Below are 56,883 nucleotides of genomic sequence, written 5' to 3'. Positions count from 1 at the left end.
CTGCCGAGATATGCACAATTCGGGCATCTACCCGTGGTGCTCTTTCTTGCCCCCTGCCTTTATTCAACGCCTTCCGGAGAATCCATGAAACGCATCCTTTTGTTTATCCTGACCAACGTTGCCGTCGTGGCCGTGTTGGGCATCGTGGCGAGCCTGCTTGGCGTGAACCGCTTCCTGACGCCCAATGGCCTGAACCTGCCGATGCTGCTCGGCTTTGCGCTGGTCATCGGTTTTGGCGGCGCCATCATTTCGCTGCTCATCAGCAAGCCCGTCGCCAAATGGAGCGCCGGTGTGCGCGTGATCAACGGCGCCGAAGGCCCCCAGAATGCCGATGAAGCCTGGATTGTCGAGACGGTGCGCAAGCTGGCTGAAAAAGCCCAGATCGGCATGCCCGAAGTTGGCATCTTTGAAGGCGCTCCCAACGCTTTTGCCACCGGCGCGTTCAAGAACTCGTCACTGGTGGCCGTGACCACCGGGCTGCTGCAGGGCATGACCAAGGAAGAAATCGAGGCGGTGATCGCCCACGAAATTGCCCACATCGCCAATGGCGACATGGTCACCATGACCTTGATCCAGGGCGTGATGAACACCTTCGTGGTGTTTTTGTCGCGCGTGATCGGCTACGCGGTGGACAGCTTTTTGCGCAAGGGCGATAGCAACAACTCCGGCCCCGGCATCGGTTACTACGTCAGCACCATCGTGCTCGACATCGTGCTGGGCTTTGCCGCCGCCATCGTGGTTGCCTGGTTTTCGCGCCACCGCGAGTTCCGCGCCGACGCCGGCGCTGCGCAACTGATGGGCCGCAGGCAGCCGATGATGAATGCGCTGGCCCGCCTGGGCGGCATGCAGCCGGGCGAGCTGCCCAAGGCCGTGGAAGCCATGGGCATCACCGGCGGCATGGGCAAGCTGTTTGCCACGCATCCGCCGATTGAAGAGCGCATCGCGGCGCTGCAAAACGCGCAAGGCTGAGCGTCGAGAAGCGCTTGATTTAAGTAAAAAAGGCTGTTTGCGCAGTATCCACGGGCGAAAGCAGCTATTGAATCAGTAGCAAATAAGTGGCAAGGCCAGGACTTTTCAAAAGTCCTGGCCTTTTTTGTTGCTTCATCCCATAGCCGGCTTGACGTGCCGGCTTTTTCTCAAGGGGCTTCAGGCTTGTTGGCTGGAATGGGTTCGTCGGTGGATTCGGCTGGCGGTGCGGCTTCCTGCGCGCTGGCCTCTGCTTCTGCTGGCGCTGCAACGGCTTGCGCCGCTTGCGCAACACGCGACAGTTCCAGCGTCCGGGCCACTTCATCGGGGTTCATGCCGTACATGTCGGAGAACTCGGCGACGGTCTTGCCGCTGGCTTCGAACATCTTGCGCAGCGCGTCGCGCTTGGCGGCTTGCGCGGCCAGTTCGGCAAAGGCATCGTCGAGCAGGGCCACCGAAATATCGTCCTGCTGGCGAATGCACAGCAAATAGTCTTCCCGGCTCAGACCGGACGCTTCAATCGCCTCGATCAGCTGCGCGCGCGCATAAGGCCGCAAGTCCTGGTTCGAGCGCGCCTGGCGGCGGCGGAACACTTCCAGGATGGCGTGGTGGACATGCTCGGGCGCCACGGGCTCGACCGGCTCGCCCTGCAGGTTGTGGCGCGCATGGCCGGCGGCGACGCTCTCCAAGTAGCGGGTGGAGCGGGCGTGCAGGCCCAGCGCGACCTTCAGGTCTTCGCGCTTGAACAGTTCTGGGTGCAGCGCCAGCAAGTCCTGGTACACGCCCAGCTTGAGCGGCAGAAACTGCGCACCGAACATCTTCGGGTACAGATCAAACAGCTGTTTCAGGACCGGATGCACTTCGCGCGGCGCGCGGGCCTGGTTTTGAGGCTTTGCCGGTGCCCGGCCGCGACCGCCTTGCCGGCCCTGGCGTTGGGGCGGCGTTGTCGCTTCAGCAGGCGCAGGAGATGCTTCGGTTTCAGCCGGTGTGTTCAGGGTTTCGGTCATGGATCGCTTCTGTCAGGTTGAGGTTTGAACGGCGCCTTGGCGTCGCTCTGGAAAAAAGGTGCGCCGGGTGTTGCCCGGCGTTGCGGTGTGAAACCGTGAGGGCGAAGTATCCCCTATCCGCTCCGGCAGGGTGTTCAGACGCGGGCCAGCCGCGCACTTTCGGCGCCTTGCAGCATGCTGCGCGCCACCGCCTCGGCCACCTTGATGCCATCGACGCCGGCCGACAGGATGCCGCCGGCGTAACTGGCGCCTTCGCCGGCCGGGTACAGGCCGCGCACGTTCAGGCTTTGCATGTCGTCGCCCCGGCTCATCTTGATGGGTGACGAGGTGCGCGTTTCCACGCCCGTCAGCACCGCGTCGTGGCGGTCAAAACCCTTGATCTTCTGGCCAAAGGCGGGAAAGGCTTCGCGCATGGCTTCAATCGCGTAGCCGGGCAGGGCGGACGACAGGTCGCCCATCGCAACGCCAGGTTGGTACGACGGCATGACCTCGCCCAGTCCCGTGGAGGCTCGCCCGGCGACGAAATCGCCGACCAGCTGGCCGGGCGCCTCGTAGTTGCCGCCGCCCAGCACGTAGGCGTGCGATTCAAGCTGGCGCTGCAACTCGATGCCGGCCAAGGGGCTGCCCGGAAAGTCGCGCGGGTCAATGCCCACCACGATGCCGGCATTGGCGTTGCGCTCGTTGCGCGAATACTGGCTCATGCCGTTGGTCACGACGCGGCCGGCTTCCGATGTGGCAGCGACTACCGTACCGCCCGGACACATGCAAAAGCTGTACACCGACCGGCCGTTGCTGGCGTGGTGCACCAGCTTGTATTCGGCCGCGCCCAGCGATGGGTCGCCCGCGTGGCGGCCCCAGCGGGCGCGGTCGATCAGGCCCTGCGGATGCTCGACCCGGAAACCGATGGAAAAAGGCTTGGCCTCGACGTGCACGCCGCGTTCATGCAGCATGGCAAAGGTGTCGCGCGAACTGTGGCCCAGCGCCAGCACCACGTCGTCGGCGCGCAGCTCGTGGGTCTGGCCGGTCGCCTGGTCGAGCACCGTCAGGCCGCGAATGTGTTGGTTGTCAGCGCTGCCCTCGATCAGCACGTCGGTCACGCGCTGCTGGAAGCGGATCTCGCCGCCCAGCGCGATGATCTGCTCGCGCAGGTTCTCGACCACCTTGACCAGCTTGAAGGTGCCGATGTGCGGGTGCGCCTCAAACAAAATGTCGGCAGGCGCGCCGGCCTTGACGAACTCATTCATCACCTTGCGGCCCAGGTGGCGCGGGTCCTTGATCTGGCTGTAGAGCTTGCCGTCCGAAAACGTGCCGGCGCCGCCTTCGCCGAACTGCACGTTCGATTCGGGATTGAGCACATTCTTGCGCCACAGTCCCCAAGTGTCCTTGGTGCGCTCGCGCACGGTCTTGCCGCGCTCCAGCACGATGGGTTTGAAGCCCATTTGCGCCAGCACCAGCGCGGCAAAAATGCCGCAGGGACCAAAGCCGACCACGACCGGGCGCAGCGGCAGGCTGGCGGGCGCGCTGCCTACCGGGTGGTAGGCCATGTCGGGCGTGGGAAAGATGTGCGGATGGCCGGCGTGGCGGGCCAGCAGCTCGGCTTCGAGCGCGGCGCTGCTGAGCGCCACATCAACGATGTAGACCTGCATGATCACGGCCTTGCGCGCATCGAAGCTGCGCTTGAAGACCGTGAAACTCGCCAGGTCGCCGGCCGTGATGTCGAGTGTGTGAAGAAGAGCCTCTTGCAGCGCGTTTTCAGCGTGCGCGAGCGGGAGTTTGATTTCGGTCAGTCTGAGCATGGTCGTCCGGTTCGTGGCTTGTGGTTATCAAGCAAGAGGGCGATTTTAAAGGCTGGCGGAGCGCCTGCCGCTGAACCGTCAATCAGCGGCAGGAACAGGCGCATCAGACCGGGAAAAAGCCTTCGACCGACAAATAGCGCTCGCCGGTGTCGTAGTTGAAGCCCAGCACGCGGCTGCCCGCCGGCAGTTCCGGCAGCTTCTGCGCAATCGCCGCCAGCGTCGCGCCCGAGGAGATGCCAACCAGCATGCCTTCTTCGCTGGCCGAACGACGCGCCATTTCGCGGGCCGGTTCGGCATCGACCTGGATCACGCCGTCGAGCACGTCCATGTCGAGGTTTTTGGGAATGAAGCCAGCGCCAATGCCCTGGATCGGATGCGGGGCCGGCGCGCCGCCCGAGATGACCGGCGAGGCGGCCGGCTCGACGGCAAACACTTTGAGTTGCGGCCAAGCGGCTTTCAGCACCCGCGCGCAGCCGGTCAGGTGGCCGCCGGTGCCGACGCCGGTGATCAGCGCGTCGAGTCCGTCGGGAAAGTCGGCCAGGATTTCCTGCGCGGTGGTGCGGACATGGATGTCGATGTTGGCCGGATTGTCGAATTGCTGTGGCATCCAGCTGCCCGGCGTGGCGTCAACCAGTTCCATGGCGCGGGCGATCGCGCCCTTCATGCCGTTAGCGCGTGGCGTCAAATCAAAACTGGCACCATAAGCCAGCATCAGCCTGCGGCGCTCGACGCTCATGCTGTCGGGCATCACCAGCACCAGCTTGTAGCCCTTGACCGCCGCAACCATTGCCAGGCCGATGCCGGTGTTGCCTGAAGTCGGCTCGATGATGGTGCCGCCGGGCTGCAGGGCGCCCGATTTTTCAGCGGCTTCGACCATGGACAGTGCAATGCGGTCCTTGATCGAGCCGCCGGGGTTGGAACGCTCTGACTTGATCCACACCTGCGCATCGGGGCCGAACAGGCGGTTGATGCGGACATGGGGCGTGTTGCCAATGGTGGCGAGGATGCTGTCGGCTTTCATGGGGGCTCCCTTTCGTTTTCGATGAACAAAAGCACATTGTGGCGCACTGCCATAATGCAGGAGTGAAGCCTGCCAGACCGCCGCTGGTGCAATTTCCGAAAGGAAGCACTGGAGGAACGTCCGGACTGCACAGGACAGCGTAGGAGGTAATACCTCTCCACCGCGAGGTGAGGATCAGAGCAACAGAGACGAGCCGGTTTAGTCCGGGTGAAACGGGCAATCTCTACGCGCAGCAACACCAAATAGGCCAGCGTTGACGTGGTTCCGCGGAGCTGGCGGGTAGGTGGCACCGAGCCGGGCAGGCGACTCCCGGCCCAGATTAATGGCGGTCACACCGGGCCATCGCAAGATGACCCGGCGCACAGAATCCGGCTTATCGGCGGGCTTCACACTTTATTTTTAGCGCCAGGCGCAGCTTGCGTTCAGCGGCTGCCCATCAGCGAGCGGCCCAGGGCAAACACCGAGTTCGGCGCCGTGGTGTAGACCGGCTTGGGCTTGGGCGCGCTGAAGACGCCGCGCTTGGCCGGACGTGCCTCGATCTTCACGCCCTTGGCGCGCTGCTCGCTGGCCAGGTGGCGCAGGTTGATCGTCTGCATGTGCTCGACCATCTTGGCGTTCAGCGTGGCCCACAGTTCCTGCGTCATCCACTGGCCCGAGCCTTGCTGCATGGCCACGGCTTTGTCTGCCTTGCCCGGCTTGTCGCCATGGGCCTCGACGGCGCCAATGATGTCGGCCACCGAAATGCTCTCGCTGGCGCGGCTCAGCGAGTAGCCGCCGCCCGGGCCACGGGTGCTTTCGACCAGTCCGGAGTGGCGCAGCTTGCTGAACAGCTGCTCCAGGTAGGACACTGAAATTCTGTGCCGCATGCCGATGTCGGCCAGCGAAATCGGGCCGGCGTTGCCTTGAAGGGCAATGTCGATCATGGCGGTCACCGCGAAACGGCTTTTGGTGCTCAGGCGCATGGGAAATCTCCTTTAAACATCAAAAAAATGACGTGATGCTGTGTACTATAAAAAGCTTTTTACTTCGTGTAAATTCGTATTTAAAACCATTTCACTTCGAAAAATACGAACTATCAAGTTGATTCGACAGCAATCACCCACTTTTTCAGGGGAAAACAGCGCATGAACTTCAAGCACCTGCATTACTTTTGGGTCACCGCCAAGGCCGGCGGCATCAATCGCGCCGGCGAGCAGCTGCACACCACGCCGCAGACGCTGTCCGGCCAGATCAAGCTGTTAGAGGCCTGGCTGGGGCGCCAGCTGTTTCGCAAGAGCGGGCGCCAGCTGGAACTGACCGACGAGGGCCGGCTGGCGCTGGGCTATGCCGACCAGATATTCGCACTGGGCGCTGAAATGGAATCGGCCTTGCGCCAGGCCAGCGGCGGCCAGAAAACGCTGGACTTCCGGGTCGGCGTGGCCGATTCGGTGGCCAAGTCAATGGTCTACCATTTGCTCGAACCCGCGCTGGCGATGAAGCAGCCGGTGCGGCTGATCTGCAGTGAAGGCAAGTTTCCGGATTTGCTCGCCCAGCTGGCGCTGCACCGCCTGGACCTGGTGATGGCCGACGAGCCGATGTCGGGCCGCGTCAGCATCAAGGCCTTCAACCATCCGCTGGGCAGCACACCGATGAGTTTTTTCTGCACGCCGGCGCTTAAAAGCATGCTCAAGGGCGATTTTCCGCAGTGCCTGAACGATGCGCCGCTGCTGATCCTGAGTGCGGCCTCATCGGTGCGCAAACAGCTCGACAGCTGGTTCACCAAGCACCAGATTCACCCCCGCATCATTGGCGAGTTTGACGATGGTGCGCTGATGAAGGCTTTTGGACGCGAAGGCCGGGGCATCTTCATGTCGGCCAGCGTGCTGGAGGCCGAGACGGTAGCGCAATACGGCGTCGAGGTGATTGGCCATACCAACGAGATGGTGGAAGACTTTTTCGCCGTCACGGTCGAGCGGCGCATCACGCATCCGTGCGTGGCGGCCATCACCGAGGCGGCGCGCGGGCAGTTACTGCATGGCCTGGGGCGGCGGGACGCCTGATTCCTTCAATCCCGCACCCAGTGGCCGCCGGATGGCCGCGCATTCGCCCGGTGCGGGCAGATGCGCTTTCAAAAAAAGCGCCAAGGCGTTATTTCGAGGCGGACGCAGCAGGCGCTGGCGTGGCGCTGGCCGCAGCAGGGGCTACGCCGAAATACTGGGTGTAAATCTTGGCGTAAGTGCCGTCTTCCTTGATGCCGGCCAGGCCCTTGTTGATTTTTTCCAGCAATTCGGCGTTGCCTTTCTTGACCGCGATGCCGTACTGCTCGGTGGCAAAGCTGCTGTCGGCAATAGTCTTGAATTTTGAATTGGGGTTGTTGGCGACATAGTGGACCACCACGCCGTTGTCGGCCACCACGGCATCGACGCCGCCGACTTCCATTTCCTTGAGCGCCAGCGGTGTGGACTCGAAGCGCTTGATGTTCGCGCTGTCCTTGCCTTGCAGCTTGGTGATGACTTCGTCGCCGGTGGTGCCGTTCTGCACGCCGACCTTGAGCTTTTTCAGGTCGTCGAACCTGGCGATTTTCGAGCCGCTTTCGACGGCAATCAGTTGCTGGGCGTCGAAGTAGGGCGTTGAAAAATCCAGTGTCTGCCTGCGCTCGGGCGTGATGGTGATGGCCGACACCAGCAAATCGCGGTCGCCCTGGGCCACTGAATTGAAGATGCCTTCCCAAGGCGTGTTCAGGAACTTGACTTCAATGCCGGCTTTTTGCGCGGCGGCCTTGACCACGTCGATGTCAAAACCGACGATCTCGCCTTTGTCGTTCTGCGATTCAAAAGGCGCGTAGGCGGCATCGGTGCCGACGACATAGACCTTGGCGGCGGCAGCGACGGGCGCCGCTGCGGGCGCGCCGGCGGCGGGGGCTGCCGGCTCCTGCTTGCCGCAGGCGGCCAGCACCAGCCCGGCCAGCAAAACGCTGGAGGTTTTCAGAAAGTGTCGCGTCGTGATTGTTGGCATGGAGCATCCTGTAAAAGTTAAGTGGCCGTCGCCCGGTCAGTCCAGAGCCTCAAATGGCGGAACGACTAAAGAAAAGTATAAGGCTCTAACGGTAAGCAATTGTTGCGCCTGTTCACGCTTCATGTCTGAAGCGATTGATCAATACCCATAGGCGCCGCAAGCGCCTCGATGCGTTCGACATGCGCCTGCAGCGAGCGCAGGGCGATGGGCCACAGGCGCGGATCGGTGTCGTCATAGGCCCGCGCCACCCAGTCATTCATCGTGCCTTCAGGCAGGGCGTGCATCGCCGCTGCCACCTTGGCCTCGCGCTTCAAGCGGTGCGCCCTGAGCTGGGCAATTGCCTGCGGGGCTTCGCCGAGCACATGGCCGTGCGCCGGCAGGATGAAATCGATCTCATGCGCGTTGCAGGCGTCGGTGAGCCGGTCGAGTGAATCGAGGTAGGCGCCCATCTCGCCATCGGGCGGATTGATGACGGTCGTGCTGCCGTTCAGGATGTGGTCGCCGGAGAACAGCAGGCCATCCTCGACCAGCACCAGGCACACATGGTTCGCGGCATGGCCGGGGGTGAAATAAACCTTCAAAGTGTGTATTTGTGCTTGATGGGTAAGCGTGAGTAGCTCCTGATTTAATAGCGATCGGTCAGGCACGAAATGCGAATCGGCGCGCGCCGTGTGGGCCGAAGGCAGGCCCAGAATCGGCGGTGGGTAACCGCACAGCGCCTGCAGCGGCCTGGCGCCCGGTGAATGGTCGGGATGCGAATGCGTGCAGACGATGGCTTCGATGCGACCGCCGGTCGCGTCAAACAGGCGAGCGATGTGCGCGGCATCGTCCGGCCCCGGATCAATCACGATGTAGCCGCTGCCGGCCGTGCCAACGATGTAGCTGTTGGTGCCCGGGCCGGTCATCATGCCGGGGTTGGGCGCGGTCAGGCGCATGACGTTTTTCAGCAGCGGCACGGGGTGTTCGCACTGCCAGTCCAGCGAATGCACGATCTGGCCGTCGGGGCTGGTCAGCGCCAGTTCGCCGTAGGGCGAGTCGTGTTCCATGTAGCGCGCATCCTGGCCGCCGAGCAGGCCGGCGCGCGGGCAGGAAATCCACAGCGGCTTTTCATGCGCGCAGGCGGTCAGCACCGCCTCGACGCTGGCGTACCGCGCCAGGCGCTCCAGCGTGCGCAGGGTCGGAAAGATCATGAAGAACGTGCCGGCCTCGTGCCGCGCCAAGGCCTCGGCCGGGCGCACCCAGCTGGGGTCGAACTGCTCGGTTTCATCGGCCACCGGCGTCTGGCCTTCGGGCATGCGGGCGACCAGAAAGGGCACGTCGAAGCGGCGTGGCAAATCGCGGTCGGTGACCCAGTGGGCCAGCACGAACACATCCTTGCCCGCCAGCGTCAGGCCGCGCTCCCGGCACTGCGCGCCGAACGGCGCCTTGCGGCTAAGGGCGGCAATGTCTTCGGTGGTGACATGGCTGCCGTCGGCATGGCGCGCCAGCAGCACGCCGAGTTCCTCGAAGCTTTCGCGGATGGCGGCAATCGCCTGGGTCAGGTGCAGGTCGGTCTGGCCGGCCCGGCGCGTCGACTGCGCATGCGCTTGCGCGTCGGCCGCATCGATGCCGCCGCCAGGAAAGACGAAGGCGCCGGGCGCAAAACTGGCCGTCATGGAGCGCCGGGTCATCAGCACTTCAATGCCTTGCAGCGTGTCGCGCAGCAGCAGCACGGTGGCGGCCGGGCGGGTCGGGGCGGGTTCGCGCTGGGCGTAAAGGAGTTGGGTGGGTCTGACCATGGGGAATTATGGCGTTGAGCGCCGAATTTTTCTGTTGTTGGTTGCTGAGCGGGATTTTCTGCATCCTGCTGGTCGGGCTACCCCCGGCCAGCATGTCCAGGCAGCGTCTAAAAGCGAGCAAGCAAGGCGAAAGCAAGGGCAAATAGTCGCACCAACTCAGCCCATCCACCCAGCCCCAGCAGCGCAGATAATCCCCTTCATGCGAATCCGATTCACCAAAATGCAGGGCGCGGGCAACGACTTCGTGATGCTCGACGAAACCCGCGGCTCCCTTAGCCTCACCGCCGCGCACTACCGTTTCCTGGCCGACCGCCACTTTGGCGTCGGCGCCGACCAGATTTTGACGGTGCGGCCTTCCCCTGGCGAAGGCATCGACTTTGAATACGTCATTCACAACGCCGACGGCGGTGAGGTCGAGCAGTGCGGCAATGGCGCGCGCTGCTTCGTGCGCTTCGTTCGCGAGCAGGGGCTGACCGCCAAGGACGCGGTGAAGGTCAAGACGCTGGCCGGCATCATCGAGCCGCGCCTGCAGCCAGACGGCCGCGTGACGGTCAACATGGGCGCGCCGGTGTTCGAGCTGGCGCGCATTCCCTTCGATGCCGCCGGGTTGACGCCCCAGGCCGCCGGTTCATGGCAAAAATGGCCTCTGGCGCTTGCTGCGCCTGCGCAAGCAGCTCCTGTTTTGGTAGCGGTCGTGTCGATGGGCAACCCCCACGCGGTGCAATTGGTGGACGACGTGGACAGCGCGCCGGTCGCGCAGACCGGCCCCTTGATCGAGCACCACGCGGCTTTTCCCAAACGCGTGAACGCCGGCTTCATGCAGGTCGTGCATCGCGGCCAGATCCGCCTGCGGGTGCATGAGCGCGGCGCTGGCGAGACGCTGGCCTGCGGCACCGGCGCCTGCGCGGCGGTGGTGGCGGGCATCCGGCTCGGCCTGTTGGATACGCGGGTTGATGTCTTGATGCGCGGCGGCCAGCTGACGATTGAATGGAGCGGCGCGCTCGATGCGCCGGTGATGATGACCGGCCCGGCCACGACCGTGTTTGAAGCCGAGATTGACGTTCCCGATAGGCCTTGACCGGCCGGCATCCCTGCGCAAGGCTTGAAGCCGTTATAAAAAAATGGAGACACCGCCAGCATGAATTCTTTGCAACACCCAATCACCGAAGGCGATATCGCCCAGTTCCTGGCCCGAACGCCGGATTTTTTCGAGCGCCATGCCGAACTGCTGGCTTCCGTGCAGCTCTCCAGCGGCCACGGCAATCGCGCCATCAGCCTGTCCGAACGCCAGGCTAGCTTGCTGCGGGAAAAAATCAAGGGGCTGGAAACCTGCGTGGCCGAGATGATCCGCCACGGCCAAGACAACCTGGTGATCGCCGGCAAGATGCAGTCCTGGACGCGCCGGCTGCTCCAGACCGCGCAGGCGCGCGACCTGCCCGGCGCCATCGTCCAGAGCCTGGCCGCCGAGTTCCAGATTCCGCAGGCCGCCATCAGGCTGTGGGGCGCGGACCCTGCGCATGCCGGTGAAGGCTTCGCGCTGGATGTCAGCGACGACCTGCGGAGTTTCGCGGCTTCGCTGAGCGCGCCTTATTGCGGCGTCAATCCAGGTTTTGAAGCCGCCCGCTGGCTGCCTGACGCCGCGCAGGCGCAGTCGCTGGCGTTGATTCCGCTGCGCACCGGCCTGGACGCGCCGGTGTCTGGCCTGCTGGTTCTGGCCTCGCCCGATGCGCAGCGTTTTCACAGCGGCATGGGGACCGAATTTCTTGAACGGCTCGGCGAACTGGCAGGCGCGGCGCTGTCGCGCCTGCAGGCGCCGCTCGCCTTGCGGCCCGCCGGACACGCCGAACACGTGGCATGAAGCGCCTGCCGCCCGTGCAGGCTGCCCTGCCTGAAGCGCCGGACCCGCTGGTCACTCGCTACCTTGCTTATGTCCGGGTGGAAAAGCGGCTCGCCAGCCGCACCGTCGAGCTGTACACCGCCGACCTGGAAAAACTGCAGGCCCAGGCGTGCAAGGCCGGCGTGGCGCTGCTGGATGTGAAGCACACGCACCTGCGGCGCTGGGTGGCGCAGATGCACGGCGCCGGGCGCAGCGGGCGCGGCATTGCGCTGATTTTGTCGGGCTGGCGCGGCTTTTACACCTGGCTGGGCCGCGAGGGGCTGGTGCCCGGCAACCCGGTGCAGGACGTGCGCTCGCCCAAGGTCGCCAAGCCGCTGCCCAAGGCGCTGAGCGTCGATGAGGCGGTGCAGCTGGCCCGTTTTGAAGCCGACGCCACCGGCGTTGACGCCTTTCTGGAAGCGCGCGACCGGTGCATCACCGAACTGCTTTACGGCTGCGGCCTGCGCATTGGCGAGATGGTCGGGCTCGATGCGCAGGCCAGCGGCCAGGCGCGCGGCTGGATCGACCGCGATGCCGGCGAGGCGCATGTGCTGGGCAAGGGTGAAAAGCGGCGCAGCGTGCCGGTGGGCGGCGCGGCGCTCGCGGCGCTGGACGCCTGGCTGTCAGTGCGCGGCGCGTCGGCGGTTCGCAGTGCTGACGGCCATCAGGCGCTGTTCATCAGCCAGCGCGGCACCCGCCTCACGCCGCAGCACATCCGCGTGCGCCTGAAGCAGCGCTCCCAGCAGGCCGGGCTGGCCACGCCGGTGCATCCGCACATGCTGCGCCATTCCTTCGCCAGCCATGTGCTGCAGTCCAGCGGCGACCTGCGCGCGGTGCAGGAATTGCTGGGCCACGCCAACATCACGACCACCCAGGTCTACACCCGGCTCGACTTCCAGCACCTGGCCAAGATCTACGACGCCGCGCATCCCCGGGCCCTGTCGAACGGCGCGGGCGACAAGGCGCCAGCGCCGCCGGCGGTCCGTAAACCTGACGGCCTGAAGTAGCCAGGTGGGCTGCCGCGACAATAGCGGCATGAACATCATTCGACTGAAAGACGGCCGGGAACGCTCCCTGCTGCGCCGCCACCCCTGGGTTTTTGACGGCGCCATCGCCAGCGGCAGCGGCGATTCTGGCGAAACCGTGCGCATTGAAAGCCATGCCGGCCAGTTCCTTGGCTGGGCCGCGTCCAGCCCGACGTCCAAGATCCGCGCCCGCGTCTGGAGCTTCAACGAGGCGCAATGTATTGATGCTTCGTTTTTCATAGCACGCATCGCCCAGGCGATAAGCGCAAGACGCCTGTTTGACATCAAAAGCGACGGCTTGCGGCTGATCCACGGCGAATCCGACGGCCTGCCTGGCTTGGTCGTTGACCGCTACGGCGACACGCTGGTGGCGCAGTTCTCCAGCTGCGGCACGGAGAAATGGAAAAGCGTGATCGTTGATGCCTTGCTGGCGCAAACCGGCTTGACCCGCCTGTACGAACGCTCGGACGCCAGCGTGCGCACGCTAGAAGGACTGCCGGAGGCGACGGGCTGGCTGGCCGGCTCGGGCGACACCGGCATCGTCATCACCGAGCACGACTGGAAACTGAGCCTGGACGTCGCCGAAGGCCACAAGACCGGTTTTTACCTCGACCAGCGCGACAGCCGGCAGAAGTTTTCCGCCTACGCGCGCCGGCTCGGGTTCAAGGATGTGCTGAACTGCTACTGCTACACCGGCGGCTTCACCGTGGCGGCGCTGGCCGGCGGCGCGGCGCACGTCACCTCGATCGACTCGTCCGGCCCGGCCATCGAGCGCGCCCGGGCCAACGTCGCGCTGAACGGCTTTGACGCCGGCCGCACCACGATGCTCGACGCCGACGTGAACGCCATGCTGCGCCAGTATTTGAAGGACGGCCGTACCTTCGACGCCATCGTGCTCGACCCGCCCAAGTTCGCGCCGACCGTCACGCACGCCGAGCGCGCCGCCCGCGCCTACAAGGACATCAACCGGCTGGCGCTGTCGATCCTCGCGCCCGGCGGCGTGCTGTTCACCTACTCGTGCTCGGGCGGCATCAGCGCCGATTTGTTCCACAAGATCGTCGCCTCGGCCGGCACCGACGCCGGCGTGGACGCCTTCATCTGCGAACGCATGGGCGGCGCGCCCGACCACCCAATGACAGTGGCCTTTCCGGAAGGCGAATACCTCAAGGGGCTGGTGCTGGTCAAACGGCCTTCAAACTAGCTTTTTAATGATCAAATCGGCCTTTTGCGCATGGCGGACGGGCATAAGCAGCTATTTAAATCATAGTAAATAGAGAGGTCGCAGTCTGGCTCGCCCAGCCTGTCTGGTATTGACCAGAGCCCTTCAGGGTCTTGAAGGTGTGGCTAAACTCCCCAGCTTGATTTTTTCGGCCTTGTGCATCGTTCGTTGCGTATATCTGTAGTTCCCTGTTTTTTTAGGTAAACACCATGAGTTTGATTCCCGTCACCATCCTCACCGGCTTTCTCGGCTCGGGCAAAACCACGCTCCTGAAGCGCATCCTGACCGAGGCCCATGGCCAGAAGATCGCCGTCATCGAAAACGAGTTCGGCGAGGAAAACATCGACAACGAAATCCTGGTCAATGACACGCAGGAAAACATCATCCAGATGAACAACGGCTGCATCTGCTGCTCGATCCGCGAGGATTTGCGCGAGACGCTGCAGCTGCTGGCCGCCAAGAAGCGCAAGGGCCTGCTGGACTTTGACCGCGTGGTGATCGAGACCACCGGCCTGGCCGACCCCGGCCCGGTGGCGCAGACCTTTTTCATGGACGAGGAAATCGCCGAGCAATATTTGCTCGACTCCATCCTGACGCTGGTCGATGCCAAGCATGCGCAAACCCAGCTCGACGACCGCCAGGAAGCGCGCCGCCAGATCGGTTTTGCCGACCAGATCTTCATCAGCAAGACCGACCTGGTGGCCGAGGACGAGGTCAAGGCCTTGACACACCGCCTGACGCACATGAACCCGCGCGCGCCGCAAAAAGCCGTGCATTTTGGCGAGGTGGCGATTGCCGACGTGTTTGACCTGCGCGGCTTCAACCTCAATGCCAAGCTCGACATCGACCCCGATTTCCTCAAGGCCGACGAGCCGCATGACCACGACCATCACGACCATGAACACGGCGAGCAGTGCGACCATCCGTCGCACGCCAGCGAAGGCCAGGGCCATCACCACCATCACGACGACGACGTGAAAAGCTTCGTATTCCGCTCGGACAAGGCTTTTAGCCCGGCCAAGCTTGAAGATTTTCTGGGCGCGGTGGTCAACATCTATGGCCCGCGCATGCTGCGCTACAAGGGCGTGCTGAACATGGAAGGCACCGAGCGCAAGGTGATTTTTCAGGGCGTGCACCAGCTCATGGGCAGCGACCTGGGGCCGGCTTGGGCGGAGGGCGAGACCAAGACCAGCAAGATGGTGTTCATCGGCATCGACTTGCCGAAAGATATTTTTGTGCAGGGTCTGGAGCAGTGCCTGGTTTGAGGCAGACTGGCGGTTTTCGGACCCAACCCAACCTTCATCCATGAAAACGCCCATGCCGCCAGCATCTTCCAGTGGATTCCTGCTGAGTTTGCGGCACCAAGCCGGCGAGCCGCTACAATCGCGCGCCGACCAAAATACCCGGGAATTCGAATCGGGAAGCCAGCCTAGGGGAAACCCGCTCACTTCAAGGGCTGAAAGCCGCCTTAGGGCGGTTTCAAGGGCTGGTTTGGCGCAGTCACACCAGATTATCTGGCACCAGGTAGGGCTTGGCGGCTCCAGGGCGGCCAGGCAAAGAATCGGTCCGGGACATCACCCCAGGCCGTTTCCCAGAGGAGAGACTCAGTGAATACCCCAGAAAAGAAAATCAAGACCCCTGCGCAGACCCCGGCCAAGCCGGCGGCCAAGGACACCAAGACGAGCAAGGCGCCGCCCGCCACGCCCGTGCGCATGGACTCCGCGCCGCTCAAGCCCGGACGCAGAAGCTCGGCCCGCACCGCGATCCAGACCCCTGCGCCGTCGCCCATGCTGCCCACGCATTCGCCCGACGCCGCCAAGGCCAGCTATTCCACAATGACCGAACGCGTCATCGCGCCGCCGGTTCATGCGGCCGCTCCGAAGGACCCGCAGCTGGCTAACAACTGGAAGACCAAGCCGGCCAACCAGCTGACGGACCAGGAAATCAAGGCCATGCCTGATGCCGAGTACATGAACGACACCCAGCTGGCCTTTTTCCGCCACCGGCTCTCGGTGCTCAAGCAGGAAATCCACAACAGCGCCGGCCAGACGACCGAACACCTGCGCGAAGACGCCGCCATCGTTCCCGATCCGGCCGACCGCGCGACGATTGAAGAAGAGCATGCGCTGGAGTTGCGTACCCGCGACCGGGAACGCAAGCTGCTCAAGAAAATCGAGCAGTCGATTGCCCGCATCGATTCGGGCGACTATGGCTACTGCGACGAAACCGGCGAAGCCATCGGCGTTGGCCGCCTGATTGCACGCCCGACGGCCAATCTGTCGCTCGAAGCCCAGCAGCGGCGCGAGCTCAAGCAGAAAATGTTCGGCGACTGAGTCGCCATTGCAGTGCAACGCCCTGATTGAACAGCATGTCCAAAGACGATACCGCTTCCGGCTTGTTATCCAAGCTGGTCAAGTTTGTCCGCAATCCGGCCACCAACTGGACCGAGCTTGATTCTCTTGACGGCGACAAGAATGACGTAGTCACCAAGCAGCTGCTCAATGAAATGATTGAGCGCAAGCGGCGCAACGACTTTGTGCGAAAGCGTGAATTCGACATGTTGCGCAAGTTGCAAAAGCTTGAGGTGCTGGCGGGTAAAGCGGCCGATCCGGGTGGCAGGCCTTCATTTTTCCAGAGCAGCATCACGTCCAATGTTGATGACCGCGCGACAACGCTGAAAAAGATCGACGAAATCGAAGCACAGATGTCGATGCAGTGGTGGAAAACCAATAATCAGACCGCGTCCAACGCGGCCACCGAACCGGCATCGCTGTCGCTCTTACAGGCCGGACGAGGGCAGCTGCCAACACAAGGTTCAATGCCCGTTGACTACCAGCCAACGATGCCTGCCGTAACGGAGTCGGCACATCCGGCCGATGAGCCAGCCCCGGGCATCCTGCTCGACGACCTTTTAGGCGGATTGCCGAAAATTCCGGACCGCGCCGGGTTTCCCGGCATCGACAAGTCCGGGGACAGCAGCGCGCTGGGATTGCTGCCGTCGCTGGATCCGGCGCTGGCGACAGGCATGGACCGCGAATCCATCGTGCACGATGCCGAACTTGAAGAAGCCGCCATTTTGTTTGCCAATGGCGATGATGCGGGCGCTGAAGCCGGTCTGCTCGACATTCTGCGGCCAGGCGCATCGCACGCCGACCATGTCTATACCTGGCTGGCATTGTTCGATCTGTACCGCGCCATCGGGGAACAGGGCAGGTTCGAAGCGGCCGCCCTTGATTTCGCCGAGCATTTCAGCCGCTCCGCGCCCCAGTGGTTTTCCCTGCCGGACATGGTCAACGCACTGATCCAGCCTGGCGAAAAACCTGGTCACAAGAGCACGGCTGCCGACTGGATCTGTCCTTCGGTATTGGGCGTGCAATCCGTGGGCGTTCTCAATACGGCGATTGCCCGGTCTCCCATGCCATGGCGCCTTGACTGGAGCTATCTCAAGACCATCGAAACCGCAGCACTTGAGCCTTTGCTCAAGGTCTTTGGCAACTGGGCAGCCCAGCCTGTGCAGTTGCGCTTCCTTGGCGATGCGCAGTTGCAAAAGGTGCTGCTGGACACCACCCCTTCAGGCGAGCGCGCCACCGAGCCCAAGTGGTGGCTGCTGCGCATGGAAATGCTGCGCGTCATTCACCGTCCTGATGATTTTGAACTCACCGCGCTCGATTTTTGCGTCACTTACGAGGTGTCGCCACCCGCATGGGAAGTCGCACACTGTAATTACAAGTCGCTCGACGATGAGGGCGATGCCATGGGCCGGGCAACCATCATTGGCGAGCCGACCACCACCGAAACCACCTATTCCACCCTGATGGAACTGGACGGTGATTCCGGACTCGATTTTCCGTCGAGCATGCCCAGTCGCTTTCTATCGGTGGATCTGTCAGGCCAGATCCAGGGCGACGCCGTGGGCGTCCTGGACCGGCTGGAAGCCAGCCTCATGGGGGCGGACAAGATGCATATTTCCTGTGCCAAGCTCATTCGGGTCGACTTTTCCGCCGCAGGCATGCTGCTCAACTGGGTGTCTGCCCGACGGGCCGAAAATCGCGTTGTTGAGTTTTCCGAGGTCAACCGGCTGGTCGCCGCTTTTTTCAACGTGATCGGAATCGTCGAGTACGCCAAGGTGAGCGCCCGAAGCGACTGATTCGATTCTGCGGGGCTAGGCACAGGCCGGATCTGCAGGCAAGGTAAAATCAGGGCTAACCTGCTAGTCCGGCTCAAGTACACATTCAAAAAATACTGCCCGGCCGTGACGTGCAACAGTCCCGCTCTTGGCGATCAGCGTTGTCATTGCATTTCCAGGTCCATCCGATATGTCGTTGCGCCGCGCCTAATCTCTGAGAGATGCGCAAACGGAGCCCGCGCTTCGCATCCGAACCGCAACCCCTGCGCATTGTGGGACCGTTTTGATCAAAATAAAAACTGAAAATTGTTATTCATTTGTCGCACAAAAAAACATTTTGTGGTGCTTTTTCGTGATTTAAAAATCGCTATTCGCAGTCTGACTCGGCCTTTTCCAGACTAAATACATTTGCATAGTTTTATAGTCCGACGTTAAGCCCGCAAGCCTTGACCGCTTCGCAAAATATGTTTGCATGCTACGCTTTTGCTAGCTTTAAGGCTTGAGGATTCAAGGCTGACAGCCAGGCTGCTCATGGAAGCGGTGATGCACTTTTTGCATCTCTCTGGTGGCGGACGGCTGCAAAAGGTCAAACACGGCAACCATGCCTTTCATGTCGCTGCTTCAGCGATATTCCCACAAGCTTGAGGGTCTTAATGTGCAACCTTCAATATCTGCGCCAAGTGATTCATACAAAACAACTTTAAATCGTTCAGCAGCTTTCGTTTAACCCTCTAAGCTATTGATTTCATTGAAATAATTTGTGTCAAATTCCGGGTTGGCGGGGGGTTCCCTGATACAGTGGGAAAATGTGCAGTTCGGTGGTGGAAAGTGTCGGTAGAGGGTTCAAAAATTGTTACAAGGTGCGTCATTTCTCGCTCTCGATGCCAAAGGCCGGCTGTCCGTGCCTGCGCGCCATCGTGAGTCGCTGGGCGCAGATTATTCCGGCCGATTCACCCTCACTAAACACCCCCATGGATGCCTCATGATTTTTCCTTTGAGCGAGTGGGAAAAATTTCGCGAGCGGATTGCTTCGCTGCCCATGCAGGCGCAATGGTGGAAACGAATTTTTCTGGGCAATGCGATGGACGTTGAGATGGATGCAACCGGCCGCATCCTGGTTTCGCCTGAGCTGCGCAAGGCCGCTGGAATCAGCAAAAACGCGGTATTGCTGGGAATGGGCAACTATTTCGAACTATGGGACGCTGCGACTTATGCGGCCCAGGAAGCCGAGCAGATGAAGGGTGAGATGCCCGATGTGTTTAAAGATTTTTCTTTCTGAAAGTAGATGGTGAAGGCCACATGGACACACCGCACCGTCCTGTTGAACGAAGCCATCACGGCGCTTCAGGTCAACCCGGACGGGCATTACATCGACGCGACGTTTGGTCGCGGCGGACACTCGCGCCTGTTGCTGTCGCAACTGTCGCCCCTCGGCCGCCTGACGGCCTTTGACAAGGATCTTGACGCGATTGCCGAGGCGCAGTCCATCGATGACCCGCGTTTTTCCATCCGCCACCAGGGTTTCATGCACCTCGACCAGATGCCGCAGGCCAGCATCGCGGGCGTGCTGATGGACCTGGGCGTGAGTTCCCCCCAGATCGACAATCCGGAGCGCGGTTTTTCCTTCCGCAATGAAGGCCCGCTGGACATGCGCATGGACACCACGCGCGGTCAGAGCGTGGCCGAGTGGCTGCAGGACGCTTCGATTGAGTCCATGACCGAAGTCATCCGCGACTATGGCGAGGAGCGTTTTGCCGGACTGGTTGCCCGGGCGATTGATCGGCACAGACAGGCATCCGGCCCGCTTTCCACCACAGCTGAACTGGCTGATGTGGTGGCCAGCGCCGTCAAGACCCGCGAACCGGGCAAGGACCCGGCAACGCGGACATTCCAGGCGCTGCGGATTTTCATTAATGCCGAGCTGGAAGAACTGGAGCAGGCGCTGAAGGCATCGCTGAAGGTTCTGCAACCCGGCGGGCGCCTGGTGGTGATCAGTTTTCATTCGCTTGAGGATCGCATCGTCAAGCAATTCATGGCGGCGCACTCGCGCGAGGTGTATGACAGGCGCGCGCCTTTTGCCGCGCCCAAGGTCATGCAACTCAAGGCGCTGGGGCGCACCAAGCCCAGCGACGAAGAAGTCGCCGGCAATCCGCGCTCGCGCAGCGCCGTGATGCGTGTCGCCGAACGCACCGGAGAAGCCGCATGAGCCACGTTTTCGCCGTCGGCACAGGAGGCAGGCCATGGGCCGCCTGAATTTCGTGCTGCTGCTGGCGGTTCTGGCCAGCGCGCTGTACCTGGTGCAAACCCAGTACGAGTCGCGGCGTCTTTACGTAGAACTTGAAAAGGCGGCGGCGCAGGGCCGCAAGATTCAAACCGAAAGCGAGCGGTTGCAGGTGGAAAAACGCGCGGAAGCCACACCGCTGAAGCTCGAAAAGCTGGCCAAAGAGCGGCTGCAGATGCGGACCACCACGCCGGCCATTACCGAGTACGTCAAGTACAAGTCCGCAGCCGATGTGGCGGCCGCTGCCGGTCAGAAGGCGCAGCATGAGTAGAAAAAACGTTCTCTACACCTCCAGCCCCTTGCTGGCCAGCAAGACCCCGGTCTGGCGCAGCAAGCTCATCGTGGCCCTGATCGCGCTGGCGTTCACCGGTCTTGCGGTCAGGGCAGCCTATATTCAGGTGTATGCCAATGCATTTTTTCAGCGCCAGGGTGAAGTACGGTTTGCCCGAACGCTGGAGCTGCCCGCCAACCGTGGCCGCATCCTGGACCGCAACGGGCTGATCCTGGCTTCCAGCGTTCCGGCCTCCAGCATCTGGGCCATTCCTGAAGACGTCAAGGCCAGTCCCGCCCAGCTGACCGAACTGGCCAAATTGCTGGAAATGCCGCTGGCCGAGCTGAAAAAGAAGTTCAGCGACGAGGACAAGACCTTCGTCTGGGTCAAGCGCCAGTTGGAAGAACCGGTTGCCCGAAAAATCAGCGAACTCGGCATTCCCGGCATTTACCAGCGCAAGGAATACAAGCGCAAGTACCCCGAGGGCGAAACCATCGCCCACATCGTTGGTTTCACCAATGTGGAAGACAAGGGGCAGGAAGGCATCGAGCTGACCTTCAACCAGGCGCTGTCGGGCAAGGCGGGTTCGCGGCGTGTCATCAAGGACCGGCTCGGCCGCGTGGTCGAAGGCGTTGGCGAGCAGGTTCCGCCTGTGGACGGCAAGGACATCCAGCTCAGCGTTGACAGCAAGGTGCAGTTTTTTGCCTATCAGAAGCTGCGCGATGCGGTGATTGCACGCAAGGCCAAGGCCGGCAGCGTCGTGGTGATTGACTCGATCACCGGCGAGGTGCTGGCGCTGGCCAATTACCCAAGCTATGTTCCCGACAAGCGCCAGAACCTGACCGGCGAGCAGCTGCGCAACCGTGCCGTGACCGACACCTTCGAGCCCGGTTCGACGATGAAGCCGATCACGGTCGCCATGGCGCTGGAGGCCGGGCGCATCAAGCCGAAGACCCTGATTGAAACCGGTCCCGGCCGCTTCAGCATCGGCGGCTTCACCATCAGCGACACCCATAATTACGGCACCTTGACCGTCGAGGGCGTGATCCAGAAGTCCAGCAACGTGGGCGCGCTGAAAATCGCCCAGAAAATGACGCCCCACGAAATGTGGGACACCTATGTCGCCCTGGGCTACGGGCAGAAGCCGCAGATCGAGTTTCCCGGCGCCGTGTCGGGCCGTCTGCGACCCTGGAAAACCTGGCGACCGGTCGAGCAGGCCACCATGGCTTATGGCTATGGGCTGTCGGCATCGCTGTTCCAGATGGCGCATTCCTATACCTCTTTTGCCCACGATGGCCAGATCATTCCGGTCACCATGCTCAAGAAAAATGAGCCGGCGGTTGGCGTCAAGGTGTTTTCTGCCGAGAACGCCCACGCAGTTCGCCGCATGCTCCAGATGGCCGCGGCACCCGGCGGCACCGGCCAGCTGGCCCAGACCGTGGGCTATTCGGTGGGCGGCAAGTCCGGAACGGCGCACAAGCAGGTCGGCAAGGGTTACGCCAGCAACAAGTACCGCGCCTGGTTTACCGGCATGGCGCCGATCGAATCGCCGCGCATCATCGTCGCAGTGATGATCGACGAGCCCAGCGACGGCAAATATTTTGGCGGCATTGCCGCCGCTCCGGTGTTCAGCGAAGTGGTTCAGCAAACGCTGCGCATGATGGGCGTGCAGCCCGACGTCAGCGTGATCCCGCAAATCATCACGCAGACCGTGGAGGAGTCGTTTTGACCACCGTCCAGCTTCACACCCCGGAGCAGGCTGCGCGCTGGCTGCATGAGCGCGTGACCGGCACGCTGTGGGCCGATAGCCGCCAGGCGGGCCAGGGCGACGGCTTCGTCGCATGGCCGGGGGCTGCCACCGATGGCCGTCAGTATGTCAAGGCCGCCCTGGCAGCCGGCGCGGCCGCCTGCCTGGTCGAGAACGCGGGCGTTCAGGCTTACGGCTTCAATGATGACCGGGTGGCGACCTACGAAGGCCTCAAGGCTGCCACCGGAGCGATTGCTGCAGCGTATTTCGGCGCGCCCAGCGAGCAGCTTCAGATCGTTGCCATCACCGGAACCAACGGCAAGACATCCACCGCCTGGTGGCTGGCGCAGGCACTTGGCCGGCTGCAGCGCCCTTGCGGACTGGTCGGAACGCTGGGGATTGGCACGCCCGGTGCGATGGTTTCCACCGGAATGACGACGCCAGACCCGGTGCTGCTTCAGCAGCAGTTGTGCCTTTTCGCCAGCAAAGGCTTTTCCGCCTGCGTGCTGGAAGCCTCGTCGATAGGCATCGAGGAGCGGCGGCTGGACGCAACGCATCTTCAGGTCGCGGTGTTCACCAATTTCACCCAGGACCATCTTGATTACCACGCGTCGATGGACGCTTACTGGGCGTCCAAGAAAGCGCTGTTCAACTGGCCGGGCCTGCGGGCGGCGGTCATCAATATCGACGATCGTAAGGGTCTGGAGCTGGCAGAGGCGCTGACGCCAACGTCGCTGGATATCTGGAGCGTGTCATGTGCCGGTCCTGCGCGGCTTGAAGCGCAGGCGATCCGACAGGGCGCGCAGGGCTTGAGCTTTGACGTGGTGGAAGGGGCAGAGCGCCACACGATTACAACCACCATGGTGGGCCTGTACAACGTGTCGAACTTGCTGGGCGTCATGGCCAGCCTGCGGGCGATGGAGGTGCCACTGGCCGATGCGGTCGCGGCCTGCGTGGACCTGTTGCCGGTGCCCGGTCGGACCGAAACCCTGGCGGTGTCTGGCCTGCCGCTGGTCGTGATCGACTATGCGCACACGCCCGATGCGCTGGAAAAAGTGCTGCTGGCGCTCAGGCCGGTGGCGCAGGGCCGGGGCGGCAGGCTGTGGTGTGTTTTTGGCTGCGGCGGCGACCGTGACGCCAGCAAGCGACCGCTGATGGCGGCGGCGGCAGAAAAAAGTGCCGACCAGCTGGTGCTGACCAGCGACAACCCCAGAAGTGAGAACCCGCTGGCCATCATTGAACAGATGCAACAGGGCCTGGGCCAGCCGCAGGCTGCGCACACAGAGCCGGACCGGCATGCCGCCATCGTCCATGTGCTGGCGCTGGCCCAAGCGCAGGACATTGTCCTGCTGGCCGGCAAGGGGCACGAAAACTACCAGGAGATCAAGGGTGTGAAGATGGCTTTTTCCGACCGGGACCAGGCGCAGGCCGCCCTGAATGTCATAGCGGCCGGGCGCCAGGCCAAGGAGGCCGCATGAAGCGCCTGGAACAGATCGCAGCCTGGTTGCCAGCGTCCAGAGTGGTGGGCGACGGCAGCGTCGCTCCCCTGCGGATTCATACCGATACCCGAAGCCTGCGGCCGGGCGACCTGTTTGTGGCGCTCAAGGGCGAGCATTTCGACGCGCATGACTTTTTGCCGCAAGCCAGGGCTGAAGGCGCCGTGGCAGCCATCGTGCAGCATGGCCTGGCGCACGATGGTCTGCCTGGCATCGAAGTCGCCGACACCCGCGTGGCGTTGGGTCAGATCGGCGCCGCCTGGCGTTCGCAATTTAGCCTGCCGCTGATTGCCGTGACCGGCAGCAATGGAAAAACCACGGTCACGCAGATGATCGCGGCGATTCTGCGGGCCTGGAAGCCCGAAGCGGCGTTCGCGACCGAAGGCAACCTTAACAACGACATCGGTGTGCCGTTGACACTGCTGCGCCTGCGTGCTGCGCACGAGGTTGGCGTGGTTGAACTCGGCATGAACCACCCCGGCGAAATCGCCTACCTGGCCGACCTGGTCCGGCCCACGGTGGCGCTGGTCAACAATGCCCAGCGCGAACACCTTGAATTCATGGCTACGGTGCAAGCCGTCGCGCTGGAAAACGGCTCGGTGCTGGCATCGCTCGATGCCTCGGGCACAGCGGTCTTTCCTGCGGACGATGTCTACACCGCCGTCTGGCGGCGGTTGGCGGGCGTTCGCAAGGTCATGACTTTTGCGCTTGAAGGGCCGGCCGATGTGACGGCCATCGCGCACTGGAGTGGCGATGACTGGCAGGTGGATGCCAGCACGCCGTCGGGTCTGCTGGCGTTTACGCTGCATATCGCCGGCCGGCACAATGTCAAGAATGCACTGGCGGCGACGGCCTGTGCATTGGCCGCCGGCGTTCCGCTGGCGTTCATCAGCGCCGGCCTTTCGGCGTTCATGCCGGTCAAGGGGCGCTCGCGCGCCTTGTCGGTCCCGCTGTCGGGGCGCGCGGTGACGCTGGTTGACGACACCTACAACGCCAATCCCGATTCGATGCAGGCGGCCCTCCAGGTGCTGGCCGAACTGCCCGGTCCGCGCCTGCTGGTCATGGGCGACATGGGCGAAGTCGGCACCCAGGGGCCGCAGTTCCATGGCGAAGCCGGCCGAAATGCCCGTGCGCTGGGGATCGAAAAGCTTTTCACGCTGGGCGAGCAGTCGCAGGGCGCCGGCACCGCATTTGGCGAAAGCCGCCATTTCACCGGCATGGCTGAACTGATCAGCGCCGTGGCGGACGAACTGCCGCACGTCGCCAGCGTGCTGGTGAAAGGTTCGCGGTTCATGAAGATGGAGCGCGTGGTTCAGGCGGTCATGGCCGCTGGCGACGATTTACAAAAAGAAGACAAGAAAGCGCCTCATGCTGCTTAGCCTGGCCCAGTGGCTCCAGACCCTCTCGCCTGACCTGGGATTCCTGCGGGTGTTCCAGTACCTGACCCTGCGCGCCGTGATGGCCGCGCTTACCGCGCTGTTGATCGGCCTGCTGGCCGGCCCGTTCGTGATTCGCCGGCTGATTTCGCTCAAGATTGGCCAGCCGATCCGTGAGTACGCCATGCAGACCCACCTGAGCAAAAGCGGCACGCCGACCATGGGCGGTGTCCTGATCCTGATGGCGATCGGCATTTCTACGCTGCTGTGGTTCGACCTGTCCAACCGCTTTGTCTGGATCGTGCTGCTCGTCACCCTGGGTTTCGGCGCCATCGGCTGGGTCGATGACTGGCGCAAGGTGGTGCTCAAGGACCCGGAGGGCATGCGCTCGCGCGATAAATACCTCTGGCAGTCGGTCGTCGGCCTGATTGCCGCGCTTTACCTGGTGTTCAGCATTTCCGAAAGTTCCAACATGCGCGTGCTGGAACTTTTCGTCAGCTGGGTGCGGTCGGGATTCGACGTCAACCTGCCGCCCAAGGCTGGCCTGCTGCTGCCCTTCATGAAGGAAATCAGCTATCCGCTGGGCGTGTTCGGCTTTGTGATCCTGACCTATCTGGTGATCGTCGGTTCGAGCAATGCCGTCAACCTGACCGACGGGCTTGATGGACTGGCCATCATGCCGGTGGTGATGGTCGGCTCTTCGCTGGGCGTGTTCGCCTATGTGACCGGCAGCTCGGTCTATTCCAAATACCTGTTTTTCCCGCACATTCCCGGATCGGGCGAACTGCTGATCTTTTGCGCTGCCATGGCGGGCGCCGGGCTGGCCTTCCTGTGGTTCAACACCCATCCGGCGCAGGTCTTCATGGGCGATGTCGGCGCGCTGGCGCTGGGCGCGGCGCTGGGCACCATCGCCGTCATCGTGCGCCAGGAAATTGTGCTGGCCATCATGGGCGGGATTTTTGTCGTCGAGGCGCTGTCGGTCATGCTCCAGGTGACCTGGTTCAAGTACACCAAGCGGCGCTACGGCCAGGGGCGGCGGTTGCTGCAGATGGCGCCGCTGCACCACCATTTTGAAAAATGCGGCTGGAAGGAAACCCAGGTCGTCGTGCGTTTCTGGATTATCACCATGCTGCTGTGCTTGGTCGGCCTTTCCACGCTGAAACTGAGATGAAAAACCTGGCGAATCAAAACATTCTGGTTCTGGGGCTGGGCGCTTCGGGCCTGGCGCTGGCGCGCTGGTGCGCGCGCTGCGGTGCCCGTGTCACCGTGGCCGATACACGGCCCGCGCCGCCGCAACTCGCCGCCCTGCAGGCCAGCGTGCCGAACGCCCGGTTCGTCCATGCCGCCATGCATGGCGAACTGCTGGACGGTGAAAATTTCAGCATGCTGCTGAAAAGCCCCGGCCTGTCACCCGCTTCCATCAGCGGCGTGGCGACGGCAGCCCGCGCGCAGGACATTCCCTGTGGCAACGAACTGAGCCTGTTCGCGCAGGCGCTGGCCGACCTGAAGGAAGACCGGGCCTATGCGCCCGAGCTCATCGGCATCACCGGCACCAACGGCAAAACCACCGTGACCTCGCTGACGGGTCAACTCATCGAGCGCGCCGGAAAATCGGTGGCGGTAGCCGGCAACATCGGCCCGACGCTGTTGGACACCCTGGCCGAAAAGCTCGATGCGCAAGCCCGTGATGAAGCCTTGGCGCTGCCTGACGTGTGGGTGCTCGAATTGTCCAGTTTCCAACTCGACGGGGTCAAGAATTTCGAGCCCGGCGTGGCAACCGTCCTGAACATCACCCAGGACCACCTCGACTGGCATGAAACCCTGCCAGCCTATATCGCCGCCAAGGCGAATGTTTATGGCAACGCCGGCCTCATGCTGCTGAACCGCGATGACCCGCTGGTGATGGCGGCACTGCCTGCGCTCGTCAAGGGCAAGCAAACCCGGAACTTCCTGACCTTCGGGGGCGATGAGCCGCGGCGGCCGGGCGACTACGGCATCCAGACGGTCAACGGCATGGCATGGCTGGTGCGCGCGGCCGAGGCCGACGAGACCCTCAAGCGCCGCAAGGCCGAAGAGGCGGTGCTGCACATCCAGCGCCTGATGCCGCTCGAAGCGCTGCGGATTCGCGGCCGCCACAACGCCACCAATGCGCTGGCCGCGCTCGGCCTGGCTGTCGCCGTGGGTTGTCCGCTGGCGCCCATGCTGCATGGCCTGCGCGAGTACCGGGGCGAGCCGCACCGGGTCGAATCGGTAGCGGTACTGGAAGGCGTGGAATACTTTGACGACAGCAAGGGCACCAATGTCGGCGCTACGGTGGCGGCGCTGGCCGGCCTGGGCGCTGATCGCCGTCTGGTGCTGATCCTGGGTGGCGAAGGCAAGGGCCAGGATTTCTCGCCGCTGGCCGACCCGGTGGCGCGTTATGCCCGGGCCGTCGTGCTGATCGGCCGTGATGCGCCGGCCATCCGCGCCGCACTGGAAGGCCGCCAGGTCGAACTGCTGGAAGCTGCGTCCATGGCACAAGCTGTCAGCCTGGCCGCCGCGCAGGCGCATGCGGGTGACGCGGTGCTGATGTCGCCGGCCTGCGCCAGTTTTGACATGTTCGACAACTACGAGCACCGCGCACGGGTCTTTTGCGAGGCGGTGCAGGAACTCGCCGTGGAACAGGGAGCGGTGCTGTGACTGCCAAACTGCGTCGTTCCGGCTGGTTTTCAGGCTTCGGCAAGGCCGCCTCGGAGGCCTTGCCGGTGCGCCTGGGCGGCCGCAGCCTTCCGGCCAAGCTCGCCACACCAGTCCGGCTGGCGGGGCTTGACTGGGCGTTGGTCTGGGTCACCGTGGCCTTGCTGCTGTCGGGCCTGATCATGGTGTATTCGGCCTCGGTGGCCATGCCCGACAACCCCAAGTTTGCGCGCTATGCCCACACTTTTTTCCTGACACGACATCTGTTCTCGTTGCTGATCGCGTCGATTGCAGCTTATCTGGCGTTTCAGATTCCCATGTCGACCTGGGAAAAATACGCTCCCTGGCTGTTCATGGGATCGCTGGTGCTGCTGGCGCTGGTGCTGGTGCCCTTCATCGGCAAGGGGGTCAATGGCGCGCGGCGCTGGATTCCGCTCGGCGTCATGAACTTCCAGCCGTCGGAGCTGGCCAAATTTGCCGTGCTGCTGTATGCCGCCAACTACATGGTGCGCAAGATGGAGGTGAAGGAACGCTTCTTTCGCGCCGTGCTGCCGATGGCTTTTGCCGTGGGCATCGTCGGCGTGTTGCTGCTGGCCGAGCCCGACATGGGCGCCTTCATGGTGATCTCGGTCATTGCCATGGGCATTCTTTTCCTGGGCGGCGTCAATGCGCGCATGTTCTTCGTGATTTCAGCGGTGGTCGTGGTGGCCTTCGGCATGATGGTGATGTTCAGCGAATGGCGGCGCGAGCGGATTTTTGCCTACATGGACCCGTGGAACGAAAAGTACTCGATGGGCAAGGGCTATCAGCTGTCGCACTCGCTGATTGCCTTTGGCCGGGGTGAAATCTTTGGCGTCGGGCTGGGCGGAAGCATCGAAAAACTGCACTGGCTGCCTGAAGCGCACACCGACTTCCTGATGGCCGTGATTGGCGAGGAATTCGGCCTCATCGGCGTGCTGGTCATCATCGGTTTGTTCCTGTGGATGATCCGCCGCATCATGCACATCGGCCGCCAGTCCATCGCGCTGGACCGGCTGTTTTCCGGACTGGTGGCGCAGGGCGTCGGCATCTGGATGGGTTTTCAGACCTTTATCAACATCGGCGTGAACCTCGGCGCCTTGCCGACCAAGGGCCTGACGCTGCCGCTGATGAGCTATGGCGGCTCGGCCATCGTGATGAACCTGATCGCGCTGGGGGTGGTGCTCAGGATTGATTATGAGAACCGTGTGCTGATGCGCGGAGGCCGCGTATGAGCCGGCAGCGCTGCGCTTTGGTCATGGCCGGCGGAACCGGCGGCCATATCTTTCCCGGCTTGGCCGTGGCCGAAGCCCTGCGCGCGAGCGGCTGGCGCGTTCACTGGCTGGGCGGCAAGGGCAGCGCGGATCGCCCCAGCATGGAAAGCCAGCTGGTGCCGCCGCGCGGCTTTGCCTTCGAGGCGATTGATTTTTCGGGTGTCCGTGGCAAAGGGCCTGTGACCCTGGCCTTCCTGCCGCTGCGCCTGCTCAAGGCCTTCTGGCAGAGCGTGCAGGTCATCCGCCGCGTCAAGCCCGATGTGGTCGTGGGCCTGGGAGGCTACATCGCCTTTCCCGCCGGCATGATGAGCGTGCTGCTGGGCAAGCCGCTGATCCTGCATGAACAAAATTCTGTGGCCGGCCTGGTCAACAAGCTGCTGGCCCGCGTGGCCGACCGCGTCTTCACCGCTTTCCCGCGCGTGCTGAAAAATGCCGAATGGGTCGGCAATCCGCTGCGTCCGGCGTTTACCCGGCAGCTTGACCCTGCCGCGCGCTTTGCCCAGCGGCGCGGGCCGCTCAAGGTGCTGGTGGTGGGCGGCAGCCTGGGCGCGACGGCGTTGAATGAACTCGTTCCCAAGGCGCTGGCGTTGATTCCGGCTTTGCAGCGCCCCCGCGTCACGCACCAAAGCGGCGCCCGCCAGTTAGAAGCGTTGCGCGCCAATTACCAGGCCGCCGGCGTGGACGCTGAACTCACGCCTTTCATCGAGGACACGGCCCAGGCCTTTGCCGATGCCGACCTGATCATCTGCCGCGCGGGCGCCAGCACGGTGACCGAAATTGCCGCCGTTGGTGCTGCAGCGTTGTTTGTTCCCTTTCCGTCTGCGGTGGATGACCACCAGACCGCCAACGCAAGATTTCTGGTCACGCAGGGCGGCGGCTGGCTGGTGCAACAACATGACCTGACACCAGAAAAACTTGCGATAATGCTACAAAAAACAGAGCGCCTTGCGCTTGTCCAGTCTGCGCTACAAGCCAAAAACATGCAAAAAATAGACGCCACGATCCATCTTGTTGCCGCCTGCGAGGAGCTTGCGCGATGAAGCACGCCATCAAGCACATCCATTTCATCGGCATCGGCGGCGCGGGAATGTCCGGAATTGCCGAAGTCCTGCATAACCTGGGCTATGTGATTTCGGGCTCCGACCTGTCGGACAGCAGCACGCTGCAGCGCCTGGGCGGACTCGGCATCCAGACCTTTGTCGGTCATGCCGCCGACAACCTGGTCAATGTCGATGCGGTGGTAACTTCCACCGCGGTTCAGTCGGACAACCCCGAAGTCCTGGCCGCGCGCGAAAAACTCATTCCGGTCGTGCCGCGCGCCCTGATGCTGGCCGAGCTGATGCGCCTCAAGCAGGGCATCGCCATTGCCGGCACCCACGGCAAGACCACCACCACCAGCCTGGTCGCCTGTGTGCTGGCCGAAGGCGGGCTGGACCCGACCTTCGTCATTGGCGGCAAGCTCAACAGCGCCGGCGCCAATGCCAAGCTGGGTTCGGGCGACTACATCGTGGTAGAGGCCGACGAATCGGACGCGTCCTTCCTGAACCTGCTGCCCGTGATGGCGGTGGTCACGAACATCGACGCCGACCACATGGAAACCTACGGGCACGATTTTGGCAACCTGAAAAAGGCCTTTGTCGATTTCCTGCACCGCATGCCTTTCTACGGCACGGCGGTCCTGTGCACCGACGACCCGGTGGTCCGTGACATCGTGCCGCAGATGTCCTGCCCCATCACCAGCTATGGCCTGAACGAGGATGCTCAGGTGCGCGCCGTGAACGTGCGCGCGGTCGGCGCGCAAATGCATTTCACCGCGCAGCGACGCAATGGTGTGCAACTGCCCGACCTGGACGTGGTGCTGAACCTGGCCGGCCAGCACAACGTGCTCAATGCCCTGGCCGCCATTGCGATTGCGGCGGAACTCAACGTGCCTGACGCCGCCGTGCAAAAAGCGCTGCTTGACTTCACCGGCGTGGGCCGGCGCTTCCAGCGCTACGGCGACCTGCCCGCCAAGGACGGCGGCCGGTTCACGCTGATCGAGGATTACGGCCACCATCCGGTCGAAGTGGCGGCTACCTTGTCGGCAGCGCGCGGCGCTTTTCCGGGACGCCGGCTGGTGCTGGCTTTCCAGCCGCACCGCTACACCCGCACCCGCGACTGCTTCGAGGATTTCGTCAGGATCATCAGCAGCCATGCCGACGCGGTCCTGCTGACCGAGGTCTATTCCGCTGGCGAAGCGCCGATCGTGGCGGCTGACGGCCGCTCGCTGGCGCGCGCGCTGCGCGTGGCCGGCAAGGTCGAGCCGGTGTTCGTTGACGCCATCGCAGCCATGCCCCAGGCCATCCTGGATGCGGCGCTGGGTGGCGATGTGGTCATGTGCATGGGCGCCGGCTCCATCGGGCAGGTGCCTGCCCGTGTCGTCGCCATGCTTGAACTCCAGGAACTCACCGTGCTGGAAGGGCAATGCGCATGAACGCCCACCTTTCCAGCTTCGGCAAGGTCGCCGTCCTGATGGGCGGGCGCTCCGCCGAACGTGAAATCTCGCTGATGTCGGGACACGGCGTGCTGGAAGCGCTGCGCTCGCAAGACATTGACGCCCACGCCTTCGACCCGGCCGAACGTGATCTGGGCGACCTGAAGAAAGAGGGTTTTGCCCGCTGCTTCATCGCGCTGCATGGCCGCTTCGGCGAAGACGGCACGGTGCAGGGCGCGCTGGAACTGCTCGGCATTCCCTACACCGGCTCGGGCGTCATGGCGTCGAGCATGGCCATCGACAAGGTCATGACCAAGCGCGTGCTGCTGTCCGAAAACCTGCCCACACCGCGCTATGTGCTGCTGCGCCGGGGCGGGTACGGTCCGGCAGAGGTCGATGCGGTGGTCGACATGCTCGGCCTGCCGCTGATCGTCAAGCCGGCGCGCGAAGGCTCCTCGCTGGGGCTGACCAAGGTCACGCAGCAGGGCGGCATGGCGGCTGCCGTGGCGCTGGCCGAAAAGATGGATGCCGACATTCTGTGCGAACAGTTTGTCAGTGGCGACGAGGTGACTTGCCCGGTGCTGGGCACCGGCGTGCTCGCCCGGGCGCTGCCGGTGATCCGCATCGTCGCGCCCGAAGGCAATTACGACTACCAGAACAAGTATTTCACCGACACCACGCAATACCTGGTGCCCTGCGGCCTGCCGGCCGGCGAAGAGCAGGCCATCCAGCAACTGGTGCTGCAGGCCTTTCGCACGCTGAACTGCCGGGGCTGGGCCCGCGCCGACGTGATGATCGACCAGGCCACGCGCAAGCCCTACCTGCTGGAGATCAACACCTCGCCCGGAATGACCGGGCATTCGCTGGTGCCCATGTCCGCGCGCGCGGCGGGCATTTCCTATGAAGCGCTGTGCGTCCAGGTGCTGCAAACCGCAGCGCTTGATTGCCAGCCGCAGGACGGAACACTGTCGTGAGCCGCACCATGCCACTGCCAGTTGCCCTGCCGCCGGACGTCAGGCTCATGAACACCGTCTCGGTGCTCCTGGGTCTTGTGTTTGGCGCCATGGTGCTGGCGCTCGGCATGGCCTGGCTGGTGCGACAGCCCGTCTTCAACCTCAGCACCATCCGTGTCGGCGGCGACCTGACGCACAACAATGCCGTCACCCTGCGCGCCAATGTGGCGCCCAAACTGACCGGCAATTTCCTGACGGTTGACCTCGAATCCACGCGCGCGGCCTTCGAGTCCGTTCCCTGGGTTCGCCGGGCCGTGGTACAGCGCGAATTCCCGAACCGCCTGAAGGTCGTGCTGCTTGAGCACAAGGCCGTCGCCTATTGGGGACCCGAGGGCGAAGCCCGGCTGGTCAACAACCACGGCGAAGTGTTCGACGCCAATCCCGGCGATGTCGAAAACGAGGAGCTGCCGCTGCTGAACGGGCCCAAGGGCCAGGCGCCTCAGGTGCTGCAGGCTTACTACCAACTGCTTGCGCTGTTTGAAGAGATGGATGCGGTGCTGGAGCAACTGCAGCTGAGCGAGCTGGGAAGCTGGCGCGCGCAGCTTGACAGCGGCGCGGTGATTGAACTCGGCCACGGCTCGCAGGCTGAAGTCCAGGCGCGTGCCCGGCGCTTTGTCGACACCGTGACGCAAGTGTCGTCCCGGTTCGGACGCGATGTGGAGTCCGCCGACCTGCGCTATGGCACCGGCTATGCGCTCAAGCTCAGGGGCGTCACCACTGGCGAGATCAGTGACCAAGACGACAAGAAAAAGAAAAGGTAAATGAATGGCCAAAGAATATAAAGATCTCGTGGTGGGGCTGGACATCGGGACCAGCAAGATCATGGTCGTGGTGGCCGAGGTCATGCCCGGCGGCCAGCTCAAGCTCGCCGGCCTCGGAATCGCCGCCAGCCAGGGGCTCAAGCGCGGCGTGGTGGTCAACATCGACGCCACCGTGCACAGCATCCAGCAGGCGCTCAAAGAGGCCGAACTGATGGCCGACTGCAAGATCGGCCGCGTCTTCACCGGCATCACGGGCAGCCACATCCGTGGCATCAATTCCAGCGGCATGGTGGCCGTCAAGGACAAGGAAGTGACCCAGGCCGACGTCACCCGCGTGATCGAGACCGCCAAAGCCATCAACATCTCGACCGACCAGCGGCTGCTGCTGGTCGAGCCGCAGGAATTTGTCATCGACGGCCAGGATGTGCGCGAGCCCATCGGCATGAGCGGCCTGCGCCTGGAAGCCAAGGTGCACATCGTGACCGGCGCGCAAAGCGCCGCTGAAAACATCATCAAGTGCGTGCGGCGCTGCGGCCTCGACGTGGACCAGCTCATGCTCAATCCGCTGGCGTCGAGCCTGTCGGTGCTCACGCCCGACGAGCAGGAGCTTGGCGTGGCGATGGTTGACATCGGCGCCGGCACCACCGACGTGGCTATTTTTACCGGCGGCGCCATCCGGCACACTGCCGTGATCCCGATTGCCGGCGACCTGATCACCAGCGACATCGCCATGGCGCTGCGCACGCCGACCAAGGACGCCGAGGACATCAAGGTCGAAAACGGCTGCGCCAAGCAGTTGCTCGCGGACCCCGACACCCAGGTCGAGGTGCCCGGTCTGGGCGACCGCGGCCCGCGCATGCTCAGCAAGCAGGCGCTCGCCGGCGTGATCGAGCCGCGCGTCGAGGAAATCTATTTGCTGGTCCACCAGGCGATCCGCGAGTCGGGCTACGAGGAAGTGCTGTCCTCGGGCATCGTCATCACCGGCGGCAGCGCCATGATGCCCGGCATGATCGAACTCGGCGAAGACATTTTTCTCAAGCCGGTGCGGCGCGGTTTGCCGCGCTATACCGGCGCGCTGTCCGACATGGTCGCCCAGACCCGGGCCGCCACCGTCATGGGACTGCTCGAAGAAGCCCGGCTGGCGCGCATGCGCGGCTTCAAGGTGGCGCAGAAGGCCGGCAGCGTGCACAGCGCCTTTGGCCGGGTCAAGGACTGGTTCGTGGGGAATTTTTGATGACTCGCATTGCAAGATTTTTCGGTCGCCACTGGCGCCGAACCTATTGCGGAGGCGCCGATCCACCGGCCTGACCCGCCATGTTTCGCAAAAAATTTGACATGCATTCACCCACCCGATTTACCCCAACAGGAGGCTCCCCATGAGTATCGAAATGATTGAAATCCAGGAATTCAACCAAGGCACGCAGATCAAGGTGATTGGCGTCGGCGGCGGCGGCGGCAATGCCGTCGGCCACATGATCCAGTGCGGCGTGCAGGGCGTTGAATTCATCTGCGCCAACACCGACGCGCAGGCGCTCAACCGTGGCACCGCGCACAAGAACATCCAGCTGGGCCAGAGCGGTCTGGGCGCCGGCAGCAAGCCTGAAAAAGGCCGCGAAGCCGCCGAACTGGCCGTGGACGACATCCGCAGCGCCATCAGCGGCGCGCACATGCTGTTCATCACCGCCGGCATGGGCGGCGGCACCGGCACCGGCGCGGCGCCCGTGATTGCCCGCGTGGCCAAGGAAATGGGCATCCTGACGGTCGGCGTCGTGACCAAGCCCTTCGACTTCGAAGGCGGACGCCGCATGACCAATGCCGACCTCGGGCTGGCCGAGCTCGAAGCCAATGTCGATTCGCTGATCGTCGTGCTGAACGAAAAGCTGCTTGAAGTGCTGGGCGACGACGTGACGCAGGACGAAGCCTTTGCCCATGCCAACGACGTGCTGAAAAACGCCGTCGGCGGCATTGCCGAGATCATCAATGTTCCCGGCCACGTCAACGTCGACTTCGAGGATGTGCGCACCGTGATGGGCGAGCCTGGCAAGGCGATGATGGGAACGGCCCGCGCCAGCGGCCCCGACCGCGCCCGCATTGCCGCCGAGCAGGCCGTGGCCTGCCCGCTGCTCGAAGGCATCGACCTGTCGGGCGCCAAGGGCGTGCTGGTGCTGATCTCGGCCGCCAAGGGTTCGCTCAAGCTGAACGAGTCCAAGCTGGCGATGAACACCGTTCGCGCCTATGCATCGCCCGATGCGCATGTGATCTACGGCACCGCCTACGACGACGAGCTGGGCGACGACATCCGCGTCACCGTGGTGGCGACCGGCCTGAGCCGCCAGGAAGTGCGCAGCAATGTCGCGCCGCTGCAAGTGCTGCGCGGCGCCGGCCAGAATGCTGGCGGCGCGCAGGGCCTGAAGCAGCCTGACTACGGCAACATGGCCGTTCCCAGCGTGTGGCGCACCAACCGCACCCAGGCGGCTGCCAAGGTCGATGCGCTGGCATCGGGCGGCATGGACGACTTCGAGATTCCTGCCTTCTTGCGCCGCCAGGCGGACTAATGCCCGCATGCGCCCCGGCCTGCCATGGCGGGCCGGGGTGCACGGACTGTTATTTGGCCAGGCTGCATCTGTTGCAGGCCAGCCTGCCGCATGGGCTTGGCAGGCTTGGCAGTGGCGCTACGCGCCTGACAATTTAAAATACGACATGCTCGCTCAAAGAACCCTCAAATCCCTGACCCGGGCGGTCGGCGTCGGGCTGCACAGCGGCCAGCGGGTCGAGCTGACCCTGCGGCCGGCGCCGCCCGACAGCGGCATCGTGTTCCGGCGCGTCGATCTGCCGCAGCCGGTGGACATCGTCATTTCGCCCGAAGCCGTCACCGACACCCGGCTGGCATCGACCATTTCCAGCGGCAGCACCAAGGTGTTGACCGTCGAGCACCTGATGTCGGCCTGCGCTGGCCTGGGCATCGACAATCTGGTCATCGACATCACGGCTGAAGAGGTGCCGATCCTGGACGGCTCGGCGTCGTCGTTCGTGTTCCTGCTGCAGTCCGCCGGCATTGCTCTGCAGGACGCGCCCAAGCGATTCGTGCGCATCCTCAAGCCGGTCGAGGTGCGTGAAGGCGAAGGCGCCAACGTCAAGTGGGCGCGCTTGACCCCCTACGAAGGCTACAAGCTGAGCTTCGAGATCGACTTTGACCACCCGGCTGTCGACTCGACCGGCCAGCGTGTCGAGTTCGACATGGGCAGCGGCGCCTACAGCCGGGACATCGCCCGCGCGCGCACCTTCGGCTTCACCAAGGATGTCGAGATGATGCGCGCCAACGGCCTGGCGCTCGGCGGCGGGCTTGACAATGCCATCGTCATGGACGACTACAAGGTCCTGAACAGCGAAGGCTTGCGTTACAACGACGAATTCGTCAAGCACAAGATCCTTGACGCCATGGGCGACCTGTACTTGCTGGGCAAGCCGCTCTTGGGGGCCTACAGCGCCTTTCGCTCTGGCCATGCCATGAACAACAAGCTGCTGCGCGAGTTGCTGGCGCATCCCGACGCCTACGAGATCGCCACGTTCGACGACGAAAAAAATGCGCCCAAGGGCTTTGCCACCCTGGCGCGCGCCTGGTAATTCCAGTCCTTAACCAACCGGAGTTCAGGCCATGCTGCTTTTTCGCTGGATGTTGTTGTTCGCGCTGCTGGCGTCGCTGGTGTGCTTCATGTTCTACGCCGGCACCGGGCAGCTGCGCTTCAGGCACTACGGCTGGGTGACCCTGAAGTGGGCCTTGATTGCAGCCTTCGGCTTTTTCGGCGTGCTGATTCTGGAGCGGGTGGCTTGAGAGCGCCGCAGCCTGTCAGCGGCTGCGCCCGGCCCGGTAAAGGCTGCTCATCTTGCCGCTGGCTTCGCTGGCCTGCGCCAGCCGCGCCATCGCCGCGCCCACATGCGCATGCGTGATGGCCAGCCCCAGCGCATCGGCGGCATCCTTTCCCGGCAATGAAGGCAACTTGAGCAGGCGCATGACCATTTCCTGCACCTCCGCCTTGCCGGCTTTGCCATAGCCTGCCACGGCCTTTTTCATCTGCAGCGCGGTGTATTCGGCCACGGGCAGATCGTTGGACACCAGCGCCGTGATGCACGCGCCGCGCGCCTGTCCCAGTAGCAGCGTGGCCTGCGGGTTGACGTTGACAAACACAATCTCGACCGACGCCGCTTCGGGCTGGTAGCGCTGCACCACTTCGCGTACGCCGTCGAACAGCACCTTCAGCCGGCCCGGCAAGTCTTTTTTGTCCAGGTGCGCGGTCTTGATGGTGCCGCTGGCGACGTAGCGCAGGTGCGGGCCGTCCATGTCCACCACGCCAAAGCCGGTGATCAGCAAACCCGGATCAATTCCCAATATATGCATATGCTATGAATTTAGTAGCTGCTTGCGCAGGCGGAGTATGCGCAAAAGCATGAAAAGTCTTGAAAAGTTATAAAAAGACAGGCGTTCAGGGCGCTTCCACGCCGCCCATGCGCGCCGCGATGGTCCGGGCGCGCGAGGCCAGGTAGCCCGAGCCGGTATGGGTTTCAAAATACTTGGGCCGGGGCAGCATCACCGCCAGCCGCGCCGACTCGATGGCGTTCAGGCGCGCGGCCGGCTTGCGGTAGTAATGCTGGGCAGCGGCCTCGGCGCCAAAAACGCCTTCGCCCCATTCGACGTTGTTGAGGTAAATCTCCAGGATGCGCTGCTTGCCCAGCAGCGCTTCAAGCATCAGCGTCAGCAGCAGCTCCTGGCCCTTGCGCAGCAGCGTGCGTTCGCCCGACAGGAACAGGTTCTTGGCAAGCTGCTGGGTGATGGTCGAGCCGCCGACGATCTTGGGCGGTTTGAGCAGCGGCGCTTTCGACTTTCCCTCGGCCAGCCGGCTGATCGATTGCACGGCGCGTTCCTCGGCCTGGGTGTTTTTCTCCCAGGCCTTTTCCAGCGCGTCCATGTCAATGCCCTCGTGCAGCACGAAACCGGCGTCTTCCGAGGCAATGATGGCGCGCTTGAGGTGGCTGGAGATTTCCGCATACGGCACCCACTGCTGGCGCCATTTGAGGGTGCCGGTGTGGCGGGCCACTGCCCAGACTTCCGAGCGCTGGAAGGCGGTCGATTCCGGATCGACGAAGCGCATCAGCGCAATGCGCCCCGCAAAATACAGCTGCAGCGCCAGGCCGGCCCCCAAGGCCAGCACCAGCAGTCGCCAAAAGGCCTTCATGCCCGCCGTGTCGGCGCGCCGATGTTGATTGGCGTCGGGTTGCCGGGCGCCAGGCAAGGCGCTGCTGGCGCGTGGTCGCGGGTCATGGGTCAATCTCTTTCATATTTTTCAATGCAAGCGCCGCGCCTGGGCTCAGCGGTTGGTCAGCTTCGTTTCCAGGCTGTCATCGCGTCCAAAATTGAAGCTCGACACCACCACGATCTGGTCGGCTTTGCCGCGCATGGCTTCGCTGAACGGCTCGAAAGGCCCGCTTCCCTGCACCAGGCTTTGCGCCCAGCGGTCCAGCAGCGGGTTGCCCGAGCCTTGCACCACCTCGGTCGCCAGCACCTGGCCGTCGGCGTTCACCATCATCGTCATGGTCAGCTCGCCATAGAGCTTTTTCCCGGCCAGTTGCGGAAAGTTCAGCGTTCCCTTTTTCTCGATCTTGCGGCGCATCGCATCGTAGTACACCGCGTAGACCGCTTCGCGGGTCGATGGGCTGATGTAGCGCCGGGTCGGCTGGGCGCTGTCTTCATTGATGCTTTTTTCAATTTCGGCCAGCAGCTTGACCAGTTGCCGGCGCTTTTCCTCCTGCTCGGACTGCGCGCGCAGGCTGGACGGCACGCTCAGGTCGGGCGGTGCCAAGGCGGCCAGTTCCTTTCGGGTCTGCAGCAGCAGTTCCCTTTGCTGCTCCTTGAGCGACTTGACCTGCCGCCGCTCGTTTTCATCTTCGGGCGAGTCGCCGGTTTTGGCCACCAGCGAAGGCGGAAGGGGCGAGGTGGGCCGGCCGCTTTCAAGCGCGCCGCCGCCGGCCAGCGAAGCCTGCGCAATCGCCTTGGCGTTGGCGTCCGGCGGGTCGCTGGACTTGGCGTTGACCAGGATCACCTCCAGCGGCGTGTCCTGGAACACGCGGTTGAAGCGCTCCGGATCGACGATCCTGACCGCCAGCAGCGCGGCATGCACGGCCAGCGAAATGCCCAGCGCCACCTGCAGCGTGCTGGGCGATCTGGATTTCACCAGCGGCGGGCCAGGTTTCGGCAGGACGGCGCAATGCCGGGTGCCTGCCATCGGTGGCGCGCTGGACATCGGTTCGGCTTCAGACTGCCGCAGCGGGAGCCGGTTCGGCGTCTGCAGCTGCCTCGTCCATGTCCACGGCAATGGAAATCGGTCCGGCGACGATTTCCTCTTCGCCGTTTTCTCCTTCGTCGGCGGGCAGCGGGCTGCTGGCGTCCAGGGCTTCGGTGTCGAACCGCTCGATGACGGTGCCGAAAACGTCCAGCGTGATCTCGTCAATCGCGCCCAGCTTGACGCGCACCCGCGCGCCGCGCGGCAGGCCCTGCGCGCCCATCGCGCCGAGCACCAGCGGCAAGTCGTCGGCGCGCACCAGGTTGTCCTTGAAGCTGGTCGCCGTCAGTTCGGTGATGCCGTTTTGCTCCAGGTATTTCAGCGTCCAGTAGCGCTCGATGCCCGACTGGAAGCCGTTGTAGGCGCTGTAGGCCGCGTCGAAGCATGAAATCACCGAGAACAGGTCGGCGTCCTTGGGCTTGAAGGGCGCGACCAGCGCAGCACTGCGGCCGTGTTTGGTGACGGCGATGATCTGCCACTGGTTCACCAGGTCGGTGTAGCGGCGCAGCGGCGAGGTGCACCAGGCATAGCTTTTCACGCCCAGACCGGCATGCGGCAGCGACTTGGTGCCCATGCGCACCTTCACGCCCGGCGCCATGCTGGCCTGGCTGCGGTAGATGCCCGGCACGCCATGCTCGGCCAGCCACTGGCCCCAGGTGCTGTTGGCCAGGATCATCGCCTCGGCGACGATCAAATCGAGCGGCGCGCCGCGCTGGCGCGTGCTGATGCTCACTATCTCGTCGCCCTGCGGCTCGCCGCTCGTGGGGTTGTCGAGCTTGAAGTTGTAGTCGGGCCGGTTGAAGTTCTCGGGCTTGCCGCGAACGATTTCGCGCTGGCCCTTCAGGTGCCGGGCCAGCCGGTGCAGGAAGGTCATTTCCACGCCCCACTGCACATCGACCGGCGCGGTGACTTGCGCGGCTTCAAAGAACGCTTCGGTGAAGGTGTTGTCCAGCGCGTCGTGGCGCAGGTTGCTCACAATCGGCACTTGCTCCAGCCGGGTCACGCTGGCGGTGATTTCCAGCGTCGCCTCGTCCATCGTCAGGTACAGCGACAGGGCAGGGCAGTTGCGGCCTTCCTGCAGCGTGTAGGCCTGCACCACGTCGTCGGGCAGCATGGTCAGCTTGTAGCCGGGCATGTACACGGTGGACATGCGCGCGCGGCCGACCGCGTCAATCGGGCCGCCCGGCAGCACCGCCAGGCCGGGCGCGGCGATGTGAACGCCCAGCGTGACGAAGCCGCTGCCCAGGCCTTGAATCGACAGCGCATCGTCAATCTCGGTGGTGCTGGAGTCGTCAATGGAGAAGGCGCGGACATCGGCCAGCGGCAGTTCGTCCTTGACGGGCGGCGCCTGCAGTTCCGGAAAGCGCGTGCCCTTGGGGAAGTTCTCGAACAGGAAGCGCTTCCAGTGGAACTGGTAGGGCGAGGCGATGGCGCCGGCTTTTTGCAGCAGGTCGAGCGGCGCGGTGTGCGTGGCGCGCGAGGCATCGACCACGGCCTTGTACTCGGCGCTGTTCTTGTCGGGCTTGAAGAGTATCTTGTAGAGCTGGTCGCGAATCGGCGCCGGGCACTGGCCTTGGCCCAGTTCGTCGGCCCACGTAGCAATCTGCGCAACGATCTGCTTTTTCTTTTCGATGGCGGCGAGCGCCTGCTGCAGGATTTCAGGCGGTGCTTTCTTGAAGCGGCCCTTGCCGGCGCGGCGGAAATAATGCGGCGCGTCGTACAAAGCGAACAGCGCGGCGGCTTGCTGCTCGCTTGACGCCGGCTTGGAGGCGTCAGCGCTGAAATACTCGCGCGCCAGTTCGGCAAAGCCGAATTCCTCGTCGCTGGCGAATTCCCAGGCCAGGTCCAGGTCGATTTCTTCAACCAGGCGCTGGCCGGCGGCAATGAATTCGGCGGGCGCGGGTTTTTCGAACTTCAGCAGCGCATTGGCTGCCTTGACCTTGACGCGCTTGCCCGAGTCGAGTTCGACCTGCAGCGAACTATCGGCTTCCGACAAAATCCGGCCGGCCAGGAACTTGCCGGTTTCTTCAAACAATACAAACACAACGAAATCCTTTGGCCTGGGGGTGCTGGGTGGGGCTGGGTAATGCTGGGAAATGGCCCTTGCGGGGCGTGCGGCTAGTGTAATCAGGCAAGCCGCCGCTGGTTTCAAGCCAGGTCCAGGAATTCCAGGATGACGGGCACATGGACGTCGAAGTCGCTCAGCGCATGGTCGCCGCCTTCGAGCAGGCGCACGCTGGCGCCGGCATAGCGCGCCGCCATTTCGCGCCAGTCCAGCACTTCGTCGCCCTTGGCAATGATGGCTAGGAAGTTTTGCGGCATCTTCAACGGTCCCGCCTGCAGCGCGCGCAGTTCATCGACAAAGCGTGCTTCAAAGAAAAAATGTTCGTCGGGGTTCTGCCAGTTGGTCTGCTCGCCGATGTACTTCGCCAGATCACGCGCCGGATCGACCGCCGGGTTCAGCAGCACCGCCTTGCAGCCCTGGCGCTCGGCCACCGCCGTCGCGTAGAAGCCGCCCAGCGACGAGCCGATGACCGCCATGGATTCAGCCGGCCAGTCTGCCAGGCCGGTTTGAAGCAGCGCCATGGCGTCCTGCGGCGAGGGCGGCAGTTGCGGGCACCACCAGCGCACCGACGGGTGGCGGGTGGCCACCAGCGAGGCCATTTTTTGAGCCTTGGCCGATTGGGGCGACGAGCGAAAGCCGTGCAGGTACAGCAGGTGGGTGACGGGCATGGGTCCATGGTAAACGCCCTTTGCACGCGCAAGGCGCTCGGATACTGGCATCTTTAAAATTGAGCATCAAATAGGCCGTTTGCGCAGATGGGGCGGGCGCGACAAGCTATTTTTTTTAATAGCGATGCAGTCCCGGCGGATATGGGTCCCTGAGCTTTCAGGCAGCTGGCCGGCTAGCCGATAATCGCGGCCATGTCCGCCGTTTTTGACCAACCATCCTTTTACAAGCGAACCCTGCCCCTGCTGCAGGGCTTTGACGGCCTGCTCGCGTTCGCCGTGTTTCTGCTGGCCTGCGCCGGCCTGCTGATCATGTATTCGTCGGGCTACGACCACGGCACGCGCTTTGCCGACCATGGCCGCAACATGCTGATTGCCGGCGCCATCATGTTCGTGGCGGCGCAGGTTCCGCCGCAAAAGCTGATGTTTTTTGCCGTGCCGCTGTATGTCACCGGTGTGGCACTGCTGGTGGCGGTGCTGCTGTTCGGCATCACCAAGAAGGGCGCGAAACGCTGGATCAACCTCGGGGTGGTGATCCAGCCCAGCGAAATTTTGAAGATTGCCGTGCCGCTGATGCTGGCCTGGTGGTTCCAGAAGCGCGAAGGGCAGTTGCGGCCCTTCGATTTCGCCGTGGGTTTGGTGTTGCTGGCCGTGCCGGTGGGGCTGATCATGAAGCAGCCCGACCTGGGCACCTCGCTGCTGGTGATGGCCGCCGGCCTGGCGGTGATCTTCTTTGCCGGCCTGAGCTGGAAGCTGATTCTTCCGCCGGTGCTGCTAGGCGTTGTCGGGATTTCGCTGATCGTCTGGTATGAGCCGATGCTCTGCGCCGACGGCATGCGCTGGCCGGTGCTGCACGACTACCAGCAGCAGCGCATCTGCACGCTGCTCGACCCGTCGCGCGACCCGCTGGGCAAGGGTTTTCACATCATCCAGGGCATGATCGCGATTGGCTCGGGCGGCGTGTTCGGCAAGGGCTTCATGGCCGGCACCCAGACGCACCTGGAGTTCATTCCCGAGCGCACCACCGACTTCATCTTTGCGGCCTATTCCGAGGAATTCGGCTTGGTCGGCAACCTGCTCTTGATCAGCGGCTTCATCTTCCTGATTTTTCGTGGCCTGGCGATTGCGATGGATGCGCCCACGCTGTTCTCACGGCTGCTGGCCGGCGCGCTGACGATGATTATCTTCACCTATGCTTTTGTGAACATGGGCATGGTCAGCGGCATTTTGCCGGTGGTGGGCGTGCCGCTGCCCTTCATCAGTTACGGCGGCACGGCGATGGTGACGCTGGGGCTGGCGCTGGGCATGCTGATGTCGGTGGCCAAAGCCAAGCGGCTTGTTCAAACATAGGGATGTAGCCCCCACGCTTGCCACTTCGTGTGCTGCGCTGCCCCCCGAGGGGGCTGTTGCGCCTACGGCCCGGCAAAGCCGGTTCCGTGGCCCCGGCTGGCTGGGAAGTGCCACGTTCCGCACACACCGTGTTGCTTTCGACCTCCGGCCATCAGCCCTTTGGCCGGCACTGCCGGGTGACACTGCCTACAATCGTTGGATGATCTCACTCAAATCCGCCGCCGCCTCCGTTCGCCAAACCAATGTTTCCGGGCGCCCGCCGGCCCGGCCGAGCAAGGATTCCACGTCGGAGCGGCTGGCCATTGCCCAGAAGCTGCTGCTGGCGCCCTTTGGCCTGGATGAAGGTGCCCTGAGCCGGGCGCTGGGCGAGATCACTTCCTACGGCGTGGACGATGCGGATCTTTACTTTCAATACACCCGCAGCGAAGGCTGGAGCCTGGAAGAGGGCATTGTCAAGACCGGTTCCTTCAACATCGACCAGGGCGTCGGCGTTCGCGCGGTGAGCGGCGAGAAAACCGCCTTTGCCTATTCCGACGATATTTCCGAAGCCTCGCTGCTGGACGCCGCGCGCACCGTGCGCAGCATCTCGGCCGCCGCCCAGTCCGGCCGCGTCAAGACGCCGGCGCGCAAGATCGCCACCAGCCGCTCGCTCTACCGCGACCTCGACCCGATTGCCACGCTCGACAGCACCGCCAAGGTCGAATTGCTTGGCAAGGTCGAAAAGCTCGCCAAGGCCAGGGACCCGCGCATCGTGCAGGTCATGGCCGGGCTGGCCAGCGAATACGACGTGGTCATGGTGGCACGCGCCGACGGCACGCTGGCCGCCGATGTGCGCCCGCTGGTGCGTCTGAGCGTGACCGTGATCGCCGAACAAAAAGGCCGGCGCGAGGTCGGTTCGGGTGGCGGCGGCGGCCGTTTTGGCTTGGCCTATTTCGACGACACGCAGATCGGCGAGTACGTCGATGCCGCCGTCAACGCGGCGCTGACCAACCTGGATGCGCGCCCCGCGCCAGCCGGCCAGATGACCGTGGTGCTGGGCTCCGGCTGGCCCGGCATCTTGCTGCACGAAGCCATCGGCCACGGACTGGAAGGCGACTTCAACCGCAAGGGTTCGAGCGCGTTTTCGGGCCGCATCGGCGAGCGCGTGGCCGCCAAGGGCGTGACGGTGCTCGACGACGGCACGATTGCCGACCGGCGCGGCTCGCTCAATGTCGATGACGAAGGCAACGTCAGCCAGCGCAACGTGCTGATCGAGGACGGCATTTTGAAGGGCTACATCCAGGATTCGATGAATGCGCGGCTGATGAACGTCAAGCCCACCGGCAACGGCCGGCGCGAGAGCTATGCCCATGTGCCGATGCCGCGCATGACCAACACCTACATGCTCGGCGGCGACAAGGCGCCCGAGGAAATCATCGCCAGCATCAAAAAGGGTTTGTACGCCAGCAACTTCGCCGGCGGCCAGGTCGATATCACTTCGGGCAAGTTCGTGTTTTCGGCCAGCGAAGCGTTCTGGGTTGAAAACGGCAAGATCCTCTACCCGGTCAAGGGCGCGACGATTGTCGGCAACGGCCCCGATGCGCTGACCCGCGTGACGATGATCGGCAATGACATGCGGCTCGACAGCGGCGTCGGCACCTGCGGCAAGGAAGGCCAGAGCGTGCCGGTCGGCGTCGGCCAGCCAACGCTGCGGATTGACGGGCTGACCGTGGGCGGCACCGCTTAAGATGATTTTTCAAGCTGTGCTACATTTCTTCAGATGAATTCCGCGACATTTTCTTTTGCTTACTTTTGGCTCTCAAGCGCCTTCGGCGGTAGAGAAACTCTCGCGTAAGCACCAGAAAACGCAGCGAATCTCCAAAAACCGCCGGGCCACCCGGCGGTTTTTTTTTGCCCGCCCCCGATTTGCCGCTCTCGTGAAACTGCTTGATTCCGTTTTGAAATCTTAAACAAGGAAGCCCGTGATGAATGCCAAAGCCACCCCCGCCAGACCAAATTGGTATGCGAGCGTCGAAAAAACCAGCGAGACCGACGACAAACGCATCAAGGACATCACCGTGCTTCCCCCTCCCGAGCATCTCATCCGCTTTTTCCCTATCAACGGCACGGCGGTCGAGTCGCTGATCACCGAAACCCGCCAGAACATCCACAACATCATGGCCGGCACCGACGACCGGCTGCTGGTCGTCATTGGCCCGTGCTCGATCCACGACCCGATGGCCGCGCTCGACTACGCCAGAGGCCTGGCCGAGCAGCGCAAGAAATACGCCGGAACGCTGGAAATCGTGATGCGCGTGTACTTCGAGAAACCCCGCACCACGGTGGGCTGGAAGGGGCTGATCAACGACCCCTACCTCGACGAAACCTTTCGCATCGACGAAGGCCTGCGCATTGCCCGCCAGCTGCTGATCGACATCAACCGCCTTGACGTTCCCGCCGGCAGCGAATTCCTCGACGTGATTTCGCCGCAGTACATCGGCGACCTGATCTCGTGGGGCGCGATTGGCGCGCGCACCACCGAAAGCCAGGTGCACCGCGAGCTGGCGTCGGGCCTGTCGGCACCGATCGGCTTCAAGAACGGCACCGACGGCAACATCCGCATCGCCACCGACGCCATCCAGGCCTCGGCGCGCGGTCACCACTTTTTGTCGGTCCACAAAAATGGCCAGGTCGCGATCGTGCAGACCAACGGCAACCCCGACTGCCACGTCATTTTGCGCGGCGGCAAGGCTCCCAACTACGACGCCGCCAGCGTTGACGCTGCCTGCACGGCGCTGCAGGCCGCCGGCCTGCCCGCGACGCTGATGGTCGACTGCAGCCATGCCAACAGTTCCAAGCAGCATGAAAAGCAGATGGACGTGGCGCGCGACGTTGCCGCCCAAGTCGCGGGCGGCTCGCGCCAGGTGTTCGGCCTGATGGTCGAAAGCCACTTGACGGCTGGCGCACAAAAGTTTACCGCCGGCAAGGACGACGTCCGGGCGCTCGAATATGGCCGCAGCATCACCGATGCCTGCCTGGGCTGGAACGATTCGAAGGCCATGCTGGCGTCCCTGTCAGCCGCCGTCGAGGCGCGTCGGGCAAAATGATGCACTGTGCCCGCCGGTCTGCCCATGGCAGGGCCGGCGGGTAGCTGCCGGGCCTTTGCCCTTTTCAGTGACCGCGATACGGCGCGGCGCTGAGGCTGGTGCCGGATTCGTCATCACTTTTACAGGAAACCCTCATGCGTAGCGAAGTCACTGTCACCTTCAAGAACCAGCTCCCTGTGCAAATTGAACTGCATGACGACCTGGAGCCCATGCCCTCCGAGGCGGCCCGCCGCTGGCTCGACGAGCAGTTCACCCAGATGGGCTGCGAGCCGCTGCGGCCCACCGGCAAGCTGCTGACCGCCGACAAAGTCGTGGTCGTGGCCGAGGCCGCCGGTCCGGTCAAGTTCGCCGATGCCCAATGGGCACAGGCCTTTGCCCGCGCGGCCACCACGGCGCTGGGCCGGCCCATGGTGAACATCGACGTCACGGCCCTGAGCATCAGCTACTGAGCCGGGCTTGATGGCGCAGGCGCGCTTGCAAGATTTTTTGCTATGAATTAAATAGCTGATTGTGCAGGCGCGTAGTGCGCAAAAGCCATAAATCATTAAAAAAATAGCGGTGGGTGCACTGACCTTGCCAGTTACCCGGCGGCCGTCGGTTCACCTTGCTATCCCACGCTGCGACTTGAATGCCAGCAACGCGCCCCGTCGCTTGGCGCTTTTCGGCTCGTGCGCGGCCAGCATGCTAACCATTGGCCACTACCGGACGCAGAACAATATTCTTCCCTGGTTCCGTTTGTTGACACCCACACCATGAAAAAAGCCAAGGCCTCATCAAAACCCAAGCCCGATCTGTTCGCCGAAGCCGCACCGACCGCCGCTGCCACAACCGCCGGCACCGCCCTGCGGCTCGATGGCGGCAAGGGCGGGCCGCGCCTGTCCGCCGCGCAGCAGCGCTTTAACCGCCTGCTGGCAAAAATCGACAAGCTCGAAGGCCAGGTCACGGAAATGCAGACGCTGGCCGATGCCTTTCGCCCGCTCTACCAGGGCACGCTGGAGCCGCTGCGCGAGGCGCACCGGGCGCTGATGCGGCGCATGGCGCTGGCCTTGGACGAGCGGCTGCAGGGCAAGGGCGTGACGCCGACCCAGAAACGCAACGGCCTGGAAATCCTGTGCGACCTGTGCGAAACGCTGGCGGCCTTTGGCGATAAGGCCATGGCCGCGCTGCACGACCAGCGCAGCGCGCGCACCTTGCGCCAAAAGGAAGAAGACCAGGCCGCCCTGATGCGTTCGATGATGGAGCAAGCGCTGGGCGGGCCGCTTGACATGCAGGCGCAGGATGATTCGCTGGACCCGCTGGAAGCCGTGATGCGCGCCGGCCACGAGCGCCTGCATGAAGCGATGCAGGCCGACGAGGCCGAGCGCGAGGCGGCTCAGGCCAGACGAAAAAAGAAAAAACCCACGCCAGCCCAGCAACAGGCCGCGCAGCAGCAGGAAGACGCCGACACCGTTCTGCGCCAGGTCTACCGCCAGCTGGCCAGCGCGCTGCACCCCGACCGCGAGCGCGACCCGGCCGAGCACCAGCGAAAAACCGCGCTGATGAGCGAAGCCAACGCCGCTTATGCCAAGCAGGACCTGATGGCCCTGCTGCACCTGCAGTTGCGCATTGCCCAGGCCGACATGCAGGGCATGCTGCAGCAACCCGAGGAACGCATCGCCGCCATGAGTTTGCTGCTCAAGCAGCAGGCCGATGAACTGGAGCGCGAATTGTTTGCCCGGCAACGCCACCTCCAGGATGAGTTCGACCTGGGGTTCTACCAGGCGCCGACAGCCGCCACGCTGCGGCGCCAGCTTGAACAGGAGGCGAAAGACCTGAAGGACGAGCTGACGTTCATGGAAGCCGATATTGCGCTGGTGCAGGACGACGCAGGCTTCAAGCGCTGGCTGAAAGAGCAGGCCAAGATGATGCGTGAGACCAACTTTTTTTGACCGGCAGCGTAGGACCTGGCTAGTTCGAAAGTTTTAGGTGTTTTAGGCCGTTTGCGCAGGCTGCTCGGGTGCTAATAGCTATATTTTTAATAGCAAATTGGCGTTGATTGGCAAGGGCCTCAGGCGGCCAGTGCGGCCAGCAATTTCGCGTGAATCCCGCCAAAGCCGCCATTGCTCATGCACAGCAAATGGTCGCCGGACCGGGCAGCGGCGCTGACCTGCGCCAGCAGCTGCTCCAGGTCGTCTGCCACTTGGGCGCGTTCGCCCATCGGCGCCAGCGCGGCCCGCGCATCCCAGTCCAGCCCGCCGGCATGGCAGAACGCCAAGTCAGCCTGCGCCAGGCTCCAGGGCAGTTGCGCGGTCATGGCGCCGAGCTTCATGGTGTTGCTGCGCGGCTCGAAAATCGCCAGGATGCGTTCGGCTCCTTTCCCTGCGCTGTTCAATTGGCGGCGCAGGCCATCGACCGTGGTGTGAATGGCCGTCGGATGGTGGGCGAAATCGTCATACACCGTGATCTCGCCACCTGCGCGCTGCACCGCCCCGCGCACTTCCATGCGCCGCTTGACATTCTGGAACGACGCCAGCGCCCGGGCAGCCAGTTCGGGCGCCACGCCCACATGCTCGGCCGCCGCGATGGCCGCCAGGGCGTTGAGCTGGTTGTGCACGCCGCTGATGCCCCACTGCACCCGGGCGACGGCAACGCCTGCCTTGAGCACCTTGAAGTCGCCAGGCTCGCCCAGCGCGCTGAAGCCGTCGTGCACCAAGCTGCCGCCAAACGGCACCTGTTCGCTCCAGCAGCCCTGCGCCAGCACGCGCTGCAGGCTGGCTTCGTTCGCATTGACAACCACCCGGCCCTGCGAAGGAACGGTGCGGACCAGATGATGGAACTGCCGCTCAATGGCCGCGAGGTCATCAAAAATATCGGCATGGTCGAATTCGAGGTTGTTCAAAATCGCCGTGCGCGGGCGGTAGTGAACAAACTTGCTGCGCTTGTCAAAAAATGCGGTGTCGTATTCGTCGGCTTCGATGACGAAGGCGTTGCCCATGCCCAACCGCGCCGACACGCCAAAATTCAGCGGCACGCCGCCGATCAGAAAGCCGGGCTGCAGACCGGCGCATTCCAAAATCCAGGCCAGCATGGCGGTCGTGGTGGTCTTGCCGTGCGTGCCGGCCACCGCCAGCACATGGCGTGGGCCGGTGGCGTGGTGCGTCGGGTGGTGCAGCACATGGCCCGACAGCCACTGCGGGCCGCTGGTGTAGGGCTGGCCGCTGTTCAAAATGGCTTCCATCAACGGATATTTCGGGTTGCCGTCTGGCAGGCGCGCGCGCGACACCACGTTGCCCACCACAAACACATCGGGCGCCAGCGCCATCTGGTCGGCGCCATAGCCTTCGATCAGCTCGATGCCCAGGCCGCGCAGCTGGTCGCTCATCGGCGGATAGACACCGGTGTCGCAACCCGTCACCTTGTGCCCTGCCTCGCGCGCCAGCGCGGCCAGGCCGCCCATGAAAGTCCCGCAGATTCCCAGAATATGTATGTGCATCGCCGGTATTTTAAGTAGGCGCTGGCAAGGGGCTATTTTTTAAGGAAAAAATGGTTCCAGCGCAATTTCTGCCTGCGTAAGTAGCTATTTATTTGATAGCGGTTACGGATTCTGGTGAACTTTAGGCGTGGTGGCGGCCCTAATTTGGGCACAATTGCTTTTGCGCTTTCCCGCAAACCTTGATCACCTGACTTCGCTTCTGGCTTTAGCGCCAGTCGATCCTGACATTGAATACCCTCAAATCTGAAATTGCCGCCACGGCTGCGGCGCTGGTGGTGGAAGAAGGGCTGGAATACGGCCCGGCCAAACGCCGCGCGCTCAAGCAGCTGGCCCTGCCCGCGCGCACCGCCTTGCCCGACAACGGCGAGATGGAAGACGCGGTGCGCGAATACATTGAACTGTTTTGCGCCGACACCCAGCCTGCCGAACTGGCCGCGCTGCGCGAACTGGCGCTGGTGTGGATGCAGCGCCTGGCGCTGTTTCGGCCTTACCTGGCCGGCGCGGTCTGGCACGGCACGGCGACCCGGCTGTCCGACATCTACATCCAGCTGTTTTGCGACGACCCGAAATCGGCTGAAATCGCGCTGGTCGAGCACAACGTCGATTACGAACCGCGCAGCGTGACCGGCTTTACCGGCGGCAGCGTCGAGGCGCTTTCCTTGAGCAGCCTGTGCCCGGCGCTGAAAGAAAACATCGGCGTTCACCTGATGGTCTATGACCATGACGACCTGCGCGGCGCCCTGCGGCCCGATGCCAAAGGCCGCACGCCGCGCGGCGGCCTGGTTGCCGTGCAAAAATTGGTGTCCATCACTTCTGGAGCTTGACCAGTGAATCGCAGAAACATGCTCTATGGCGGCGTTGCCGCCGCGGCCGCCCTGGCCGGTGCCGGCGCTGCCTGGTGGAAATTTCGGCCGCACGAGGCCTTGAGCGGCCTGCCGGACAAGGTCGTGAGCGATGTCTTCTGGGCTGCCAGTTTCGACACGCCTGACGGCAAGTCCCTGTCCATGGAGAGTTTTCGCGGAAAGCTGCTGCTGGTCAACTTCTGGGCCACCTGGTGTCCGCCCTGTGTGGAAGAGCTTCCGCTGCTGGATTTTTTCTACCAGGAAAACAAGGACAAAAATTTTCAAATCGTGGGTCTGGCGGTTGACCAGCCCAGCGCGGTGCGGACCTGGCTGCAGGCCCGTCCGCTGAATTTTCCCGTCGGCATGGCGGGTCTGGGCGGAACGGTACTGAGCAAGTCGCTCGGCAACAAGTCCGGCAGCCTGCCTTTTACCGTGGTGTTCAGCCCCTCCGGCGTGCTGCTTCATCGCAAGACCGGCAAGGTGACACCAGAAGAACTGGTGCAGTGGACGCATCTGGTCTGATCGCCGGATAGGCGCGCGCGGGGCCTCGGATTCGCTGGCCGGTTGGTTTTGACCACACCGGGTTTTGCCTCGGCGCCCATGAAGGGGTGGCTTTGCCGGATACACCTTGAGGTACACTTTGGACTTTTTCGACGCCAAGGCACCCTGAGTTGCCGGATAATCCTTATCCGATAGGCGCTGTAAAGCGAAATAAAAGAAAGTAAGCGAATAAAGAGAAAAGATTGGCCTGTTGCGCCATCTTGCTCTTCATTCAGACCGCGCGTCCAAAAGCCGCACGCCAGGCTCCACCTCCGTTGGAAAGAATCTATGGATCTAAGAAAACTCAAAACCCTGATCGACCTTGTTTCAGAGTCCAATGTGTCCGAGCTTGAAATCACGGAAGCCGAAGGCAAGGTGCGGATTGTCAAGTCCAGCGGCGTTCCGATGATGATGCACCAGCCCGCCATGAACATGGTGCCCGGCCACCAGGTCCAGGCAGCGGCCCCGCAAGCCCCCGCGCCCGAGGCGCCAGCTGCCGGCCATGCGATCAAGTCGCCGATGGTCGGCACCTTTTACCGCTCGTCGAGCCCTGGCTCCAATCCCTTTGTTGAAATCGGCAGCGTGGTCAAGGAAGGCGACACGGTCTGCATCATCGAAGCGATGAAGATCCTCAACGAGATCGAAGCCGACAAGTCGGGCACGGTCACGAAAATCCTTTCCGAAAACGGCCAGGCCGTCGAATACGGCCAGCCCCTGTTCATGATTGAGTGAGCGGGCCTGTTGCCCTTTATCGCCAGACCGGCCGTAACGCAGGCCCCATCGGCCAGACCAGGTAATTCGACGCATGTTTAAAAAAATTCTGATCGCCAACCGTGGCGAGATTGCCCTGCGCATCCAGCGCGCCTGCCGTGAACTCGGCGTCAAGGCCGTGATGGTTTACTCCGAAGCCGACCGCGAGGCCAAATACATCAAGATGGCCGACGAAGCCGTCTGCATCGGGCCGGCGCCTTCGGCGCTGAGCTACCTCAACATGCCGGCGATCATTTCGGCCGCCGAGGTGACCGACGCCGAGGCAATTCACCCCGGCTATGGCTTCCTGAGCGAGAACGCCGATTTTGCCGAGCGGGTCGAGAAAAGCGGCTTCAAGTTCATCGGCCCTTCGCCTGAGTCGATCCGCCTGATGGGCGACAAGGTGTCGGCCAAGCAGACCATGCTGAAAGCCGGCGTGCCCTGCGTGCCGGGTTCAGAAGGCGCCTTGCCGGCTGATCCGGCCTTCATCAAGCGCGTGGCCAAGCAGATCGGCTACCCGGTCATCATCAAGGCGTCTGGCGGCGGCGGTGGACGCGGCATGCGCGTGGTGCATACCGAAGCAGCGCTGCTCAATGCCGTGCAGACCACCAAGGCCGAGGCCGGTGCGGCCTTTGGCAATCCGGAGGTCTACATGGAAAAATTCCTGCAGAACCCCCGGCACATCGAAATCCAGATCCTGGCCGACCAGTACAAGAACGCGGTCTGGCTCGGCGAGCGCGACTGCTCCATGCAGCGCCGCCACCAGAAGGTCATCGAGGAAGGACCGGCACCCGGCATTCCCCGCAAGCTGATCGAGCGCATCGGCGCGCGCTGCGTGACGGCGGTCAAGAAGTTCGGCTACCGGGGCGCGGGCACTTTTGAGTTCCTTTACGAAGACGGCGAGTTCTACTTCATCGAGATGAACACCCGGGTCCAGGTCGAGCATCCGGTCACCGAATGGATCACCGGCATCGACATTGTTCGCACCCAGATCATGGTGGCGGCCGGCGAGCGCCTGCCTTTTGCCCAGCGTGACATCCAGATCAAGGGACATTCGATCGAATGCCGCATCAATGCCGAAGACCCGTACAAGTTCACGCCTTCGCCGGGGCGCATCACCAACTGGCATCCACCGGGTGGTCCAGGCGTGCGCGTGGACTCGCATATTTATTCGAACTATTTCGTACCGCCCAACTACGACTCGATGATCGGCAAGATCATTGTCCATGCCGACACGCGCGAGCAGGCGCTGGCGCGCATGAGTGCCGCGCTGGGCGAAACCGTGGTCGAAGGCATCAACACCAACATTGCGCTGCACCGTGAACTCATGGTGGACGCCAAGTTCATGAGCGGCGGCACCAACATCCACTACCTTGAAGAGTGGCTGTCAAAGCGTGAGAGATGAAGCCCCCACGGTCGCCCACTGCGTGTGGCTCCCTGCCCCCCGAGGGGGCCGCTGCGCCTGCGGTCTGGCAAAGCCAGCCCCGCGGCCCTGGCTTGGGAAATCCGGCATATCCCGTTTTCAATGAGATACACCATGTTTGAACTGATTTTGCTGGCGCCTGTCGATGAGGTGGAAACCCTCAGCGACGCGCTGGACGCGCTCGATGCGCTCAGCGTTTCGGTCGAGGACGCCGACGCCCATACGCCTGCCGAGCAGGCGCTGTTCGGCGAACCCGGCATGCCGCCGCCCAAGGCGGGCTGGGAGCGCTCGCGCATCGTGGCGCTGTTTGCCACCGAAGCGCTGGCGCGCGATGCGGCGAATGTGCTGCAGGCGCAGGATTTTTTTGCCGGCTGCCAGCTGGTCGCCATCCAGGCCGTGCCCGAGCAGGACTGGGTTCGGCTGACGCAGTCGCAGTTTACGCCGGTCGAGATCACGCCGGAATTCTGGATCGTGCCGACCTGGCATGAGCCGCCGGCGCAGGCGAAACAGGTGATCCGGCTCGACCCGGGCCTGGCCTTTGGCACTGGCACGCATCCGACGACGCGTATGTGCCTGCGCTGGATTGCGGGCCAGGGCGCTGCCGGAAAATCACTGGGCCGGGTGCTCGACTACGGCTGCGGCTCGGGCATCCTGGCCATTGGCGCGGCTAAGTTTGGTGCGCTTGAGATTGATGCGGTCGATATTGACGAGGCGGCGGTGGAATCAACCCGCGCCAACGCCCAGTCCAACCATGTGCAGCTGCAGACCGGCCTGCCCGACAAGGCCGTGGGCAGTTACCAGACCGTGCTGGCCAACATTCTGGCAACGCCCTTGCGCGTGCTGGCGCCGCTGCTGTGCGGGCATGTGCAAGCCGGCGGCAACCTGGTGCTGGCCGGAATTCTGGATCGCCAGGCCGATGAGCTGAAGGCAGCCTACCTGCCTTATTGCCAGCTTAAGGTTCATGATGCGCAGGAAGGCTGGATCCTGATGACGGCGCAGTTCTGAGCATCTTTGCGTAACGCCGCCTCAAGCCCGGGTTTTCTCCGGAATTTTTTTTTACCCATTGCGCCCGATGAGCCAGATCACCCGCTGCCCTGCCTGCGCGACGATGTTCAAGGTCGTTGCCGACCAGCTCAGGGTAGCGCAAGGCTGGGTGCGCTGCGGCCAGTGCGGCGAAGTGTTTGAAGCGTCGCTGCATCTGGTTCCAGGCGGTACAGGCAAGGCGGGGGTGCTGCCGCCCGCGCTGCAAGCATTGGCGGATAAAACCGCCTTGCCGCCGGAATCCACCGATGTGCCCGCAGGCGTTCCACTGATGGAGCCGGAGGCTGCAAAAGAACCTATGCAGCTTGCTGCTTCAGAAAGTCACGACGTTTCAGGCACTCCCTTGTCCAGTGAAAAAACGGTTGCTCCTGCGCATCCGGCAAGCTCTGAAACCGTCGGATTTTCAGCCGGAATTGAGGAGCGGCATGAGCCGGCCTTCAGTGCGGATAGCTTCGATTTCAAACCCTTCGGTTCGGCGCCGCACGCCAGCGGGCCTGAATTCCAGCCCTCTTCGGCGTTAGAGGATTCGCAGGCGTTTTCCGAAGTGGCCTTTGTACGCGAAGCGCAGCGCAAGGATTACTGGAAGTCGCCACTGGTTCGCACCGCGCTGGGCGCGATTTGCCTGGCACTGGCATTCGCTTTGATGCTGCAATGGGCGGTGCGGCAAAAGGATGTTCTGGCCGCGCAGGCGCCGCAGCTTGCCCCCTGGCTTCAGGCCATGTGCCGTCCCCTGGGCTGTGAAGTCCGGCCGTTGCGGCGCATTGAATCGCTGGTGATTGAAAACTCCAGCTTCAGCCGGACTGGCCCCGATGCCTATCGACTGAGCTTCACCTTCACGAATACCGGCGATGCGGACCTCGACATTCCTGCGCTGGAAGTCACGCTGACCGACAGCCAGGACCAAGCCGTGGTGCGCCGGGTGGTGACGCCGGCCGAGTTTGGCGCCACGGCCACCACGCTTGCCGCCTATTCGAAGCTGGCTGGCGCCTTGACGCTAAAAGTCGACAGTGCTGGCGCGCAGCAGGCCGCACCGCCGGTGCAAAGCGGCTTTCTTCCAGTGGCCGGCTACCGCATCCTGGCTTTTTATCCCTGAACTGAATCGAGAACTTTATGTCTTCTGTAATTTGCGGCTCGCTGGCCTTTGACACCATCATGAGTTTCGAGGGCCGGTTTGCCGATCAGATCCTGCCCGACCAGTTGCACATCCTGAACGTGTCCTTCCTGGTGCCGGCATTGCGCCGCGAGTTTGGCGGCTGCGCCGGCAACATCGCCTACAGCCTCAAACAGCTGGGCGGCTCGCCGCTGCCGATGGCGACCGTGGGTAACGACGGCGCCGACTACCTGGCGCGCATGCGGGCGCAGGGCATCAGCACCGAATTCGTCCGCGAGGTCGATGATCTCTATACCGCGCAGGCCATGATCATGACCGACCGGGACAACAACCAGATCACTGCGTTTCATCCCGGCGCCATGATGCAGGCCCACGTCAGCCGGATCGAGGCGCGCAGCGACATCAAGCTGGGCATGATCTCGCCTGACGGCCGCGACGCCATGCTGCAGCATGCAGAACAGTTCAAGGCCGCTGGCATTCCGTTTGTCTTTGACCCGGGTCAGGGTCTGCCGATGTTTGACGGTCAGGAACTGGCGCATTTTGTCGATCTGGCCAGCTGGGTCACTGTCAATGACTACGAAGGCCGAATGCTGTGCGACCGCACCGGCTTGTCGTGCGCCGAATTGTCACGCCGCGTGCGCGGCCTGGTGGTGACGCTGGGCGCCGAGGGCTGTGAAGTCTGGATCGACGGCGAGAAGACCCTGGTGCCGCCGGTAAAGGCCAGCACGGTGGTGGATCCGACCGGCTGCGGCGACGCTTTTCGCGGGGCGCTGCTGTTCGGGCTGGAACAAGGCTGGTCGCTGGTTCGTTGCGCGGCGCTGGGGAATCGGGTGGGTGCGTGCAAGATCGCCAGCCGGGGTGGACAGAATTATTCGCTGGATTGGGCCCAAATAAGCGGTTAGCGCAAGCGCTGTAAGCGCTTGTAGCTATAAAATTAGGGGCTTAGGAACCAGAGCTTATCGACAGCTAAGCTAAGTTCCTATCGTGATTCAGAAAAACCGGTATTTCA

50 protein-coding genes and 1 other RNA gene are annotated in these 56,883 nt (G+C 63.2%); 39 read left to right on the top strand and 12 right to left on the bottom strand.

Annotated elements, in window-relative coordinates; all coding sequences use genetic code 11:
- The first annotated feature begins 84 nt into the window (after positions 1-84).
- On the top strand, positions 85-969 hold the full coding sequence (htpX, locus tag ACP7AD_RS09765) for a protease HtpX (protein WP_426146508.1): 885 nt from the start codon (positions 85-87) through the stop codon (positions 967-969).
- 167 nt (positions 970-1,136) lie between these two features.
- Here the strand turns inward: htpX and ACP7AD_RS09760 are convergent, their stop codons facing one another.
- From ACP7AD_RS09760 to cysK, 3 genes are all read right to left on the bottom strand, one after another.
- Positions 1,137-1,973: a ProQ/FINO family protein gene (locus ACP7AD_RS09760; protein WP_426146510.1), complete on the bottom strand. Its 837-nt coding sequence runs from the start codon at positions 1,971-1,973 to the stop codon at positions 1,137-1,139.
- A 134-nt stretch (positions 1,974-2,107) separates the two neighbouring features.
- The gene (locus ACP7AD_RS09755; protein WP_426146512.1) at positions 2,108-3,769 is read right to left on the bottom strand and encodes an NAD(P)/FAD-dependent oxidoreductase; all 1,662 of its coding nucleotides are present in this window, start codon (positions 3,767-3,769) and stop codon (positions 2,108-2,110) included.
- A gap of 103 nt (positions 3,770-3,872) precedes the next feature.
- A complete protein-coding gene (cysK, locus tag ACP7AD_RS09750) occupies positions 3,873-4,790 on the bottom strand; it encodes a cysteine synthase A (RefSeq protein WP_426146514.1) in 918 nt (305 codons plus the stop codon).
- A gap of 64 nt (positions 4,791-4,854) precedes the next feature.
- On the opposite strand from cysK, the gene rnpB reads away from it, so the two are divergent.
- Positions 4,855-5,182, top strand: an RNA gene (gene rnpB / locus ACP7AD_RS09745) — RNase P RNA component class A.
- Between the two features lie 30 nt (positions 5,183-5,212).
- Here the strand turns inward: rnpB and ACP7AD_RS09740 are convergent.
- A complete protein-coding gene (locus ACP7AD_RS09740) occupies positions 5,213-5,752 on the bottom strand; it encodes an Rrf2 family transcriptional regulator (protein WP_426146516.1) in 540 nt (179 codons plus the stop codon).
- Between the two features lie 162 nt (positions 5,753-5,914).
- On the opposite strand from ACP7AD_RS09740, the gene nhaR reads away from it, so the two are divergent.
- Positions 5,915-6,829: a transcriptional activator NhaR gene (nhaR, locus tag ACP7AD_RS09735; protein WP_426146518.1), complete on the top strand. Its 915-nt coding sequence runs from the start codon at positions 5,915-5,917 to the stop codon at positions 6,827-6,829.
- Positions 6,830-6,917: 88 nt separating this feature from the next.
- Here the strand turns inward: nhaR and ACP7AD_RS09730 are convergent, their stop codons facing one another.
- Together ACP7AD_RS09730 and ACP7AD_RS09725 are read right to left on the bottom strand one after the other, a co-directional pair.
- Positions 6,918-7,784, bottom strand: a complete 867-nt coding sequence (locus ACP7AD_RS09730; RefSeq protein ID WP_426146519.1) for a basic amino acid ABC transporter substrate-binding protein — start codon at positions 7,782-7,784, stop codon at positions 6,918-6,920.
- Positions 7,785-7,903: 119 nt separating this feature from the next.
- The gene (locus tag ACP7AD_RS09725; protein WP_426146521.1) at positions 7,904-9,562 is read right to left on the bottom strand and encodes an MBL fold metallo-hydrolase; all 1,659 of its coding nucleotides are present in this window, start codon (positions 9,560-9,562) and stop codon (positions 7,904-7,906) included.
- A gap of 199 nt (positions 9,563-9,761) precedes the next feature.
- On the opposite strand from ACP7AD_RS09725, the gene dapF reads away from it, so the two are divergent.
- From dapF to ACP7AD_RS09605, 24 genes are all read left to right on the top strand, one after another.
- Entirely contained in the window at positions 9,762-10,640 is an 879-nt protein-coding gene (dapF, locus tag ACP7AD_RS09720; protein WP_426146523.1) for a diaminopimelate epimerase, read from the top strand.
- 60 nt (positions 10,641-10,700) lie between these two features.
- Entirely contained in the window at positions 10,701-11,420 is a 720-nt protein-coding gene (locus tag ACP7AD_RS09715; RefSeq protein ID WP_426146525.1) for a DUF484 family protein, read from the top strand.
- Positions 11,417-12,445: a tyrosine recombinase XerC gene (locus tag ACP7AD_RS09710; protein ID WP_426146527.1), complete on the top strand. Its 1,029-nt coding sequence runs from the start codon at positions 11,417-11,419 to the stop codon at positions 12,443-12,445. The genes ACP7AD_RS09715 and ACP7AD_RS09710 overlap by 4 nt, the downstream gene beginning before the upstream one ends.
- Before the next feature lie 28 nt (positions 12,446-12,473).
- Positions 12,474-13,664: a class I SAM-dependent rRNA methyltransferase gene (locus ACP7AD_RS09705; RefSeq protein WP_426146529.1), complete on the top strand. Its 1,191-nt coding sequence runs from the start codon at positions 12,474-12,476 to the stop codon at positions 13,662-13,664.
- Between the two features lie 227 nt (positions 13,665-13,891).
- Positions 13,892-14,947, top strand: a complete 1,056-nt coding sequence (locus ACP7AD_RS09700) for a CobW family GTP-binding protein (RefSeq protein ID WP_426146530.1) — start codon at positions 13,892-13,894, stop codon at positions 14,945-14,947.
- A gap of 342 nt (positions 14,948-15,289) precedes the next feature.
- Complete coding sequence (gene dksA / locus ACP7AD_RS09695) at positions 15,290-16,015, top strand: RNA polymerase-binding protein DksA (RefSeq protein ID WP_426146532.1); 726 nt, start codon at positions 15,290-15,292, stop codon at positions 16,013-16,015.
- 35 nt (positions 16,016-16,050) lie between these two features.
- Positions 16,051-17,829, top strand: a complete 1,779-nt coding sequence (locus ACP7AD_RS09690) for an STAS domain-containing protein (protein ID WP_426146533.1) — start codon at positions 16,051-16,053, stop codon at positions 17,827-17,829.
- An 829-nt stretch (positions 17,830-18,658) separates the two neighbouring features.
- Positions 18,659-19,087 carry a division/cell wall cluster transcriptional repressor MraZ gene (mraZ, locus tag ACP7AD_RS09685; RefSeq protein WP_426146534.1) on the top strand — a complete coding sequence of 143 codons (429 nt, stop codon included), beginning with the start codon at positions 18,659-18,661 and terminating at the stop codon, positions 19,085-19,087.
- Positions 19,088-19,093: 6 nt separating this feature from the next.
- Positions 19,094-20,014 carry a 16S rRNA (cytosine(1402)-N(4))-methyltransferase RsmH gene (rsmH, locus tag ACP7AD_RS09680; protein WP_426146536.1) on the top strand — a complete coding sequence of 307 codons (921 nt, stop codon included), beginning with the start codon at positions 19,094-19,096 and terminating at the stop codon, positions 20,012-20,014.
- A gap of 34 nt (positions 20,015-20,048) precedes the next feature.
- Complete coding sequence (gene ftsL / locus ACP7AD_RS09675; RefSeq protein ID WP_426146538.1) at positions 20,049-20,360, top strand: cell division protein FtsL; 312 nt, start codon at positions 20,049-20,051, stop codon at positions 20,358-20,360.
- On the top strand, positions 20,353-22,089 hold the full coding sequence (locus ACP7AD_RS09670; protein ID WP_426146540.1) for a peptidoglycan D,D-transpeptidase FtsI family protein: 1,737 nt from the start codon (positions 20,353-20,355) through the stop codon (positions 22,087-22,089). The genes ftsL and ACP7AD_RS09670 overlap by 8 nt, the downstream gene beginning before the upstream one ends.
- Complete coding sequence (locus ACP7AD_RS09665) at positions 22,086-23,585, top strand: UDP-N-acetylmuramoyl-L-alanyl-D-glutamate--2,6-diaminopimelate ligase (RefSeq protein WP_426146542.1); 1,500 nt, start codon at positions 22,086-22,088, stop codon at positions 23,583-23,585. Before ACP7AD_RS09670 ends, ACP7AD_RS09665 begins: the two co-directional genes overlap by 4 nt.
- Positions 23,582-24,982 (top strand): UDP-N-acetylmuramoyl-tripeptide--D-alanyl-D-alanine ligase, encoded by a 1,401-nt coding sequence (locus tag ACP7AD_RS09660; protein ID WP_426146543.1) that lies wholly within the window; start codon positions 23,582-23,584, stop codon positions 24,980-24,982. The genes ACP7AD_RS09665 and ACP7AD_RS09660 overlap by 4 nt, the downstream gene beginning before the upstream one ends.
- A complete protein-coding gene (gene mraY / locus ACP7AD_RS09655; protein ID WP_426146545.1) occupies positions 24,972-26,150 on the top strand; it encodes a phospho-N-acetylmuramoyl-pentapeptide-transferase in 1,179 nt (392 codons plus the stop codon). Before ACP7AD_RS09660 ends, mraY begins: the two co-directional genes overlap by 11 nt.
- Positions 26,147-27,658 (top strand): UDP-N-acetylmuramoyl-L-alanine--D-glutamate ligase, encoded by a 1,512-nt coding sequence (gene murD / locus ACP7AD_RS09650; protein WP_426146546.1) that lies wholly within the window; start codon positions 26,147-26,149, stop codon positions 27,656-27,658. Before mraY ends, murD begins: the two co-directional genes overlap by 4 nt.
- Positions 27,655-28,908, top strand: coding sequence for a putative lipid II flippase FtsW (ftsW, locus tag ACP7AD_RS09645; protein WP_426146548.1), 1,254 nt, complete (start codon positions 27,655-27,657; stop codon positions 28,906-28,908). Before murD ends, ftsW begins: the two co-directional genes overlap by 4 nt.
- Positions 28,905-29,987, top strand: a complete 1,083-nt coding sequence (gene murG / locus ACP7AD_RS09640; protein ID WP_426146550.1) for an undecaprenyldiphospho-muramoylpentapeptide beta-N-acetylglucosaminyltransferase — start codon at positions 28,905-28,907, stop codon at positions 29,985-29,987. The genes ftsW and murG overlap by 4 nt, the downstream gene beginning before the upstream one ends.
- Complete coding sequence (gene murC, locus ACP7AD_RS09635) at positions 29,984-31,420, top strand: UDP-N-acetylmuramate--L-alanine ligase (RefSeq protein WP_426146551.1); 1,437 nt, start codon at positions 29,984-29,986, stop codon at positions 31,418-31,420. Before murG ends, murC begins: the two co-directional genes overlap by 4 nt.
- Positions 31,417-32,394, top strand: a complete 978-nt coding sequence (locus tag ACP7AD_RS09630) for a D-alanine--D-alanine ligase (RefSeq protein ID WP_426146553.1) — start codon at positions 31,417-31,419, stop codon at positions 32,392-32,394. The genes murC and ACP7AD_RS09630 overlap by 4 nt, the downstream gene beginning before the upstream one ends.
- An 8-nt stretch (positions 32,395-32,402) precedes the next feature.
- Positions 32,403-33,194 carry a cell division protein FtsQ/DivIB gene (locus ACP7AD_RS09625; RefSeq protein WP_426146555.1) on the top strand — a complete coding sequence of 264 codons (792 nt, stop codon included), beginning with the start codon at positions 32,403-32,405 and terminating at the stop codon, positions 33,192-33,194.
- A 4-nt stretch (positions 33,195-33,198) separates the two neighbouring features.
- Entirely contained in the window at positions 33,199-34,428 is a 1,230-nt protein-coding gene (gene ftsA, locus ACP7AD_RS09620; RefSeq protein WP_426146557.1) for a cell division protein FtsA, read from the top strand.
- Between the two features lie 142 nt (positions 34,429-34,570).
- A complete protein-coding gene (gene ftsZ, locus ACP7AD_RS09615) occupies positions 34,571-35,749 on the top strand; it encodes a cell division protein FtsZ (RefSeq protein WP_426146559.1) in 1,179 nt (392 codons plus the stop codon).
- 145 nt (positions 35,750-35,894) lie between these two features.
- The gene (gene lpxC / locus ACP7AD_RS09610; protein ID WP_426146561.1) at positions 35,895-36,818 is read left to right on the top strand and encodes a UDP-3-O-acyl-N-acetylglucosamine deacetylase; all 924 of its coding nucleotides are present in this window, start codon (positions 35,895-35,897) and stop codon (positions 36,816-36,818) included.
- Positions 36,819-36,849: 31 nt separating this feature from the next.
- On the top strand, positions 36,850-37,026 hold the full coding sequence (locus ACP7AD_RS09605; RefSeq protein ID WP_426146563.1) for a hypothetical protein: 177 nt from the start codon (positions 36,850-36,852) through the stop codon (positions 37,024-37,026).
- Positions 37,027-37,041: 15 nt separating this feature from the next.
- On the opposite strand, the gene ruvC is transcribed toward ACP7AD_RS09605, so the two are convergent.
- The 5 genes from ruvC to ACP7AD_RS09580 form a co-directional block, all read right to left on the bottom strand.
- Positions 37,042-37,590 (bottom strand): crossover junction endodeoxyribonuclease RuvC, encoded by a 549-nt coding sequence (gene ruvC / locus ACP7AD_RS09600; RefSeq protein ID WP_426146565.1) that lies wholly within the window; start codon positions 37,588-37,590, stop codon positions 37,042-37,044.
- 85 nt (positions 37,591-37,675) lie between these two features.
- Positions 37,676-38,425, bottom strand: a complete 750-nt coding sequence (locus ACP7AD_RS09595; protein WP_426146567.1) for a transglycosylase domain-containing protein — start codon at positions 38,423-38,425, stop codon at positions 37,676-37,678.
- Positions 38,426-38,557: 132 nt separating this feature from the next.
- Positions 38,558-39,472 carry an energy transducer TonB gene (locus ACP7AD_RS09590; RefSeq protein ID WP_426146595.1) on the bottom strand — a complete coding sequence of 305 codons (915 nt, stop codon included), beginning with the start codon at positions 39,470-39,472 and terminating at the stop codon, positions 38,558-38,560.
- Between the two features lie 28 nt (positions 39,473-39,500).
- Entirely contained in the window at positions 39,501-41,573 is a 2,073-nt protein-coding gene (locus ACP7AD_RS09585; protein ID WP_426146569.1) for a ribonuclease catalytic domain-containing protein, read from the bottom strand.
- Positions 41,574-41,677: 104 nt separating this feature from the next.
- The gene (locus ACP7AD_RS09580; RefSeq protein WP_426146571.1) at positions 41,678-42,262 is read right to left on the bottom strand and encodes a YqiA/YcfP family alpha/beta fold hydrolase; all 585 of its coding nucleotides are present in this window, start codon (positions 42,260-42,262) and stop codon (positions 41,678-41,680) included.
- A 192-nt stretch (positions 42,263-42,454) separates the two neighbouring features.
- Between ACP7AD_RS09580 and rodA the strand changes: the two genes are divergently transcribed.
- The 5 genes from rodA (at position 42,455) to ACP7AD_RS09555 (ending at position 48,623) form a co-directional block, all read left to right on the top strand.
- Positions 42,455-43,609 (top strand): rod shape-determining protein RodA, encoded by a 1,155-nt coding sequence (gene rodA, locus ACP7AD_RS09575; protein ID WP_426146573.1) that lies wholly within the window; start codon positions 42,455-42,457, stop codon positions 43,607-43,609.
- A 199-nt stretch (positions 43,610-43,808) separates the two neighbouring features.
- Entirely contained in the window at positions 43,809-45,335 is a 1,527-nt protein-coding gene (tldD, locus tag ACP7AD_RS09570; protein ID WP_426146575.1) for a metalloprotease TldD, read from the top strand.
- Between the two features lie 238 nt (positions 45,336-45,573).
- Positions 45,574-46,695 carry a 3-deoxy-7-phosphoheptulonate synthase gene (locus ACP7AD_RS09565; protein ID WP_426146577.1) on the top strand — a complete coding sequence of 374 codons (1,122 nt, stop codon included), beginning with the start codon at positions 45,574-45,576 and terminating at the stop codon, positions 46,693-46,695.
- A 134-nt stretch (positions 46,696-46,829) separates the two neighbouring features.
- Positions 46,830-47,144 (top strand): hypothetical protein, encoded by a 315-nt coding sequence (locus tag ACP7AD_RS09560; protein ID WP_426146579.1) that lies wholly within the window; start codon positions 46,830-46,832, stop codon positions 47,142-47,144.
- Between the two features lie 303 nt (positions 47,145-47,447).
- Positions 47,448-48,623, top strand: coding sequence for a hypothetical protein (locus ACP7AD_RS09555; protein WP_426146580.1), 1,176 nt, complete (start codon positions 47,448-47,450; stop codon positions 48,621-48,623).
- 119 nt (positions 48,624-48,742) lie between these two features.
- On the opposite strand, the gene mpl is transcribed toward ACP7AD_RS09555, so the two are convergent.
- The gene (gene mpl / locus ACP7AD_RS09550; RefSeq protein ID WP_426146582.1) at positions 48,743-50,167 is read right to left on the bottom strand and encodes a UDP-N-acetylmuramate:L-alanyl-gamma-D-glutamyl-meso-diaminopimelate ligase; all 1,425 of its coding nucleotides are present in this window, start codon (positions 50,165-50,167) and stop codon (positions 48,743-48,745) included.
- Positions 50,168-50,394: 227 nt separating this feature from the next.
- Between mpl and ACP7AD_RS09545 the strand changes: the two genes are divergently transcribed.
- The 7 genes from ACP7AD_RS09545 to ACP7AD_RS09515 all read left to right on the top strand — a co-directional run bounded on the left by ACP7AD_RS09545 (position 50,395) and on the right by ACP7AD_RS09515 (position 56,776).
- Positions 50,395-50,991, top strand: a complete 597-nt coding sequence (locus ACP7AD_RS09545) for a hypothetical protein (RefSeq protein ID WP_426146584.1) — start codon at positions 50,395-50,397, stop codon at positions 50,989-50,991.
- Between the two features lie 3 nt (positions 50,992-50,994).
- A complete protein-coding gene (locus ACP7AD_RS09540) occupies positions 50,995-51,531 on the top strand; it encodes a TlpA disulfide reductase family protein (RefSeq protein ID WP_426146585.1) in 537 nt (178 codons plus the stop codon).
- A gap of 306 nt (positions 51,532-51,837) precedes the next feature.
- Entirely contained in the window at positions 51,838-52,281 is a 444-nt protein-coding gene (gene accB / locus ACP7AD_RS09535; RefSeq protein ID WP_426146587.1) for an acetyl-CoA carboxylase biotin carboxyl carrier protein, read from the top strand.
- Positions 52,282-52,354: 73 nt separating this feature from the next.
- Positions 52,355-53,704 carry an acetyl-CoA carboxylase biotin carboxylase subunit gene (accC, locus tag ACP7AD_RS09530; RefSeq protein WP_426146589.1) on the top strand — a complete coding sequence of 450 codons (1,350 nt, stop codon included), beginning with the start codon at positions 52,355-52,357 and terminating at the stop codon, positions 53,702-53,704.
- 132 nt (positions 53,705-53,836) lie between these two features.
- Positions 53,837-54,727 carry a 50S ribosomal protein L11 methyltransferase gene (prmA, locus tag ACP7AD_RS09525; protein WP_426146591.1) on the top strand — a complete coding sequence of 297 codons (891 nt, stop codon included), beginning with the start codon at positions 53,837-53,839 and terminating at the stop codon, positions 54,725-54,727.
- 67 nt (positions 54,728-54,794) lie between these two features.
- Positions 54,795-55,856 (top strand): DUF3426 domain-containing protein, encoded by a 1,062-nt coding sequence (locus ACP7AD_RS09520; protein ID WP_426146592.1) that lies wholly within the window; start codon positions 54,795-54,797, stop codon positions 55,854-55,856.
- A gap of 17 nt (positions 55,857-55,873) precedes the next feature.
- Entirely contained in the window at positions 55,874-56,776 is a 903-nt protein-coding gene (locus ACP7AD_RS09515; protein ID WP_426146593.1) for a carbohydrate kinase family protein, read from the top strand.
- The last annotated feature ends 107 nt before the right edge of the window (positions 56,777-56,883 follow it).

Origin of the sequence: Polaromonas sp. DSP2-3-2b2 (genome assembly GCF_049895905.1) — a bacterium.
Taxonomy (GTDB): Bacteria; Pseudomonadota; Gammaproteobacteria; order Burkholderiales; family Burkholderiaceae_C; genus Polaromonas.
This window is presented reverse-complemented; position numbering and strand designations above follow the sequence as displayed.

Excerpts from the sequence above, each read along its gene's own strand:
- htpX (WP_426146508.1), top strand. The coding sequence starts at position 85 with ATGAAACGCATCCTTTTGTTTATCCTGACCAACGTTGCCGTCGTGGCC.
- ACP7AD_RS09760 (WP_426146510.1), bottom strand. The coding sequence starts at position 1,973 with ATGACCGAAACCCTGAACACACCGGCTGAAACCGAAGCATCTCCTGCG.
- ACP7AD_RS09755 (WP_426146512.1), bottom strand. The coding sequence starts at position 3,769 with ATGCTCAGACTGACCGAAATCAAACTCCCGCTCGCGCACGCTGAAAAC.
- cysK (WP_426146514.1), bottom strand. The coding sequence starts at position 4,790 with ATGAAAGCCGACAGCATCCTCGCCACCATTGGCAACACGCCCCATGTC.
- ACP7AD_RS09740 (WP_426146516.1), bottom strand. The coding sequence starts at position 5,752 with ATGCGCCTGAGCACCAAAAGCCGTTTCGCGGTGACCGCCATGATCGAC.
- nhaR (WP_426146518.1), top strand. The coding sequence starts at position 5,915 with ATGAACTTCAAGCACCTGCATTACTTTTGGGTCACCGCCAAGGCCGGC.
- ACP7AD_RS09730 (WP_426146519.1), bottom strand. The coding sequence starts at position 7,784 with ATGCCAACAATCACGACGCGACACTTTCTGAAAACCTCCAGCGTTTTG.
- ACP7AD_RS09725 (WP_426146521.1), bottom strand. The coding sequence starts at position 9,562 with ATGGTCAGACCCACCCAACTCCTTTACGCCCAGCGCGAACCCGCCCCG.
- dapF (WP_426146523.1), top strand. The coding sequence starts at position 9,762 with ATGCGAATCCGATTCACCAAAATGCAGGGCGCGGGCAACGACTTCGTG.
- ACP7AD_RS09715 (WP_426146525.1), top strand. The coding sequence starts at position 10,701 with ATGAATTCTTTGCAACACCCAATCACCGAAGGCGATATCGCCCAGTTC.
- ACP7AD_RS09710 (WP_426146527.1), top strand. The coding sequence starts at position 11,417 with ATGAAGCGCCTGCCGCCCGTGCAGGCTGCCCTGCCTGAAGCGCCGGAC.
- ACP7AD_RS09705 (WP_426146529.1), top strand. The coding sequence starts at position 12,474 with ATGAACATCATTCGACTGAAAGACGGCCGGGAACGCTCCCTGCTGCGC.
- ACP7AD_RS09700 (WP_426146530.1), top strand. The coding sequence starts at position 13,892 with ATGAGTTTGATTCCCGTCACCATCCTCACCGGCTTTCTCGGCTCGGGC.
- ACP7AD_RS09690 (WP_426146533.1), top strand. The coding sequence starts at position 16,051 with ATGTCCAAAGACGATACCGCTTCCGGCTTGTTATCCAAGCTGGTCAAG.
- rsmH (WP_426146536.1), top strand. The coding sequence starts at position 19,094 with ATGGTGAAGGCCACATGGACACACCGCACCGTCCTGTTGAACGAAGCC.
- ftsL (WP_426146538.1), top strand. The coding sequence starts at position 20,049 with ATGGGCCGCCTGAATTTCGTGCTGCTGCTGGCGGTTCTGGCCAGCGCG.
- ACP7AD_RS09670 (WP_426146540.1), top strand. The coding sequence starts at position 20,353 with ATGAGTAGAAAAAACGTTCTCTACACCTCCAGCCCCTTGCTGGCCAGC.
- ACP7AD_RS09660 (WP_426146543.1), top strand. The coding sequence starts at position 23,582 with ATGAAGCGCCTGGAACAGATCGCAGCCTGGTTGCCAGCGTCCAGAGTG.
- mraY (WP_426146545.1), top strand. The coding sequence starts at position 24,972 with ATGCTGCTTAGCCTGGCCCAGTGGCTCCAGACCCTCTCGCCTGACCTG.
- murD (WP_426146546.1), top strand. The coding sequence starts at position 26,147 with ATGAAAAACCTGGCGAATCAAAACATTCTGGTTCTGGGGCTGGGCGCT.
- murG (WP_426146550.1), top strand. The coding sequence starts at position 28,905 with ATGAGCCGGCAGCGCTGCGCTTTGGTCATGGCCGGCGGAACCGGCGGC.
- murC (WP_426146551.1), top strand. The coding sequence starts at position 29,984 with ATGAAGCACGCCATCAAGCACATCCATTTCATCGGCATCGGCGGCGCG.
- ACP7AD_RS09630 (WP_426146553.1), top strand. The coding sequence starts at position 31,417 with ATGAACGCCCACCTTTCCAGCTTCGGCAAGGTCGCCGTCCTGATGGGC.
- ACP7AD_RS09625 (WP_426146555.1), top strand. The coding sequence starts at position 32,403 with ATGCCACTGCCAGTTGCCCTGCCGCCGGACGTCAGGCTCATGAACACC.
- ftsA (WP_426146557.1), top strand. The coding sequence starts at position 33,199 with ATGGCCAAAGAATATAAAGATCTCGTGGTGGGGCTGGACATCGGGACC.
- ftsZ (WP_426146559.1), top strand. The coding sequence starts at position 34,571 with ATGAGTATCGAAATGATTGAAATCCAGGAATTCAACCAAGGCACGCAG.
- lpxC (WP_426146561.1), top strand. The coding sequence starts at position 35,895 with ATGCTCGCTCAAAGAACCCTCAAATCCCTGACCCGGGCGGTCGGCGTC.
- ACP7AD_RS09605 (WP_426146563.1), top strand. The coding sequence starts at position 36,850 with ATGCTGCTTTTTCGCTGGATGTTGTTGTTCGCGCTGCTGGCGTCGCTG.
- ruvC (WP_426146565.1), bottom strand. The coding sequence starts at position 37,590 with ATGCATATATTGGGAATTGATCCGGGTTTGCTGATCACCGGCTTTGGC.
- ACP7AD_RS09595 (WP_426146567.1), bottom strand. The coding sequence starts at position 38,425 with ATGAAGGCCTTTTGGCGACTGCTGGTGCTGGCCTTGGGGGCCGGCCTG.
- ACP7AD_RS09590 (WP_426146595.1), bottom strand. The coding sequence starts at position 39,472 with ATGGCAGGCACCCGGCATTGCGCCGTCCTGCCGAAACCTGGCCCGCCG.
- ACP7AD_RS09580 (WP_426146571.1), bottom strand. The coding sequence starts at position 42,262 with ATGCCCGTCACCCACCTGCTGTACCTGCACGGCTTTCGCTCGTCGCCC.
- rodA (WP_426146573.1), top strand. The coding sequence starts at position 42,455 with ATGTCCGCCGTTTTTGACCAACCATCCTTTTACAAGCGAACCCTGCCC.
- tldD (WP_426146575.1), top strand. The coding sequence starts at position 43,809 with ATGATCTCACTCAAATCCGCCGCCGCCTCCGTTCGCCAAACCAATGTT.
- ACP7AD_RS09565 (WP_426146577.1), top strand. The coding sequence starts at position 45,574 with ATGAATGCCAAAGCCACCCCCGCCAGACCAAATTGGTATGCGAGCGTC.
- ACP7AD_RS09560 (WP_426146579.1), top strand. The coding sequence starts at position 46,830 with ATGCGTAGCGAAGTCACTGTCACCTTCAAGAACCAGCTCCCTGTGCAA.
- ACP7AD_RS09555 (WP_426146580.1), top strand. The coding sequence starts at position 47,448 with ATGAAAAAAGCCAAGGCCTCATCAAAACCCAAGCCCGATCTGTTCGCC.
- mpl (WP_426146582.1), bottom strand. The coding sequence starts at position 50,167 with ATGCACATACATATTCTGGGAATCTGCGGGACTTTCATGGGCGGCCTG.
- accB (WP_426146587.1), top strand. The coding sequence starts at position 51,838 with ATGGATCTAAGAAAACTCAAAACCCTGATCGACCTTGTTTCAGAGTCC.
- accC (WP_426146589.1), top strand. The coding sequence starts at position 52,355 with ATGTTTAAAAAAATTCTGATCGCCAACCGTGGCGAGATTGCCCTGCGC.
- prmA (WP_426146591.1), top strand. The coding sequence starts at position 53,837 with ATGTTTGAACTGATTTTGCTGGCGCCTGTCGATGAGGTGGAAACCCTC.
- ACP7AD_RS09520 (WP_426146592.1), top strand. The coding sequence starts at position 54,795 with ATGAGCCAGATCACCCGCTGCCCTGCCTGCGCGACGATGTTCAAGGTC.
- ACP7AD_RS09515 (WP_426146593.1), top strand. The coding sequence starts at position 55,874 with ATGTCTTCTGTAATTTGCGGCTCGCTGGCCTTTGACACCATCATGAGT.